47 protein-coding genes and 2 pseudogenes (1 of these 49 running past the window's edge) are annotated in these 57,671 nt (G+C 71.1%); 26 read left to right on the top strand and 23 right to left on the bottom strand.

Translation table 11 applies throughout. From position 1 onward, the window contains the following. On the top strand, positions 1-1,009 hold the 3' portion of the coding sequence (locus tag ACWD0J_RS11750; protein ID WP_451495599.1) for a DUF3500 domain-containing protein. It extends 326 nt beyond the left edge of the window; only the last 1,009 of its 1,335 coding nucleotides appear in the window; its start codon lies beyond the left edge, outside the window; it ends in the stop codon at positions 1,007-1,009. Here the strand turns inward: ACWD0J_RS11750 and ACWD0J_RS11745 are convergent. Next, positions 1,006-1,962, bottom strand: a complete 957-nt coding sequence (locus tag ACWD0J_RS11745; RefSeq protein ID WP_451495598.1) for an IS481 family transposase — start codon at positions 1,960-1,962, stop codon at positions 1,006-1,008. The two genes, ACWD0J_RS11750 and ACWD0J_RS11745, sit on opposite strands and share 4 nt — an antisense overlap. A 58-nt stretch (positions 1,963-2,020) precedes the next feature. Then, positions 2,021-2,974 (bottom strand): LysR family transcriptional regulator, encoded by a 954-nt coding sequence (locus ACWD0J_RS11740; protein WP_451495597.1) that lies wholly within the window; start codon positions 2,972-2,974, stop codon positions 2,021-2,023. A gap of 589 nt (positions 2,975-3,563) precedes the next feature. Between ACWD0J_RS11740 and ACWD0J_RS11735 the strand changes: the two are divergent. After that, positions 3,564-3,692: pseudogene (locus ACWD0J_RS11735) on the top strand (SDR family NAD(P)-dependent oxidoreductase); the annotation flags it as partial. Positions 3,693-3,795: 103 nt separating this feature from the next. Here the strand turns inward: ACWD0J_RS11735 and ACWD0J_RS11730 are convergent. From ACWD0J_RS11730 to ACWD0J_RS11720, 3 genes are read right to left on the bottom strand one after another with little or no spacing between them, the layout of a single operon-like run. Further along, on the bottom strand, positions 3,796-4,581 hold the full coding sequence (locus ACWD0J_RS11730) for an ABC transporter permease (RefSeq protein ID WP_451495596.1): 786 nt from the start codon (positions 4,579-4,581) through the stop codon (positions 3,796-3,798). Then, positions 4,578-5,429, bottom strand: coding sequence for an ABC transporter permease (locus tag ACWD0J_RS11725; RefSeq protein ID WP_451495595.1), 852 nt, complete (start codon positions 5,427-5,429; stop codon positions 4,578-4,580). The genes ACWD0J_RS11730 and ACWD0J_RS11725 overlap by 4 nt, the downstream gene beginning before the upstream one ends. Beyond that, positions 5,426-6,403: an ABC transporter substrate-binding protein gene (locus ACWD0J_RS11720; RefSeq protein ID WP_451495594.1), complete on the bottom strand. Its 978-nt coding sequence runs from the start codon at positions 6,401-6,403 to the stop codon at positions 5,426-5,428. Before ACWD0J_RS11720 ends, ACWD0J_RS11725 begins: the two co-directional genes overlap by 4 nt. 434 nt (positions 6,404-6,837) lie before the next feature. Between ACWD0J_RS11720 and ACWD0J_RS11715 the strand changes: the two genes are divergently transcribed. Then, entirely contained in the window at positions 6,838-8,229 is a 1,392-nt protein-coding gene (locus ACWD0J_RS11715; protein WP_451495593.1) for an alpha/beta hydrolase family protein, read from the top strand. Positions 8,230-8,308: 79 nt separating this feature from the next. Continuing rightward, positions 8,309-9,163, top strand: a complete 855-nt coding sequence (locus ACWD0J_RS11710; protein ID WP_451495652.1) for a PaaX family transcriptional regulator — start codon at positions 8,309-8,311, stop codon at positions 9,161-9,163. A gap of 358 nt (positions 9,164-9,521) precedes the next feature. Here ACWD0J_RS11710 and ACWD0J_RS11705 read toward each other — a convergent pair whose 3' ends face one another. Continuing rightward, positions 9,522-11,843 carry a family 43 glycosylhydrolase gene (locus tag ACWD0J_RS11705; protein WP_451495592.1) on the bottom strand — a complete coding sequence of 774 codons (2,322 nt, stop codon included), beginning with the start codon at positions 11,841-11,843 and terminating at the stop codon, positions 9,522-9,524. Between the two features lie 340 nt (positions 11,844-12,183). Here ACWD0J_RS11705 and ACWD0J_RS11700 point away from each other — a divergent pair, with 340 nt between their 5' ends. From ACWD0J_RS11700 to ACWD0J_RS11690, 3 genes are all read left to right on the top strand, one after another. After that, complete coding sequence (locus ACWD0J_RS11700) at positions 12,184-12,969, top strand: sensor histidine kinase (protein WP_451495591.1); 786 nt, start codon at positions 12,184-12,186, stop codon at positions 12,967-12,969. Beyond that, positions 12,966-13,631 carry a response regulator transcription factor gene (locus tag ACWD0J_RS11695; protein ID WP_451495590.1) on the top strand — a complete coding sequence of 222 codons (666 nt, stop codon included), beginning with the start codon at positions 12,966-12,968 and terminating at the stop codon, positions 13,629-13,631. Before ACWD0J_RS11700 ends, ACWD0J_RS11695 begins: the two co-directional genes overlap by 4 nt. A 246-nt stretch (positions 13,632-13,877) precedes the next feature. Further along, on the top strand, positions 13,878-14,087 hold the full coding sequence (locus ACWD0J_RS11690) for a hypothetical protein (protein ID WP_451495589.1): 210 nt from the start codon (positions 13,878-13,880) through the stop codon (positions 14,085-14,087). Positions 14,088-14,187: 100 nt separating this feature from the next. Here ACWD0J_RS11690 and ACWD0J_RS11685 read toward each other — a convergent pair whose 3' ends face one another. Further along, the gene (locus tag ACWD0J_RS11685; protein ID WP_451495651.1) at positions 14,188-15,621 is read right to left on the bottom strand and encodes a glycoside hydrolase family 43 protein; all 1,434 of its coding nucleotides are present in this window, start codon (positions 15,619-15,621) and stop codon (positions 14,188-14,190) included. Positions 15,622-15,765: 144 nt separating this feature from the next. Then, entirely contained in the window at positions 15,766-17,226 is a 1,461-nt protein-coding gene (locus tag ACWD0J_RS11680; protein ID WP_451495588.1) for a family 43 glycosylhydrolase, read from the bottom strand. Between the two features lie 1,053 nt (positions 17,227-18,279). Here ACWD0J_RS11680 and ACWD0J_RS11675 point away from each other — a divergent pair. Then, positions 18,280-20,280, top strand: a complete 2,001-nt coding sequence (locus tag ACWD0J_RS11675; RefSeq protein WP_451495587.1) for an RICIN domain-containing protein — start codon at positions 18,280-18,282, stop codon at positions 20,278-20,280. Positions 20,281-20,754: 474 nt separating this feature from the next. Here the strand turns inward: ACWD0J_RS11675 and ACWD0J_RS11670 are convergent, their stop codons facing one another. Continuing rightward, entirely contained in the window at positions 20,755-22,020 is a 1,266-nt protein-coding gene (locus ACWD0J_RS11670) for an oxygenase MpaB family protein (protein ID WP_451495586.1), read from the bottom strand. Between the two features lie 116 nt (positions 22,021-22,136). Between ACWD0J_RS11670 and ACWD0J_RS11665 the strand changes: the two genes are divergently transcribed. The 4 genes and pseudogenes from ACWD0J_RS11665 (at position 22,137) to ACWD0J_RS11650 (ending at position 24,207) form a co-directional block, all read left to right on the top strand. Continuing rightward, positions 22,137-22,736, top strand: coding sequence for a TetR/AcrR family transcriptional regulator (locus ACWD0J_RS11665; protein ID WP_451495585.1), 600 nt, complete (start codon positions 22,137-22,139; stop codon positions 22,734-22,736). Positions 22,737-22,788: 52 nt separating this feature from the next. Continuing rightward, positions 22,789-23,016 (top strand): annotated as a pseudogene (locus ACWD0J_RS11660) (integrase); the annotation flags it as partial. Continuing rightward, positions 23,006-23,920 carry a HipA family kinase gene (locus ACWD0J_RS11655; RefSeq protein ID WP_451495584.1) on the top strand — a complete coding sequence of 305 codons (915 nt, stop codon included), beginning with the start codon at positions 23,006-23,008 and terminating at the stop codon, positions 23,918-23,920. The pseudogene ACWD0J_RS11660 and the gene ACWD0J_RS11655, both read left to right, overlap by 11 nt. After that, positions 23,917-24,207, top strand: coding sequence for a SelT/SelW/SelH family protein (locus ACWD0J_RS11650; protein WP_451495583.1), 291 nt, complete (start codon positions 23,917-23,919; stop codon positions 24,205-24,207). The genes ACWD0J_RS11655 and ACWD0J_RS11650 overlap by 4 nt, the downstream gene beginning before the upstream one ends. Positions 24,208-24,210: 3 nt before the next feature. Here ACWD0J_RS11650 and aceB read toward each other — a convergent pair whose 3' ends face one another. Both aceB and ACWD0J_RS11640 read right to left on the bottom strand, forming a co-directional pair. Next, on the bottom strand, positions 24,211-25,845 hold the full coding sequence (gene aceB / locus ACWD0J_RS11645) for a malate synthase A (RefSeq protein WP_451495582.1): 1,635 nt from the start codon (positions 25,843-25,845) through the stop codon (positions 24,211-24,213). A 187-nt stretch (positions 25,846-26,032) separates the two neighbouring features. Beyond that, complete coding sequence (locus ACWD0J_RS11640; protein WP_451495581.1) at positions 26,033-26,632, bottom strand: nucleotidyltransferase family protein; 600 nt, start codon at positions 26,630-26,632, stop codon at positions 26,033-26,035. Positions 26,633-26,821: 189 nt separating this feature from the next. Here ACWD0J_RS11640 and ACWD0J_RS11635 point away from each other — a divergent pair, with 189 nt between their 5' ends. Next, complete coding sequence (locus ACWD0J_RS11635; protein WP_451495580.1) at positions 26,822-27,157, top strand: DUF5955 family protein; 336 nt, start codon at positions 26,822-26,824, stop codon at positions 27,155-27,157. A gap of 80 nt (positions 27,158-27,237) precedes the next feature. Here the strand turns inward: ACWD0J_RS11635 and ACWD0J_RS11630 are convergent, their stop codons facing one another. Beyond that, positions 27,238-27,855, bottom strand: a complete 618-nt coding sequence (locus tag ACWD0J_RS11630) for a DUF6304 family protein (RefSeq protein ID WP_451495579.1) — start codon at positions 27,853-27,855, stop codon at positions 27,238-27,240. 4 nt (positions 27,856-27,859) lie between these two features. Then, positions 27,860-28,654: an IclR family transcriptional regulator gene (locus ACWD0J_RS11625; RefSeq protein ID WP_451495578.1), complete on the bottom strand. Its 795-nt coding sequence runs from the start codon at positions 28,652-28,654 to the stop codon at positions 27,860-27,862. A 287-nt stretch (positions 28,655-28,941) separates the two neighbouring features. Here ACWD0J_RS11625 and allB point away from each other — a divergent pair, with 287 nt between their 5' ends. Together allB and alc are read left to right on the top strand one after the other, a co-directional pair. Next, positions 28,942-30,291 (top strand): allantoinase AllB, encoded by a 1,350-nt coding sequence (gene allB / locus ACWD0J_RS11620; RefSeq protein WP_451495577.1) that lies wholly within the window; start codon positions 28,942-28,944, stop codon positions 30,289-30,291. 54 nt (positions 30,292-30,345) lie between these two features. Beyond that, the gene (alc, locus tag ACWD0J_RS11615; protein ID WP_451495576.1) at positions 30,346-31,461 is read left to right on the top strand and encodes an allantoicase; all 1,116 of its coding nucleotides are present in this window, start codon (positions 30,346-30,348) and stop codon (positions 31,459-31,461) included. A gap of 121 nt (positions 31,462-31,582) precedes the next feature. Here the strand turns inward: alc and ACWD0J_RS11610 are convergent, their stop codons facing one another. Then, positions 31,583-32,377, bottom strand: coding sequence for an SDR family oxidoreductase (locus tag ACWD0J_RS11610; protein WP_451495650.1), 795 nt, complete (start codon positions 32,375-32,377; stop codon positions 31,583-31,585). Positions 32,378-32,593: 216 nt separating this feature from the next. Between ACWD0J_RS11610 and ACWD0J_RS11605 the strand changes: the two genes are divergently transcribed. Beyond that, entirely contained in the window at positions 32,594-33,202 is a 609-nt protein-coding gene (locus tag ACWD0J_RS11605; RefSeq protein WP_451495575.1) for a dihydrofolate reductase family protein, read from the top strand. A gap of 90 nt (positions 33,203-33,292) precedes the next feature. Here the strand turns inward: ACWD0J_RS11605 and fxsT are convergent, their stop codons facing one another. The 6 genes from fxsT to ACWD0J_RS11575 all read right to left on the bottom strand — a co-directional run bounded on the left by fxsT (position 33,293) and on the right by ACWD0J_RS11575 (position 43,502). Beyond that, the gene (gene fxsT, locus ACWD0J_RS11600; protein WP_451495574.1) at positions 33,293-37,477 is read right to left on the bottom strand and encodes an FxSxx-COOH system tetratricopeptide repeat protein; all 4,185 of its coding nucleotides are present in this window, start codon (positions 37,475-37,477) and stop codon (positions 33,293-33,295) included. After that, on the bottom strand, positions 37,474-38,535 hold the full coding sequence (locus ACWD0J_RS11595) for a MoxR family ATPase (RefSeq protein WP_451495573.1): 1,062 nt from the start codon (positions 38,533-38,535) through the stop codon (positions 37,474-37,476). The genes fxsT and ACWD0J_RS11595 overlap by 4 nt, the downstream gene beginning before the upstream one ends. 114 nt (positions 38,536-38,649) lie before the next feature. Continuing rightward, the gene (locus ACWD0J_RS11590; protein ID WP_451495572.1) at positions 38,650-40,170 is read right to left on the bottom strand and encodes a VMAP-C domain-containing protein; all 1,521 of its coding nucleotides are present in this window, start codon (positions 40,168-40,170) and stop codon (positions 38,650-38,652) included. A 13-nt stretch (positions 40,171-40,183) separates the two neighbouring features. Further along, positions 40,184-41,191 (bottom strand): effector-associated domain 2-containing protein, encoded by a 1,008-nt coding sequence (locus tag ACWD0J_RS11585; protein WP_451495571.1) that lies wholly within the window; start codon positions 41,189-41,191, stop codon positions 40,184-40,186. A 145-nt stretch (positions 41,192-41,336) separates the two neighbouring features. Continuing rightward, entirely contained in the window at positions 41,337-43,283 is a 1,947-nt protein-coding gene (locus ACWD0J_RS11580; RefSeq protein WP_451495570.1) for an aKG-HExxH-type peptide beta-hydroxylase, read from the bottom strand. Positions 43,284-43,286: 3 nt separating this feature from the next. Then, entirely contained in the window at positions 43,287-43,502 is a 216-nt protein-coding gene (locus ACWD0J_RS11575; protein WP_451495569.1) for a hypothetical protein, read from the bottom strand. 243 nt (positions 43,503-43,745) lie between these two features. Here ACWD0J_RS11575 and ACWD0J_RS11570 point away from each other — a divergent pair, with 243 nt between their 5' ends. Both ACWD0J_RS11570 and ACWD0J_RS11565 read left to right on the top strand, forming a co-directional pair. Further along, positions 43,746-44,078 carry a CU044_2847 family protein gene (locus ACWD0J_RS11570; RefSeq protein ID WP_451495568.1) on the top strand — a complete coding sequence of 111 codons (333 nt, stop codon included), beginning with the start codon at positions 43,746-43,748 and terminating at the stop codon, positions 44,076-44,078. A gap of 123 nt (positions 44,079-44,201) precedes the next feature. Further along, positions 44,202-44,597 carry a ribonuclease domain-containing protein gene (locus tag ACWD0J_RS11565; RefSeq protein ID WP_451495567.1) on the top strand — a complete coding sequence of 132 codons (396 nt, stop codon included), beginning with the start codon at positions 44,202-44,204 and terminating at the stop codon, positions 44,595-44,597. Between the two features lie 8 nt (positions 44,598-44,605). Here the strand turns inward: ACWD0J_RS11565 and ACWD0J_RS11560 are convergent, their stop codons facing one another. Continuing rightward, complete coding sequence (locus ACWD0J_RS11560; RefSeq protein ID WP_451495566.1) at positions 44,606-44,800, bottom strand: hypothetical protein; 195 nt, start codon at positions 44,798-44,800, stop codon at positions 44,606-44,608. A 170-nt stretch (positions 44,801-44,970) separates the two neighbouring features. On the opposite strand from ACWD0J_RS11560, the gene ACWD0J_RS11555 reads away from it, so the two are divergent. From ACWD0J_RS11555 to ACWD0J_RS11545, 3 genes are all read left to right on the top strand, one after another. Further along, complete coding sequence (locus ACWD0J_RS11555) at positions 44,971-46,230, top strand: sensor histidine kinase (protein WP_451495565.1); 1,260 nt, start codon at positions 44,971-44,973, stop codon at positions 46,228-46,230. Positions 46,231-46,322: 92 nt separating this feature from the next. Next, complete coding sequence (locus tag ACWD0J_RS11550) at positions 46,323-47,021, top strand: response regulator transcription factor (RefSeq protein WP_451495564.1); 699 nt, start codon at positions 46,323-46,325, stop codon at positions 47,019-47,021. 44 nt (positions 47,022-47,065) lie between these two features. Next, positions 47,066-48,253 (top strand): cytochrome P450 family protein, encoded by a 1,188-nt coding sequence (locus tag ACWD0J_RS11545; protein ID WP_451495563.1) that lies wholly within the window; start codon positions 47,066-47,068, stop codon positions 48,251-48,253. Positions 48,254-48,353: 100 nt separating this feature from the next. Here ACWD0J_RS11545 and ACWD0J_RS11540 read toward each other — a convergent pair whose 3' ends face one another. After that, complete coding sequence (locus ACWD0J_RS11540) at positions 48,354-49,358, bottom strand: Gfo/Idh/MocA family protein (protein ID WP_451495562.1); 1,005 nt, start codon at positions 49,356-49,358, stop codon at positions 48,354-48,356. 130 nt (positions 49,359-49,488) lie between these two features. On the opposite strand from ACWD0J_RS11540, the gene ACWD0J_RS11535 reads away from it, so the two are divergent. The 5 genes from ACWD0J_RS11535 to ACWD0J_RS11515 all read left to right on the top strand — a co-directional run bounded on the left by ACWD0J_RS11535 (position 49,489) and on the right by ACWD0J_RS11515 (position 57,483). Then, a complete protein-coding gene (locus tag ACWD0J_RS11535; protein ID WP_451495649.1) occupies positions 49,489-50,226 on the top strand; it encodes a GntR family transcriptional regulator in 738 nt (245 codons plus the stop codon). Between the two features lie 546 nt (positions 50,227-50,772). Then, a complete protein-coding gene (locus ACWD0J_RS11530; protein WP_451495561.1) occupies positions 50,773-51,921 on the top strand; it encodes an ROK family glucokinase in 1,149 nt (382 codons plus the stop codon). Next, positions 51,918-52,499 (top strand): sugar kinase, encoded by a 582-nt coding sequence (locus ACWD0J_RS11525; RefSeq protein WP_451495560.1) that lies wholly within the window; start codon positions 51,918-51,920, stop codon positions 52,497-52,499. The genes ACWD0J_RS11530 and ACWD0J_RS11525 overlap by 4 nt, the downstream gene beginning before the upstream one ends. Before the next feature lie 95 nt (positions 52,500-52,594). After that, on the top strand, positions 52,595-55,420 hold the full coding sequence (locus ACWD0J_RS11520) for a DEAD/DEAH box helicase (protein WP_451495559.1): 2,826 nt from the start codon (positions 52,595-52,597) through the stop codon (positions 55,418-55,420). Next, positions 55,417-57,483 (top strand): SWIM zinc finger family protein, encoded by a 2,067-nt coding sequence (locus ACWD0J_RS11515; RefSeq protein ID WP_451495558.1) that lies wholly within the window; start codon positions 55,417-55,419, stop codon positions 57,481-57,483. The genes ACWD0J_RS11520 and ACWD0J_RS11515 overlap by 4 nt, the downstream gene beginning before the upstream one ends. A 6-nt stretch (positions 57,484-57,489) precedes the next feature. On the opposite strand, the gene ACWD0J_RS11510 is transcribed toward ACWD0J_RS11515, so the two are convergent. Further along, positions 57,490-57,671, bottom strand: a 182-nt coding sequence (locus ACWD0J_RS11510; protein WP_451495557.1) for a hypothetical protein, incomplete at its 5' end; no start/stop codon positions are given.

Genomic DNA, 57,671 nt, shown 5'->3' with positions numbered 1-57,671 from the left:
CTCGACCGGTGTCACCACCGCTCCCGTCATCAGCGCCGCCAAGGCGTTCCTTGCCGGCCTCACTGCCGACCAGAGGACGTCGACCCAGTTCACCGTCCACTCCACCGAGTGGCGTCTGTGGAGCAACGTCGACGCCTATGAACGCCAAGGTGTGTCCCTCGCAGACCTCACCGACGCTCAGAAGGCCCTCGGCACCGCACTGCTCAAGACGGCGCTGAGCGCCGACGGCCTGGAGACCACGGAGAAGATCCGCAGGATCAACCAGGCGGCGGGCGAAGCGATCGGCAACACGAACTCCTTCAACGAGGACGCCTACTACTGGACCGTGATGGGCACCCCGTCCGCCACGGAACCCTGGGGGTTCCAGTTTGATGGCCACCATTTGGTCATCAACTACTTCGTCCTCGGTGACCAGGTCGTGATGAGCCCCTGCTTCTGGGGCTCGGAACCGACATCGATGAAGATCGACGGGGAGACGGTCACCGTCTGCCATGAGGAGGTCGTCGCGAGCCTGGCCTTCATCAACTCCCTCACCACGGGTCAGCAGAAGGTTGCCATTGCCTCCTCGACCAAGTCGAACGAGTCAATGAAGGCCGGAGCGTTCTCCGACAATGCGGTACAGGCGTACGAGGGCCTGCGTGGGGAGAGGCTCACCACCGTCCAGAAGAAGAAGCTCCTCGCCATCGTCGAGGTGTTCGTCAGCCGCGCAAAGGCCGACGTCGCCAGGGCCAGGATGGCGGAGGTCTCCCGGCACCTCGCCGACACCTACGTCACCTGGGCCGGCGGTATCGCCGACGACTCGGCCTTCTACGTCCGCGTGCACAGCCCCGTTGTCTGGGTCGAGGTCGACTGCCAGGGCCCTGGCCCGCTCGCCGGCGCCTACGGCGCCACCCAAGGCGGCGACCCCACCCAGCTCCACGTCCACTCGATCATCCGCACGCCCAACGGCAATGACTACGGCAAGGAACTACTGCGACAGCACTACCTGACCTCGCCGCACCACAGCTAGGTGTATTGACCCGCAGGGTTGTTCACGCGGCTGATGGGTGGCGTGCCTCCGAGTGCGGTGTGACAGCGGTGGTGGTTGTAGGTGTGCAGGAAGTCTGCCAGGGCGGTGGTGCGTTCGGTGTTGCCGGCGTAAGGGCGCAGGTAGGCCCATTCGTCGAGCAGGGTGCGGTGGAAGCGTTCGACCTTGCCGTTGGTCTGCGGCCGGTAGGCGCGGGTGAGCTTGCCGGCCGCGCCGGGGTCGGCCAGAGCCTGCCGCCAGGCGAAGCTTTTGCGGTAGGGCCAGGCGTTGTCCGTCAGGACGCGTTCGATGCGGGTGATGCCATGCCCGGCGAAGAATGCCGCGGCCCGTGTCAGGAAGCCCGCGCAGGTGGCGGCCTTCTCGTCGGCGTGGATCTCGCTGTAGGCGAGGCGGCTGTGGTCGTCGACGTCGGAGTGGACGTAGTCGAAGCCCATGCTCGCGCGGGTGGCGCGGCCGGCCTGGCGGCCCAGGACCTTGTGGCCGCCGCCGTCGGGGATGCGGCCGGGCTTCTTGACGTCGACGTGGATCAGCTCGCCCGGCCGTTCGCGCTCGTAGCGGCGGATGATCTGGCCGGTGGGCCGGTCCAGGAAGGCCAGTCGGTTCAGGCCGTGGCGGGTCAGGATCCGGTGCACGGTCGAGGCGGGCAGGCCGAGGATCGGCCCGAGGCGTGCGGGACCCAGCTTGCGTTCCTGACGCAGCCGGCAGACGCGGGCTTCGGTTGAGGCAGTGGTTCGGTGTGGTGTCGTGCGGGGGTGGCTGGAGCGGTCGAAGAGCCCGCTTTCGCCCTCGGACCGCCGGCGTCGGATCCACTTGTGGGCCGTGGGACGGGAGATGCCCATCTCCGCGGCGACGTGCGCGACGGGACGGCCGGAGTGGACACGGTCGATCAGCAGTCGCCTGCCATGAACGGTCGGCCGGGCATGACGGTGGGACACGAAGGCCTCGGAACCGAGTCCGTCGTACAGCCCGATTCGTCTGCCGTCACCTGCGGCCTTACCTGTGAAGGCCCTCTGACCGGGCCCCTGGAGCCATCGCCGGCGGTGTCCGTTTCGGTAGCGGCAGCACGGTCACGGCGTTCGCGAGGTCGGCAACAGGGTCCCCTTGTTTCTCCCGGTCCTGGCGCCAGACGGCCAGGGTCGTCACTTCCAGGTGGGCACCGTCGATGGGCAGGCAGAGCACCTTTTCGTCCGCGAAAATGCGCTGGACGACGCCGCTTTCGTCGTTCGCCATGATGGTGAAGGCGTGTCCTGTGGAGACGACATGGGGGAGGCCGACCGGGCTGTCGACGGTCAGCCGCCGGTGCACTCCGGCGTCGTGGAGGAGGCCGTCGACGTGTCTCAGCAGCGTCGGGGAGTCCTCCTGTCCGTACATGGCGAAGGTCAGGGGGGCCAGCTCCTCCAGACGGACCGAGACGCGTCCGTCGAACACGGACCCGGCCGCGACGACGATCCCGAGCGGACGGCGGCTGACCGGGTGGGTACGCAGACCCTGGTCCACGACCGGGCCGCAGACCAGGGCCAGGTCCACTTCCCCGGCGTGCACCGAGTTCAGGAGGTAGCGGGAGGCCCCGGGACGGATGTCGATCTTCAGGTCAGGGGCCGCGGCGTCCACGGCGTCCAGGACCCTGGTGCGTACGGCGCCGGGTACCTCCCCGCCGATGCCCACCGTGGCGGTGCGGGACGGACCGCGCACCGCGGACGCCAGGGCGGCGGGGACGGCGTCGAAACGGGCGATGATGTCCCGGGCGAGCGGTAGCAGCGCCTCACCGGACGGCGTGAGGCACGTGGTGCGGTGGTCACGGAGGAACAGTCGCTGCCCGAGTTCCTTCTCCAGGTCCTGGATCCGCCGGCTCAGCGGTGAACTCGACATGTTCAGGCGATGTGCCGCGCGGGTGAAGTTGAGTTCCTCGGCCACGGCGATGAAGTAGCGCAGGTGCCACACGTCCACCGCCGCACCGTACCCGGTGCGTCCGCAGCGGTCGCACTCACGTCCGCCGATCGGACGTGGACCGGCACCGGGCCCGGCCCTAGCGTGAGCAGTGACGTCGAACGGCTGCGACGAGCTCCTGGCCCGGCCGCCGGCACGAGACCGGTCGGCGCAGCAGGCGCCGTGGCACACCACCCACCTGAGAGAGGGGCATCTCCATGCCTCCTGCCGGATCTGTGACACCCACCCTCACCGAGAAGTTGGAGTCCTCAGGGACGAGCTCGATCTGACCGTCCGTTCCTCGCTCGGCCTGCGCTGGTCCGGCCTCGCCGTTCCTCGGCCTTCACCTCGGCGGCGGGCCGGCCGGCTACCGCGGCCTCGTCGCGCTCGCCGCGCCCGGCGTACCGGACGAGGAGCACCCGGTCATGCTCCGCGACAAGGTGGTCCAGCTCGTGGAGGACACCCACGGGCTCTTCCGGTACGGACACTTCACTGCAACTCGGACGACAGGCAGCGGGCGGTCCTCGACGCGCTCGCGGGACTGCCGCTGCCCGAACCGTGCAACAGCTGACTGCAACAACTGACTGGCACAACTGAGAGGAAACGGTCAATGGACCTGCAACTGGACGGCCGCCGAGCCGTGGTCACCGGAGGCAGCCGGGGCATCGGCTTCGCCGTGGCCCGTGCTCTGGCCGCCGAAGGCGCGGACGTGGCTCTCGTCGCGAGGAACGGTGAGGCGCTGGAGAAGGCGCGACGTTGCGGTGCCGGCCGGTGTAGATCTTCTGCAGGTTGCGTACGTCGAGCATCGACGTCTCCTTGTCGGGGTTGCGCCGGGCACGGCGTCAGGGGTTGCGCTGCGCGCGGCGCAGGCCGTGGTACCAGGCCAGGAGCCGGTTCTCGGCGAAGCGGAAGAGCAGCGACAGGGCGAATCCGAGGAGGCCGAGCAGCAGGACGCCGCTCCACATCTCGGGGATGGCGAAGGAGCGCTGGAACTGGACGATGGTGAAGCCGAGGCCGTTGCTGGCGGCGAACATCTCGCTGATGACCATGAGGATGATCGCGATGGACAGGGCCTGGCGCATGCCGGTGACGATCTGCGGGCTGGCCGAGCGCAGCACCAGGTGCCGCAGGCGCGCGACGCCGGTGATGCCGTAGGAGCGGCAGGTGTCGCTGAGCACCTCGTCGACGGCGCGGACGCCTTCGACGGTGTTGAGCAGGATCGGCCACATACAGCCGCTGACGATGACGATCACCTTCATGGTGTCGCCGATGCCGGCGAACAGCATGATGACGGGCACGAGCACCGGGGGAGGGATGGCCCGGAAGAGTTCCAGGACGGGCTCCAGGACATCCCGCACGACGCGGCTCATGCCGACCACCAGGCCGAGCCCCACCCCGACGACGACGGCGAGGAGATAGCCGGCGACCAACCGGGCCAGGCTGGGCACGACGTCTGACAGCAGCCGTTCGCCGGTCCACACTTCCCCGAACCTGCCCAGGATGGTGGACAGCGGGGGGACGTAGAAGTCGGTGCTGTCCGCGGTGGCGAACCACCACACGGCGAACAGGACCGTGGGCAGGCCCAGGACCAGCCCGGTCCGCCTGGCCAGTACGAGGACGTTCGTCACTGTCCCTCCCTGCGCATCGATTGGTGCCAGTGCAGTGCCCGCCGCTCGACCGCCCGCGCCACCAGGTTGACCGCGACCCCCAGGAGTCCGGTGACCAGGACCAGGGCGTAGACCCGCGGTACGGCGCCGGAGGTCTGCGCGACCGCGAGCTGGTTGCCCAGGCCGGGCGCGCCGATGACGAGCTCGGCGGTGATCGCCAGGACCAGCGCCACCGTCGCGGCCAGCCGCACGCCGGTCATCACGTACGGCAGCGCGGTGGGCCATACGACGTACCGCACCCGCCCCCAACTGCCCATGTGATAGCTGCGGGCGGTGTCCTCGGCGACCGGGTCGACGTCCTGTGTGCCTGCCAGCACCTGGACGAGCACCTGCCAGAAGGAGGCGTACACCACCAGCAGCAGCTTCGACTCCAGGCCGGTGCCGTAGAGCAGCACCGCCACCGGGATCAGCGCGACCGACGGGATGGGGCGCAGGAACTCGATGGTGGAGGCGGTCACCGCGCGCAGGACCGGAACGGAGCCGATCACCACGCCGGCGACCACACCACCCACGACCGCGAGGGCCAGGCCCAGGCCCCACCCGGTCAGGGTGTCACCGAGCGCCGCCCAGAACGCGTTCTCGGCGAGCAGGTGCCACAGCGCGCGGCCGGTCTCCGACGCCGGCGGAAGGTAGTCGGCCGAGACCGCACCGGTGCGGGGGAGCACCTCCAGGACCGCCACCAGACCTGCCAGGCCGGCGAGTCCGCGCAGTGCGGCGGTGGTGCCCGGGCTGCGCCGGGCGGCAGCACCGCCGGGGCCGGTACCGGTCCCGGCGGGCTTCGTCTTCACGGACGTGATGGCCGATGTCATGAGAACAGGGCGTTCAGGTCGGGCTTCTTGTCGCTGAACAGACCGTCCTTCTCGCCGAGCGCGGCCAGCTTCTCCAGGGAGGCCATGTCGTACTGCGCGGGCCAGGAGGGCAGCGTCAGGTTCTTGAGCACCGCGCCGTCGATCTTGGTGTACGTGGTGAGGATCTGGCGTGCCTCGTCCGGGTGTACGGAGGCGTAGGTGAGCGACTCGGTCATCGCCTCGGCGAACTTCTTCACCAGGTCGGGGTTTTCCTTCGTCAGCTGGGTCGAGGCGAAATAGGTCGCCACCGTGAGCTTGGGGTCGGTCTCGGCGAACGGCGACGCCACGACCCGGGCGCCCTGGGACTTGGCGATCGTCAGCGCGGGCTCGCCCATCCAGGCCGCGTCCACCTGGCCGCCGTCGAGGGCGGCCGGCATCTGGTCGAAGGCCATCTCCACGAACTTGACCTTCGAGGGGTCACCGCCGTCCTTGCGGACCGCCTCGCGCACGGTGGTGTCACCGATGTTCTGCAGGGTGTTCACCGCGACCGTCCTGCCGGCGAGATCCTTGGCGGACTTGACCGGGCTGTCCTTCTTGACGGCGACGCCGGTGACGTCGCCGCCGGCCTTGCCGTTGGTGGCCGCTCCGTTGACCACCGACGTGACCGGAACTCCCTTGGTCTGGGCGATCATCAGCGACGTGGTGTTGCTGAACCCGAACTGGAACTGTCCGCTCACCACACCGGGGATGATCGCCGCGCCGCCCTGGGCGCTCTCCATTCTCAGATCGATGCCGCGGCTGCTGAAGAAGCCCTTCTTCTGGCCCAGATAGAGCGGCGCGACATCGACGATCGGGATGACGCCGACCTTGACCTGTGTGGTTTTGCCGCCGCCCGAGGACGACGTACCACTCGTCCCAGCGGACGAGGACCCGCATCCGGCCGCACCGGCGACCGTGACCACTGCTATCGCAAGCCCGAGAATGCGCCGTCGCATAGGGCTCCTCCTGACGGAAGCGTGAATGAGAAAATGATTAATTTGCGCGGTTATGCGCCGAGTTGAGTGAATTGCGCGAACGTTATGACTTTGTCGAACAAGTCGTCAATGGGAGAGCCGCGGAAGTTCCGCGCATGGTGCCTGGCTTCCGTCGGCGCGGTTGTGGGGTGGGGCTGGGCCTCCCGCGATGACTCCGTGTGGAGCGAGGTGGATCGCGTCGGGGCCGAAGCTGTGCATGTTGTGCAGCTTCTTGACGGCCGCAATCTACACGCCTACCTTCGCGCTGTCATGCCCCAGCACAGAGGGACCGCGAAGGCTTGCCCCGGCTTCCCGGTCTCCGGCTGCGCCCCTCCTCCCGAGGAGACGGGTCTCGCCTGTCGTTCCACGCGCAGCGCTGTTCCCGCCACCCTCACCGAGACAACGGAGTCCGCATCGTGAAGTCCCGCATCCGCAGACGTACGGTCGTCGCCCTGGCGGCACTACTGCTCGCCACCCCCCTCGCCCCGTCCGCCCAGGCGGCCGAGACCGACGCCCACGTCGAAGGCACGTTGCCGTCCGGCGCGAGCTACGTGATGGACAAGCCGGAATCCTGGAACGGCACGGTCCTGCTGTTCAGCCACGGCTACACCCCGGCGGGCCTGCCCAATCCCGCGCGAAACGCCTCCGACGACGCCACCAAGTCCCTTCTGCTGAAGGAGGGTTACGCGCTCATCGGCTCCTCGTACGCGAACAACGGGTGGGCGGTGAGCGAGGCGGTCCCGGACCAGCTCGCCACGCTCGACGCCTTCACCTCGCGCTTCGGCACGGCCCGGCGGACCATCGCCTGGGGCGCCTCCTACGGCGGGCTCGTGACCTCGATGATCGCCGAGCGCCACCCGGACCGCATCAGCGGATCACTGTCCCTGTGCGGCCTGCTCCAAGGCGGCGTGGCCAACTGGAACAGCACCCTCGACCCGGTCTTCGCGTTGAAGACACTGCTCGCCCAGGATGCGGACATCCCCCTGACCGGTCTGGGGAGCCAGGCGGCCGCCACCGAGGCGGCCGGCACTCTGGCCGGGGCCGTCGGCGAGGCGCAGAACACGGCCTCGGGGCGGGCCCGTATCGCGCTGGCCGCCGCCCTGCACAACATCCCCGGCTGGAACGACACCTCCCAGCCCCAACCGGAACCGACTGACTGGGACGCCCAGCAGGCCAACCAGTTCCAGGCGGTCATGGGCCTGGTGCAGTTCCCTGCCTTCTCCTGGCGGCAGGAAGCCGAAAGCCGGGTCGGGGGCAACATGTCCTGGAACACCGGCGTCGACTACGCCGCGATGCTTCACAACTCCCCCCTCTACAAGGAGGTCAGCGAGCTCTACGCCAAGGCCGGTCTGTCCCTGACCAAGGACCTCACCACACTGAACGGCGCTCCCCGGATCGCCGCCGACACCAAGGCCGTCGACAAGATGGCCCTCACCAGCTCCTTCACCGGCCGGCTGGCCAAGCCGCAACTGACCGTGCACACCACGGGCGACGGCCTCATCCCGGTACAGGCGGAGAGCGCCTACAGCCGTGCGGTCACTGCGGCAGGCGCCGCCCCCCTGCTGCGTCAGGCCTTCGTCGAGAACGCGGGCCACTGCACGTTCAGCAGCGCCGAGGGAGTCGCCGCCCTGCACACCCTGGAGACCCGTATCACCACCGGCCGCTGGCAGGGCACCGATCCAGCCGCCCTCAACGCCCGTGCCACGGAGGTCGATCCCTCCGAACCGGCGCGCTACGTGAGCTACCGCCCCGCACGGTACCCGCGCCCCTACGACCTGGCCCACCCCACCGACCGGTACCGCCCCTGACACCACGCCGCCCGCCGTGCCCACGGCGGGCGGCCATACCCTTGCCAAGGTGACGCTCTCCCAGGTGAACGCCCTCAACGTGGACGACAGGTACCCCGATGCCGCCCCGGACTCCCCGGCCGGCCCGCAGCTGCGCCCCCAGTCACTGCTGCTCGCCTTCTTCGGCAACCACGTCCTCGAAGAGGGCCCGCTGTGCGTGTACTCGGGCAGCATCATCGACGTCCTCGCACGGGTGGGAGTCGGGGAGCAGGCCGTCCGCTCCACCCTCACCCGTATGGTGGGCCGCGGCCTGCTGCAGCGCCGGCGGCAAGGACGGCGCATGTACTTCGGCCTGACCCCGCACGCGGCGCAGATCCTCCGCGACGGCCGGAAACGTATCTGGCACACCAGCGCGGTCAACGACGACTGGGACGGGAACTGGACCCTGTTCGGTTTCTCGCTGCCCGAAGCCTGGCAACGTCAGCGCCACGACCTGCGGTCACATCTCACCTGGTCCGGCTTCGGTTCCCTCTACAGCGGGCTGTGGATCGCGCCGGGTGATGTCGACGTCTCCGAGATCGTCGCCGAGCTGGGCATCGCAGACCACGTCAAGATCTTCCACGCGCGGGCCGACGCGGCAACCGACATCGACGTGATGATTCGCGACACCTGGGACCTTCAGACCATCGCCGCCCGCTACACCGCCTTCGAGAACCGATGGATCACCCACGTCGGCGATCCGTCCGGCGACCCGCTGGCCACCCACCTGCGCCTGGTCGCCGAGTGGCTGGACATCATCCGCACGGATCCCCGGCTGCCCGCCCGGCACCTGCCACCCGACTGGCCCGCCCGATCGGCGGAGGAGACCTTCCGGCGCATCGCGGAACAGGCGGGGGAGCCTGCCCGCCGGGTGGCCGCCGAGCTGCTGGAGACAGCGCCGCTGCAAACCTCCTGAGCGGTTCCCTAAGCAGGTCGGGTGAAGTCCGCTACGCTTCGGCAGCGCACCGAAGGGGCGCGGGGCTGTGTCTGTCAGCGGCTCCGCCGCGGGGCGCGACCAGCCACGACGGCGCCGCAGACGATCGACGGCCCATCGCGGCCCCGCGGCGGAGCCGCACATCGGCACAGCCAGCGGGGCGCTTGACGGGGATGGTCGGCGGTCTGCCGGTCGGGGCGCGGCACGTTCAGCGGGTCTTGGATGACGTCAGACGAGATGGCCGCGTGCGCAGCATGTTCCGCGCGGGCCAGGGTGACGGAAAGACAGGTGACCCGCGCGGCAGAGCCGTACGGGTCACCTGGCGGGCGGGGGAATGCGATCAGGCCCAGGGGCTGACCGCCTTGAAGGAACTGTCGGCGCGGAACGTGGCGTTGTCCTGGAAGGGGTCGACGCGCAGCTCGTAGTTGACGTGGCGGAGGTAGCGGCCGGGGTAGTTGTACGACTCCAGGCCGACCGAGCCGGGGGCCGAACCGGGCCGGGCGCAGTAGGTGGCGTCCTTGTTGAAGAGCGCCGTGCTGTTGCTCGCGTCGAAGCGGATCCGGAAGTCCTTGTGGCGCAGGTAGCGGCCGGACGCGTCACGGAACGAGTAGCAGTCGGAGTCGGCCAGGCCGGGGATGACGGTGAAGGTGGCGCTCTGCTTGACCGCCGTGGTGCTGGAGGACGTCACCGAGTCGAGGTAGCCCAGGCTGTCCGACCGTACGACGGCGTAGCGGCCGGGGAAGTTGACCGACTGGAGAGAGCGGGTGGTGTTCACCGGCAGGGCGGTGCCGCCGGAGACCGGGTCGATGCTGCTCAGGGTGGGGACGACCTTCTTGATCAGGCCGGCCGAGTCGAACTCCAGCTTGTCGATGGTGGTTTCGCGGTGGGTGCCGTCGCCGCCGGGGATGGCGAAGCGGTGGTAGGAGATGTACCAGTCGTCGGTGCCCGGCACCTGGACGACCGAGTGGTGACCGGGGCCCTTGATGCCGAGGGAGAGGTCCTTCTCCAGGATCACGCCGCGCTTGGTCCACGGGCCGGTGGGGGAGGAGCCGGTGGCGTAGGCGACGCGGTAGTTCTCGTCCCGGGTGTCGTTCTCCGACCACATCAGGTAGTAGGTGCCGTTGCGCTTGATGACGAAGGAGCCCTCGTTGTAGCCGCTGGGGGTGATGTCGGTGACCTTCGAGGAGTCGAAGGAGACCATGTCGTCGTTCAGCGGGACGACGTAGGCGTGACCATTGCCCCAGTAGAGGTACGACTGCCCGTCGCCGTCGGTGAAGACCGCCGGGTCGATCATCTGGCCGGTGTAGGCGCCGCGGGCGACCAGCGGCTTGCCCAGGGGGTCCTTGAACGGGCCGGTGGGGGAGTCGGAGACCGCGACGCCGATGTTCGTGTCGGCGGAGTAGTAGAAGTAGTACTTCCCGTTCTTCGCGGTCATCGTCGGGGCCCAGGCGCGGCTGTCGGCCCAGCTGATGTCGGGACCGAGGTCGAGGATGACGCCGTGGTCGGTCCAGTGGACCAGGTCCTTGGAGGAGTAGGCCTTGAACTGCGTGCCGCTCCAGCCCGCGAAGCCGTCGGTGGTCGGGTAGATGTAGTAGGTGTCACCGAACCGGACGATGTTCGGGTCGGCGGTGAGCCCCGGCAGGACCGGGCTCTTCATGATGAGCGCCGAGACCGTCCAGGTGCGTTTCGCACCGTCGGAGCCGGTCACCTCGTACGTCACGGGCTTGGTGAAGTCGCGCGGGGTGCCGGAGGCCGGGCTGATGGACGCGCCCTGGGCGAGGGTGAACTGCGGGGCGAGCGCGGTGAGGTCAGTGCCCTCCTTCATCGGCAGCGTGATCCTGCTGCCCGCGTCGTCGACGATGGCGGCGATCTTCAGCGAGGGGTGGGTGGCCGTGGCGATGCCCGTGGTGTTCCCGCTGAGTTCGAGGACCTCGCCGGGTGCCAGCGCGCGATTGTAGACCCGGAAGTCGCGCATCTTGCCCTTGAAGAGCTTGTCACCGCTGTAGAGCGACTTGCCTATGGAGTTGGCCGTGGTGATGCCGGACCCGATGGAGCCGGGGGTGAGGGTGAGCGACGTGTTGCGGGCCACCTCCACGCCGTCCTGGTAGAGGACGCCCGTGGTGCCGGTCTGCGTGTAGGTGACGTGCTTCCAGACCGAGCGCGGCAGCGCGGCGGAGGTCTGGGTGTTCTGTTCGGTGGAGAAGTTCCCGGAGGCGATGGCGGTCCGCAGCGAGTTGCCGGTGGTGAACAGGTACCCGTTGCCGACGCCGTTGGCGGTGTTGCCGAAGCCGTAGAGGAAGTACGGCGTGGCCTGGGCGGCGTCGATCTGCACGTCCATCGAGACGGTGATCGAGTTCATGCCGCTCATGATGTTGTCCGGCACCTTGATGGAGGTGTCGGAGCCGTTGAAGGTGAGCCCTTCGGCACCCGACCAGCCCGCGGTGCCGTTGACGGTTCCGTTCCGGCCGTTGCCGGAGGCGTCCGCCGCCACGGTGCCCGAGGTGGCGTCGAGTTTGTACCAGAGGGCCAGGCCGTCGGTGATCTCCGCCGCCTGGGCGGGGGCCGCCGGGCCGACGACGCCCACCAGGAGCGCGGCGGCGGCCGCTGCGGCCAGAGCGGCGGGCCGGAACCTTCGGCGGCCCCGAGGTCTCACGCTGTGCATGGGTTCACATCCCCTGATGAAGAGAAGAAGACATGCCTGAGGAGAGGGCTGGAGACCTGGGCCGAGGCCCTGACGTTCCGCCCGTATGACATCGCGTTGCGTGAGTGTGAATTGGGGTATGAGGCAGCGTCAATAGTTCTCGAACAACATCCGACAGGTCGAACCAGTTCTTTCCGGCTCGGTGACTCGCAGCCGCCCGCGGACGCTTGGTCTGTCCGACCGCCGGACAGACACGAGAGGTCTTCACCGTCGCCGGCATCCGCCGCCGGGGAGGATGCGCGCGGTTGCGGGCCGCTACCACGACGTCGCCGGCGCTCGGAGCACCGCGCCGGTCTGTGCGGTGACGGCGAGAGTATTCACAGAAGGGACGATCATCATCGGCTGGATCGGTCTGGCCACCGCCCTCGGCGACTCCGCACGCAACCGCACGGCATACGTGGAAGCACTGCAGGAACGCGCCGCCCACGCCGAAGCCACCCGCGAGGAGGAGGCCCGTCGGCGAGTCCTCGACGAACGGCTGCGCATCGCCCGTGAACTGCACGACTCCGTCGCCCACCAACTCGTCTCGATCACCGCCCAACTCGGCGTTGCCCGCTATCTGTTCGCCCGCGGCAGGGCCGTCCAGCCGCAGACCATCGACCAGGCACACCGCAGCAGCCAGGCCGCTATGCGTGAATTGCGCTCCGCGGTGGGGCTTCTCCGCGCCGAATACGGCGGTGAGTCGCCGCGCACGCCCTTGCCGGGGCTCACGATGTTGCCGGAGCTGATCACCTCGGCCGAGGCAATGGGCATCACGGTACGGTCGCAGCACTGTGGAGCGCCCCGCCGGCCCCCGCCCGGAGTCGGGCTGGCCGCCTACCGCATCCTGCAGGAGTCCCTCACCAACGTCGCCAAGCACGCCGGACCGCGCGCCGAGGCGCGGATGACGGTCGAGTACCGGGACACCGCCCTGCATCTGACCGTGCGCAACCGCCTCCTCGGGCCGGTGGCCCCACCCGATCCGGCGTGTTACGGCATCGCGGGCATGCGCGAACGCGCCGCTGCCGTCGGCGGCACCCTGAACGCCGGCCTTGACGGAGGAGACTTCCTGGTCGAGGCCCACCTGCCGCTGGAGGTGGCTTCGTGACCATCCGCGTCCTGCTCGTCGACGACCAGACACTGCTGCGAGCGACGTTCAAGATGCTCATCGACTCCGAACCGGACCTGGAAGTGGTCGGTGAGGCCGCCACCGGACGGGAGGCCGTCGAGCAGGTCCGGGCCCGGCGGCCCGACGTTGTCCTGATGGACATCCGCATGCCCGGTCTCGACGGCATCGAAGCCACCCGGGAGATCACCCGTCTGGGCACCCCGGCGAAGGTCCTCATCCTGACCACCTACGAGACCGACGAGTACGTCACCGAGGCGCTGCGCGCCGGCGCCACCGGATTCCTTGGCAAGACCGCCGACCCGGAAGAGGTCGTCCACGGCATCCGCCGTGCCGCACAGGGGCGCCCCCTCTTGTCCGCGGTCGCCACCGAGATGCTTGTGCAGCACTTCCTCGCCACACCCGACGAGACAACCACGGCCGTCGATCCGCGCTTGGAAGAGCTCACCCAACGCGAACTGCAGATGGTCGCGCTCGCCGCCGAAGGGCTCTCCAACGAGCAGATCGGGCAACGGCTCGACCTCGCCGTCCTCACGGTCAAGACCCACGTCAACCGCGCCATGGCCAAACTGGGGGTCCACGACCGCGCCGGCCTTGTCGTCCTTGCCTACCGCTCAGGGCTGGTCAACCACCTTCTCGGCTGAACCGCAGCGGATGAACGGACCCCAGGCCACGAACGCCGTTGGGTGCAGATCCCATGAGCCTCACTGGCCTCGACCCTTTGCACGGTCGGGGCGTGCTTCGGTGAAGGCTGCGGATGGGCGTGACAACGCCCGTCTGACCCCTCCCAACCGAAACGACCCGCACCGAGCGGTGCATCATCAAGGTACGGCCGCTACGGCGGTGGGGTCCGGTACAGATCGCCGGTCTGCTGCACCACCCTCTTCCCGGTGCTGTGGACCTTGGACACCCAGGATGGGAAGTCCCCCGACGCGGCGAAGGTCACCCGGAGCGTCATCGACAAGGCCAAGTGCAACGACGTAGTCCTCATGCACGACATCCACGCCATGTCGGTCGGCGCCGTCCCGCGGATCTTGCGCACGCTCACCGCCCAGGGCTGCCGCCTCGTGAATGCGAGTCATCCCGCGCGCCACATGTGACGCGCGGGATGACTCACGGGTGGGATGCCGGCGCCTTGCCCGCTGGGGGAGCGGGCGGCGGGCGGGAGGGCGCCGTGAGGGCGCCGGCATCCCGGTCGGGTCAGCTCGTCACACGGAAGGTGGCGTCGCCGCGCGCCGTGGCGGTGGTGATCGGGTCGAGCCGCAGTTGGTAGGCGTAGTGGCGGATGTAGCGGTCGGGGTAGTTGTAGGACTGGAACGACGACCATGTGGAGTCGGCGAGTCCGGCGACCTGGCGGAAGGTGGCGTCCTGGGCGAACGCGGTGGTGCCGTCGTTGTAGGCCAGTGAGAAGTCGAAGTCGGTGTGGCGCAGGAAGTGTCCGGGGAAGTTCACCGACTCGAAGGAGACGGTGCCGGAACCGGCCAGGCCGGTCCGCATCCGGAACTGGGAGTCGTCGACGGGGCTGACGTTCGGGTCGATGCGCACGTCGAAGTTGGTGTGCCGCACGTATCGGTCCTGGAAGTTGTACGACTGGAGCCGGTTGGCCGTCGTGTTGGGCCAGCGTGCGAGCACGCGGCTCTCCTCGGCGGCCGTCATGTTCAGGATCCAGCCGTGGCGCTTCTTCGTGCCGCCCATGTTGTAGCTTCCCGACGCCTGCCTCTGGTAGCTGGCTGGATCGGAGGGGTTGGTCGTCAGGACCGGCATGTACCCGCCGCCCGTGGCGTACTGGTCGAGGTAGAGGGCCCACTTGTTGCTGCCGTTGAACTTCATCCACATCGGGCCTTCGACCATGGCACCGGTGAGGCCGACGCCGGAGAGGTCGCCGAGGGTGGTCCACGTCCCGAGGATCGAGTTGCTTCCTTCGAGCGTGATCTGACCGTCGCCGGAGGCCCGTACATAGCGGTAGTTGCCGACGCCGGACGGCACCTCGATGATCTGGGTGTCGATGATGCCCTGGGTACCGGCGCGGTCGATGTAGAGCTGCGGGGTGGTGATGGTGCGGAAGTCCGAGGTGCGGGCGTAGTAGATGCGGTGCTTCAGCACGCCGTTGAGGGTGGCGTTCGTCGCCCAGTACAGGACGTAGTCGTTGGTCGCCGGGTTCCAGATCGCCTCGGGCGCCCACGCGTTGCGTCCGTCGGGGATGGCGCCGGCGACGTTGAGCAGGCGCGGCTGCGACCAGGTGGCCAGGTCCGTGGACTCCCACACCACAAGGTTGCGGCTGGCATCGGTCTGGGAGGAGCCCCACGTCTGCCCGCAGCCGATGCACAGGTCGGTCGCGATGATCCAGTACTTGCTGCCGTCGGGGGATCTCACCAGTGCGGGGTCGCGCACCCCCTTCGTGCCGACCGTGGAGCGCAGGACCATGCCGCCGCCGTTGAGGTCGCTCCAGTTCACGCCGTCGGTGCTGTGCGAGAGGTACATCTGCTGATTGGTCGACCCCTCACCGGTGAAGTGCACCATCAGGTAGCCCGGGTCGGCGGCAGCGGCCCGCTGCGGTGCGGTCAGGGTCTGGCATGTGAGGAGAAGGCCGACGGCGACCAAGAGCGTCGCCAGCCGTGAGAACAGCGCGGATATGTACATTTCTTGTCTTTCTTGGAGTGCCTTGATCACATGGGAGGGGTCAGCGGACCGTCCAGCGGGCGGCCGGTGCTGTTTCGAGGGACGTCTGGGTCTGCCCGGGGGATCAGTGGTGACGGCGGCCAGGCGGGTGTGTGGCTTTCACGTTCGTGACCACTGGAAGCTGGCGGCTGTGCCGCAGGTGCGCTGTTCGAGCAGGGCGGCGTCCGCGGTCGAGGCGCCGACGACGTTGACGCACTTGCCGCTGTGGCGGACTTTGAGCTGGTGGTATCCGTCGACGGCGACCCACTGGAACTGCTGGTTCCGGCCGGAGTGGCAGGGGTACTGGATGATGCCTGCGCCGTCGGCGGTGGACACGTTGTTCACGTCCAGGCACTTGCCGCTGTTGAGGCTCTCGATCTGGAAGTAGCCGTCGCCCACGTCGACGAAGCGCCACTTCTGCCAGGGCCTGCCGTTCGAGGTGTACTGGCCGATCCTCGCGCCGTTGTCGGTGTTGGGTGCCTGGACGTCCATGACCTTGCCGCTGTTGCGGTTGGTCAGCCGGTAGTACGTCACCACCGGCTCGCCGGACGGAACGGTCAGCGCGGTGCCCGTGGCCACCGGCACGCCGAGGTTCGGTGACCCGTCCGTGTTCCAGGTGATCTTCTGGATCCGGGTGGTGCGGGTGGTGCCGCAGCCCTGGGACGACGAGGAGTTGGCGTGGTAGACGATCCAGTCCTCGGTGCCGTCCGGGGACCGGAAGAAGCCGTTGTGGCCCGGACCGTACACGCTGTTCGTGTCACTGCGCTGGAAGGCCGGCTCCGTGCCCTTGACCCAGGAACTCGCGTTCAGCGGGTCGCTGCCGGTGAGGGTGAGCAGGCCCAGCTTGTAGTCCGGGCCCTGGCAGGCGCTGGCCGAGTAGGTGAGGAACGTCTTTCCGTCGTGCTGCACCGCGACCGGGCCCTCGTTCATCGGGGTGCCCTGCTTCTCCCAGGAGTAGGTCGGGGTGGAGATCTGCGTACGGGATCCGGTCACGGTCCACGGATTGCTCAGCTCGACGATGTAGATGCTCGGATCGGATCCGGCCCACTGCGGCGTCGACACCCCGGACCAGGTGAAGTACAGCCGGCCGTTGATGGTGACCACGTTTCCGTCGATGCCCCACCAGTCGTTCGCACCGAAGATCATGCCCTTGTACGTGTACGGGCCGAGCGGGTCAGTGCCGGCGCTCTCCAGCACGTGCACGCGCTGGTCCTCGATGTCACCAGTACCGGCGGAGTAGTAGATGTACCAGCGTTTGCCGCCCGGGCCGTCGAGCAGGTGCATCTCCGGCGCCCATATGTAGTGGTCACGGCCGGCGGCGTGGGCACTGAACACCGGCACCGGCGCCGCTGCCTTCAGCGCCTCGATCGTGGGCGCCTTCCGCATCGTCAACGCCCCGCTGTACGGCGTCGTCATCAGGTAGTAGTTGCCGCTGTAGTAGGTCATGTACGGGTCCGCGCCGGAACTGTTGAGCGGGTTCGTGAACGTCGCCGTGGCCGCCTGCGCGCCGGGTGCGGTCACCACCGTCCCGAACGTCAGACCACCGACGAGGGCGGCGAGAGCCGTCGCCGTGGCCCACATCCGCCGGAGGAGAGAAGAGCTTTTCCGCACCCGGATATGTGAAGTGCCCATGACAGAAACATCCTTGTTCGCGTCGGGGAGCGTAAGCGCGGTGTTCTTTCAAAACGCGTTGTCGTGCCGGGCCGTGCGCTCGGACGCCGTCGCGTTCCTGTCATTGCCCGGGGTATGGGGGCTGGTCGTGCCGTTCGTCCGACCGAGGTGGTAGAGGACGACCAGACCCTTCACTGCAGTCGCTTGCGCAGGTCGATACGCGAGCGAGGCGAGGACCAACGGCCCATTCTGTTCGATATTTAGAATGCCGTTTGGAAATTCGGCCAGACGCTATAGGGGCGGTAAGAAGGTGTCAAGACGGCTGGGGAAAGAGGGGCGGCTGCCGTGGCGATGAGATCGGTAGAAAGCTGTTACGGCGATCTGTCCGGCAAGAGGCCGCCGCATCCTCGCTGGTAACCTGCGGCGCAACCGTCGTTTGTCGAAAGTCGTTGAATTTGGTACCAGCTGTTTCAGCCCGGTGAGCCCGAGTCCCCGCTTTCATGGTCCCGGGCATGGGCGATGGTCCACGTTTCAGCTGGGTTATGTGGGTCATGCGGGTCTTGACGATCTGCTCGGCCACCACCAGTCTCGCGGTGATCTCGGTGTGCGACAGGCGGCGACATCGCCGCGCTCCTGCAAGCGGGCGGAGACCGCGCTGCTGTCTTCCCGCGCCGCGGGGACCACCGCCTCGGTCCAACGGCCTGAACAACCGGCCCTGGCAGGTGGCCCCTCGGCCGGATGGCGGATTGATCGTGCACGGGCAGGCGGAGTCCGCGTGAGTCCTCGAACGGCGCCCGCAGCATGCGGCCCCCATTCGGCAGTCGGATCGTCAGCCTCGCCACGGCGCGTGGACGCCTCCAGCTGATTCAGCCACAGAAACCTATGAGAAACGACAGAACCATTGACCTGTCGGTGCCTCACCTCTACTTTCTGACCGATCCAGCGAACCCTGTGCGGTATTTCGGACGGGACTCAGTGTCCTCGCGATGTCAGTTTTCCCCTTCTTTTCCCCTGGAGAGCCGCATGTCGCACAGCCCTGCTCGCAGATGGGCCAGACGCGTCACCGCCCAGGTCCTCGCCGTCGGACTCGGCGTCACAGGTCTGGCGGCCCTCGACCGACAGGAACCCTCGGCGCCCCTGTCCGCCGAACCGGCCGCCGTGAGCACCAGCCAGATCGGCGTCACCCCGCCGCCGATGGGCTGGGCGTCATGGAACAGCTTCGCCAGCAGCATCGACTACAACGTGATCAAACAGCAGGCCGACGCCCTGGTCTCCTCCGGCATGGCGGACGCCGGGTACAAGTACGTCAACCTCGACGACGGCTGGTGGCAGGGCGCCCGGGACGCGAACGGCAACATCGTCGTCGACGAGAACCTGTTCCCCGGTGGGATGAAGGCCATGGCCGACTACATCCACAGCAAGGGCCTGAAGGCCGGCATCTACACCGACGCCGGCAAGCAGGGCTGCGGCTACTACTACCCCACCACCCGCCCGGCCGCCCCCAACACCGGTATGGAGGGCCACTACCAGCAGGACCTGGAGACCTTCCAGCGCTGGGGCTTCGACTACGTCAAGATCGACTGGTGCGGCGGCCGCGTGGAGGGCCTGGACCAGGAGACCCAGTACAAGCAGATCGCCGCCGCCAACGAGGCCGCCTCGGCGGTGACCGGCCGCAAGCTCGTGCTGTCCTTCTGCGAGTGGGGCACCGGACGGCCCTGGAACTGGGCGACCGGTTACGGCGACCTGTGGCGCACCAGCACCGACGTCATCTTCTGGGGCCAGACGCCCACGACGGCCATGATGCTCACCAACTTCGACCAGGCCCTGCACCCGGCCGCCCATCACACCGGCTACTCCAACGACCCCGACATGCTGATGACCGGGATGAGCGGCCTGACCGCCGCCCAGAATCGGCTGCACATGGGCCTGTGGGCGATTTCCGGCGCTCCGCTGCTGGCGGGCAACAACCTGGCGACGATGAGCACGGAGACCCGTGACATCCTCACCAACCGTGAGATGGTCGCCATCGACCAGGACCCGCGCGGGCTGCAGGGCGTCAAGGTGGCCGAGGACACCCGGAACCTGCAGGTGTACGGCAAGGTCCTCTCCGGCACGGGCAAGCGCGCCGTGCTGCTCCTCAACCGCACGGGCTCGGCGGCATCGATGACCGTGCGCTGGGCCGACCTCGGCCTCACCTCGGCCACCGCGTCCGTACGCAATGTCTGGACGGGCACCAATGCCGGCCCCTTCGCCACCAGCCACACCACGACCGTCCCGGCGAACGACGCGGTCCTGCTGACCGTCTCCGGCACCGAGGCCCCCGGCTCCACCTTCGAGGACACCACCACCGCCACCACCCCGACCTTCAGCAACGTCACCACCTCCACGGCGGGCACGAAGCTGGTGGACATCACCTACGCCAACGGCGGCAGCACCACCCGCAAGGCCACCATCCAGGTGAACGGCCAGTACAAGTACGTCGTGGCCTTCCCGCCGACCGGCTCGGCCACGACCTACCGCACCGTGTCCGTGCTCGCACACCTGGCCAAGGGTGCCAACACCGTGAAGTTCGCGACGGTCTCCGGCAGCACGGCCCCCGACGTCGACGCCGTCCGCGTCCAGGGCATCCCCGGCACCGACGGTGTCGCCCTCGTCGGCACCGCCTCCAACCGGTGTGTGGACATCGACAAGAACACCGACATCAACGCGACCCAGGCGCAGCTGTGGGACTGCTCCGGCGGACGCAACGAGACCTTCACCCAGACCTCGCGCGGCGAACTCGTCGTCTACGGCAACAAGTGCCTCGACGCCGACAACAACGGCACCACCAACGGAACCAAGGTCATCATCTGGGACTGCACAGGCGGCACCAACCAGAAGTGGACCGTCAACGCCAACGGCACCATCACCAACACCCTCTCGGGCCTGTGCCTGGACGCCACGAACGCGGCAACAGCCAACGGCACCAAGCTGATCCTGTGGACCTGCAACGGCCAGAACAACCAGAAATGGACCCGCAACTGACCTCCACCACAGGAGCATGACGCAGAACCGGCGAGGCGCGACAGCGCCTCCCGGTTCTGCCGTCGCGTCGACAGGAACGCAAACGAGGGTGCCGCTACGGGCGTGCAGCGGCCGTGCCCTCGTGGGTGTGAGCCCGGACGGGGACTTGGCGAATGGCTCGCTTACGCAGCCCGTCGGGGTACTTCCGTGGTGCCGGCATCGGACTTGTGCTCTCCGCGAGAGCCGGCACGTCGCTCTGCTCCACGACATCACTGACTGTCTGCGGATCGGTGACGTGACCGTGTTCCACGATCGAGAAGACGGCGGGCAGGAGATTTACCTGTACGGGCTGAAGACAAATCCGCTACCGAAGGAGAGCGCCCAGCCGGCTCGAATGCGGCTTGCTGCCGAGGCGCTGCACATCGGCGGGCCGCTTCCCGGGTCGGACAAGGCCGCTCTCGGGGATTCGAGGAAGCCACTCGACGGTTCCACGCCTCACATGCGTCGCTGTTGCGTCGTATGCCGCTGACCGGACAGAACATCCATGCGCCGGTAGGCACCTCCCAGAAGCTTCTCGGCCCGATGGTCGAGCCACTCGACGCCGGTACGGTCGAGGTAGCGGCGGCCGGCCTCGGTGCGATTGACCGTGGTCGACACGATCAGGTTCTTGACGATGAGGGGTGGCACTGCCCAGACGGGCGTCACGGGCAGTTGCAAGTCGCGCAGGCTCTCCTTGCCGAGGAAGTACCTGAGCAGGCTGAGCATGCGAAGCCGCGCGAACCGAGCGCGCACAGCCTGCGGCCGGCGTTGCTCCAGAGCGCTTTCGCCGTCGACGAGCGCTGTGGCGAGTGCGCTACCCGCAGGCGTTTGGCCGTCCTGGCACAGCAGCGCGTGGTAGTTGAAGCGGTTCTGTTCCCGTTCGGTGTCGAAAAGCCAGTCCTCGTCGATTCCCAGGAGCCAGCCGACGTACTTCCACAGGTGCATCACGGCAAGGGAGTCGTCTGAGCTCACCATCCAGCCGAGGGCGCGGGCACCCAGCAGCAGCGTGGAGTTGAACAGTCCCAGGGTCGCCGCCTGGTCGCTGCGGTTGATGGGCAGTCCCAATTGGTCGGTGTCCCATCGGCCGTTCTTCTCGAAGCGGTCGTTGACCAACGCGTGCATGGCCCGCACATGCACGGTGAGCTTGAAGCCCTCGCCGTGGCGTCGCATGGCGCCCGGCTTGATGACGGCGTTGTTCCACATCTCGGTCTCACCAAGCCGCCGCATCGCCGTCGAGCCGGTCAGACCGCCGGTGGCGACCAGCAGGTCGGGCGGTCCACTGTGCCGGTAGCCGCCGATCAGTGACAGATGCCGCATGACGTCGTTGGCGTTGCGGCCCATGCGACGGATGACACTGCCGCCCCGTTCGATCACGTCGAAGTCGACCCAGGCGGGAACCTCGTCAACGACATCGAAGAAACGCACGAGCACGGGCGGCGCGTCGTCGACCGCGTCGATGCCCTCCTCGAGCGCCGTATTGAACTGCGCCATGGTGACGCCTGCGGCCCCTCCCGCGCGCATGGCACGAACGAGTTCTCCACCCAGTTCGTCGCGCGCGAACATCCGCCGGCCGATCAGGTCGCACAGATCTTCGTCGACGCGGTCGACGCGGGCGGCCCGCCGCAGTATTCGACCCAACCTGGCATTGCGCTCGGGCGCCCCACGGAAGCGCCGTGGGTAGGGCAGGCTCTCGCGCTTGCCTTGCTCACTGGATGAAGTCATGCTGCTACTGTGATGCGAGTAATCATTCGTGTTCAATTCGCGTATCGAAGATGATGGCTCCGTTCGGCTCACAACACCCCGCCAGGCGCATTCCCCAACAGGACCGTTCTCGGGCGATGGTGGATCGCATCGTCGCGGCCGGTTGTGAAGTCCTCCTGGAACGGGGGTACGAACGCACCAGTACCAGCCGGATCGCAGCGCAAGCCGGCATCAGTCCGGGCTCGCTGTATCAGTACTTTCCCAACAAGGAGGCGGTCCTCGCCCTCGTCCTCGACGAGTACAGCAAGCGACTGCATGCTCGCGTTACCGACGCGTTCGTCGCGAATCTCGGGGCGACTGACCCGGAGGACGCCGTGCGCCGTGTCGTCCTCGCCCTTCTGCACGCACTGGAGTCGGATGCCGGCCTGTTGCGCGTGCTGTACGAGCAACTACCACGCAGCGCCGATACACACCGCGCCGAGTTCACCCGGCAACTCGACCAGCTGGTCACCACTGCGCTGCTGTTCCAGCTGGGTCCCCGTGTGCAGCCGGTTGACTCGATCGCATGGATCCTCGTGCGCAGCATCGAGGCGATCGTCGTCAGCTACGTGCTGGACCCGCCGCGGATCGGTCGAGATGCGATCGTCGACGAGCTCACCCGGCTCGTCACCGGCTACGTCAGCCAGTGGGCTGCCCAGAGTCCACAGGGCGACGCCGATCGCCGGGATCTGGGATAGCGCCGCAACAGGCTGATACTCCAGCAGCGTTTTGCCGAAGGGTGCTGCGGCACACACCTACGCCTCGATCATGCTGGAGGCGGGAGAGTCCGTGGTGACCTTGGCGCGGTGGCTCGGGCACTCCTCGCCGGCGGTCACCCCCGGTTACTATGCTCACTTCATACCGGAGGCCGCAAGCAAGGGGCGCACTGTCATCGACGGACTGCCCGGGAAGCAGGGAGAACCGCCCGCCCATGGAGCAAGGCCGATGAGACGGACGGCACGGGAAAATGCTGACTGAGGTCACCGCGACCCGCTACGTGGAACCCCTGCGGTCCGGCGGGTCGGTTCCCGCGGTCGTCGAGGCGGACGACCTGGGCACCTACGTCGTGAAGTTCACCGGCTCCGCGCAGGGCAGGAAGGCCCTGGTCGCCGAGGTGATCGTGGGTGAGCTGGCGCGCGCCCTCGGGCTGCGCCTGCCCGAGCTCGTGCTGGTGCGCTTCGACCCGGCCATCGCCGACCGCGAGCCCCACCAGGAGGTGCGGGAACTGCACGGCGCGAGCGCGGGGACCAACCTCGGCATGGACTACCTGCCGGGCGCGCGGGACTTCACCCCGGAGGTCGCGGGGACCTTCCGCGTGGACCCCCTGGAGGCGGGCCGGATCGTCTGGCTCGACGCCCTCACCGCCAACGTCGACCGCACGGTCCACAGCTCCAACCTGATGCTCTGGCCGACCCTCGGCATCGCGCCCGCGCGCCTGTGGCTGATCGACCACGGCGCCGCGCTCGTCTTCCACCACCGCTGGGACGGCTCGGACCCGAAGAAGGCGTACGACTTCCGGCATCACGCGCTCGGCCCCTACGCGCCCGACGTGCGGGCGGCCGACGCCGAACTGGCGCCCAGGGTCACCGAAGAGCTGCTGCGCCGGATCACCGCCGAGGTCCCGGACGCCTGGCTGGCCGACGAGGAGGGCTTCGCGACCCCGGACGACGTCCGCACGGCGTACGTCGACCACCTCCACGCGCGCGTGCGGGCCTCCGCCGCCTGGCTCCCCACCGACTTCCCCACCCCCGAGGAACGCGCCGCCGAAGAGGCCCAGCGCGCGGCGAGGACACAGCAGGGCCGCCCGGACTGGCTCAAGCGGGTCCCCGACCTGCACGGCAAGCCGGCGGCGGAACAGGATTGGTCGGTGCACCTGGGATGACAGCTCAGCCGGATGTCCAGCGGGTCGAGATCGAGTACTGCACGCAGTGCCGCTGGCTGCCGCGTGCCGCCTGGCTGGCCCAGGAACTTCTGACGACCTTCGAGACCGAGCTCACGGAGCTGTCCCTGAGGCCCGGCACCGGCGGCGTCTTCGTCGTCCGGGTGAACGACGAGGTGGTGTGGGACCGCCGCGAGCAGGGCTTCCCGGAGCCCACGGCCGTCAAGCGGGCGGTACGCGACCGAGTGGCCCCGGAGAAGTCCCTGGGCCACTCGGACGGGCCCGCGTGAGCCTCAGCCCTTGAGCCGCTGGTACGCCGGCACTGTCAGGAAGTCCGCGTAGTCCTCGTCGAGGGCGACCTCCAGGAGCAGGTCGTGGGCCTGCTGCCAGTGACCGGCGGCGAAGGCCTCGGCGCCGAGTTCGCTCCTGATGTTCCGCAGCTCCTCGGCGGCGACCTCACGGGCCAGTTCCGGGGTGACCCGCACCGTCCTCCCGTCGCGCTCGACCTCGACGCCCGCGTTGATCCACTGCCAGATCTGCGAGCGGGAGATCTCGGCGGTCGCCGCGTCCTCCATCAGGTTGAAGATGGCGACCGCGCCGAGCCCGCGCAGCCAGGCCTCGATGTACCGGATGCCGACCTGGACGGCGTTGACGAGACCGTCGTACGTCGGCCGGGCGTCCAGCGAGTCGATCGCGATCAGGTCGGCCGCCTTGACGTCGACGTCCTCGCGGAGGCGGTCCTTCTGGTGGGGCTTGTCGCCGAGGACCTTGTCGAAGGACTCCATGGCGATCGGGACCAGGTCGGGGTGGGCGACCCAGGAACCGTCGAAACCGTCGTTCGCCTCGCGGTCCTTGTCGGCCCGGACCTTCTCGAAGGCGACCTTGTTGACCTCCGCGTCCCGGCGGGAGGGGATGAACGCCGCCATGCCGCCGATCGCGTGCGCGCCGCGCTTGTGGCAGGTGCGGACGAGGAGTTCGGTGTACGCCCGCATGAACGGGGCCGTCATCGTGACCGCGTTGCGGTCCGGCAGGACGAACCTCGCGCCGCCGTCCCGGAAGTTCTTGACGATGGAGAACAGGTAGTCCCACCGGCCCGCGTTCAGCCCGGAGGCGTGGTCGCGCAGTTCGTAGAGGATCTCCTCCATCTCGTACGCGGCCGTGATCGTCTCGATCAGCACGGTGGCGCGGACGGTGCCCTGCGGGATGCCGACGTAGTCCTGCGCGAAGACGAACACGTCGTTCCACAGGCGCGCCTCCAGGTGCGACTCCGTCTTCGGGAGGTAGAAGTACGGGCCCTTGCCGAGGTCGAGCAGCCGCCGGGCGTTGTGGAAGAAGTACAGGCCGAAGTCGACGAGCGCGCCGGGGACGGGCGTGCCCTCCGGGTCGACGAGGTGGCGCTCGTCCAGATGCCAGCCGCGCGGACGCGTCACCACGGTGGCGAGCTCCTCGTCGGCCTTGAGGGCGTACGACTTGCCGGACTTCGGGTCCGTGAAGTCGATGGAGCGGGTGTACGCGTCGATCAGGTTGAGCTGGCCGAGGACCACGTTCTGCCAGGTCGGCGCGGAGGCGTCCTCGAAGTCGGCGAGCCAGACCTTCGCGCCCGAGTTGAGGGCGTTGACGGTCATCTTGCGGTCGGTGGGGCCGGTGATCTCGACCCGGCGGTCGTTCAGGGCCGGTGGTGCGGGGGCCACGGTCCAGGAGTCGTCGGCGCGGATCGCGGCGGTCTCCGGGAGGAAGTCGAGCGAGCAGGTGCGGGCGGTCTCGGCGCGGCGTTCGGCGCGGCGGGCGAGGAGCTCGTCACGCCGGGGCGTGAACCGGCGGTGCAGCTCGGCCACGAAGGCGAGGGCCGCCTCGGTCAGGACCTCCTCCTGCCGGGGCAGGGGCTCGGCGTCGACGATGGCCAGCGGGGACGGCGCTGGTGCGGACATGAGCTGTCACTTCCTTCAGCGAGCGTGGCACCGGGTGCCAGGCGACCCGGGGTGGGGCGGCAGGCGCCCGGGCAGCGGCAGGGCGCTTCTGATCAGTGGATACTAGTTTCCTCATGGTGGAACTTCAATGTTTTGTTGATGTCGAGATTCTCCGCGTCGAGCCGGGGTGGCGCCCCGTGCCACCCCCTCACTCGAGGTGCGCGAGATCCGCGGCGGTGTCGATGTCGTACGGCCGCGCCACGTCCCCGCACTCGACGAGCGTGATCGCCTCCTCATGCGCCTTCAGATAGGCACGTGCCCCCCGGTCGCCGGTCGCAGTCGCGGCGACGCCCGCCCAGTGCGCGGCACCGAGCAGGACGGGGTGCCCGCGCACACCGTCGTAGGCGGCCGCGGCCAGCGACGTCTCGTCCCGCCCTGCGGCGAGCACCCGGGCCACCGCCTCGGCCCCGATGCCGGGCTGGTCGACGAGCGCGACCAGCGCGGCCCGCGCCCCCGTCCCGGCGAGCGAGCCGAGCCCGGCCCGCAGTGACGAGCCCATGCCGTCGGCCCAGTCCGGGTTGTCCACCAGCACGCAGTCGCCGAGCTCGGCGCGCTCCCGTACGGTGTCGGCCGCGGCCCCGAGGACCACGTGGACGCGGGCGCAGCCGGCCGCGCGCAGCACGCCGGCCGCGTACTCGACGAGGGGCCGTCCCCGGTGCGGCAGCAGCGCCTTGGGCCGGCCGCCGAGCCGCCGTCCACCGCCGGCCGCGAGCAGCAGCCCGGCCGTCCGCCGTTCGTTCTCCGTCATGCGTCCTGCATACCCGACGCCCGGGCGGGCGTCCGGTTGCGCGGGGCTGAATTTCGGTCCTGGCGGTGGCGAACCCGCCTCCGGGTGGCGTTTACTGACCCGCGTCCCCGGCGCCCGGACAGCGCCCACGGGGAGCGCTCGGCGGGAGCGGAACGTGCAGGCGCACAACGGCGTGCGAGGGGGAGAGCTGTGGTGCGGAGCTTGGAGCAGAGACCGGTGACCGGCGGCGACGAGAACCTTCGAGTGACCCGACTGCGGACCGCGGTGTCCCGGCTGCGCCGCCAACTCGCCGCGCACCCGGCCGAGTTCCCCGACCGGGCCATCGCGGAGGACGAACTCGCGGCGCTGGCCGCGATGACGGTCGACGGGGCACCGGACATCGCGCGCCTGCGCAGCTCGTTACTGCTGATCGCCGGGGCGATCGGATCGGTCAGCGCCCTGGCCAGGGGGCTGACGGAGGTCCGGGCCGCGGTGGACGGCTTCGGCGAGCCGCCGCGCGGGCGGGACGGCGACCGCAGGTTCTAGGAGCCGTCCGCCCCCGGCCCGTGGTACGGGAAGGGCCCCCGGTAGCCGGGGTGGGAGCGGTACGCGAACTCCTCGCAGAGTCAGGTCTCCTGGACGAGTTCGGTGTGCCGCTGCCAGAGCGTGAGGATGCCCCGCGGGCCTTGCTTGCCGTCCACCCGCCGGTAGACGTCCTTGGCGTCACGGAAGCAGGCCAGGCCGGCCATCAGGCCGTTGCCGGCCGGGTGGTGGTCGGACCAGGCGCACGCGATGCACGCCCTCAGCCGTGCTCCCCGCGGCAGCCGGTGCTGGAGGCCGTGCGGGGCGGCCTCGAAGTCGCTGTGACCTTCCCCGGTGCGGTACTCCTGCCCGTCCAGACGCAGGACGGTGGTCAGGACCTCCTTGTCCAGGCCGCGCCCGGGGCCTGCCGGGTCGCCGAGCCGCAGGGCGCAGCACAGCGCGCCCGTCCGTACGCCCCCGCCCTCGACGGGGAGCGGCAGCTCCCACTCCAGCAGGCAGGAGCACAGCGCTCCGTCGAAGAAGGCGAACATCGCCGCGGGCGACTCCCCGCCCAGCGCGCCGAGATCGTCCATCGTGTCGCCTTCGAAGCGGACGCCCCTGATCGTGGCGCGGATCAGCTCCCGGCCGTCGGACTCGAAGACGACCGTCTGTGAGCCGTGCCGGTCGGTGTAGCGGCCGGGCCACCGCTGTGAGCCCGCCATGCCGTCATGCCGGGTTCTGGCTGGCCAGCGCCGCGGACAGCTCCACCGCCACCTGCTGGAGCACCGGCACGATCCGCCGCGTCGCCGTCTCCGTGACCCGGCCCGCCGGGCCCGAGATCGAAATGGCCGCCGCGGTGGGGGAGTCGGGCACCGGGACCGCGAGGCAGCGGACGCCGATCTCCTGCTCGTTGTCGTCGACCGCGTACCCCTGGCGGCGCACGTCCTCCAGCGCCGCGAGGAAGCCCTCCGGCGTGGTGATCGTCTTCTCCGTCGCGGCGGGCATGCCGGTGCGGGCGAGCAGGGCGCGCACCTCGCTGTCCGGAGTGTGGGCGAGCAGGGCCTTGCCGACGCCCGTGGAGTGCGGCAGGACCCGCCGTCCGACCTCGGTGAACATGCGCATCGAGTGCTTGGACGGCACCTGCGCCACGTAGACGATCTCGTCCCCGTCCAGCAGCGCCATGTTCGCCGTCTCACCGGTCTCCTCGACCAGGCGGGCGAGGTAGGGACGCGCCCAGGTGCCGAGGAGGCGGGAGGCCGACTCGCCGAGCCGGATCAGGCGCGGGCCGAGCGCATAGCGGCGGTTGGGCTGCTGGCGGACGTATCCGCAGACCACGAGGGTGCGCATCAGGCGGTGGATGGTCGGCAGCGGCAGCCCGCTGCTGGCGGAGAGCTCGCTCAGCCCCACCTCGCCGCCCGCGTCCGCCATCCGCTCCAGCAGATCGAAGGCGCGCTCCAGGGACTGGACCCCGCCGGTGGCGGACTTCGCGGAGTCGGTGGTGCTGGCGTCGGACGTCGGCACGGCGCGTTCCTTTCGGGACTGGCGGGAGAGCAGAAGCCTACCCGCCGGTCGGTTGACTCCCCGCTGGTGCGTAGCTACGTTCTGCTCGCCGGAATTCTCCTTCCACTTTGTGGAAAGGTCCAGAGTGCGCGCCTCTGTGGCCCGGTGCGGCGGTGTGCCCTTGACGGCACGGGGGCGGGAGTGAAGACTCCTTCAACAGAACGTTGAATTCCGTTACGTGGAAGTAAATCCCGTTTCCTGGACGTAACGGAAGCAGACGGCGGCAGAGCAGAACGAAAGGGGCCCGGGTGTCCGGCGTAGAAGACGTGGAACTGGTGCTGCGCTCGACGCGCGTCATCACCCCGGACGGGACGCGCGCCGCCTCGGTCGCGGTCGCCGCCGGGACGATCACCGCCGTCCTCCCGTACGACGCGCCCGTACCGCGCGGCGCCCGCCTGGAGGACCTCGGCGACGACGTCCTGCTGCCCGGCCTGGTCGACACCCACGTGCACGTCAACGACCCCGGCCGCACCGAGTGGGAGGGCTTTTGGACCGCCACCCGCGCCGCGGCCGCCGGCGGCATCACCACCCTCGTCGACATGCCGCTCAACTCCCTCCCCCCGACCACGACGGTCGGCCATCTGCGGACGAAGCAGGACGTCGCCGCAGGCAAGGCGCACATCGACGTCGGCTTCTGGGGCGGCGCCCTGCCCGACAACGTCCAGGACCTGCGCCCGTTGCACGAGGCCGGCGTCTTCGGCTTCAAGGCGTTCCTGTCGCCGTCGGGGGTGGACGAGTTCCCGCACCTCGACCAGGACGGACTCGCCCGGTCCCTCGCGGAGATCGCCTCCTTCGGCGGTCTGCTGATCGTGCACGCCGAGGACCCGCACCACCTCGACGCCGCTCCGCAAGCCGGTGGCCCGAGGTACGCCGACTTCCTGGCCTCCCGCCCGCGTGACGCGGAGGACACCGCGATCGCTCAGCTCATCGCCCAGGCCAGGCGCCTCGACGCGCGCGTGCATGTGCTGCACCTGTCCTCGTCGGACGCGCTGCCGCTGATCGCGGACGCCAAGGCGGAAGGCGTCCGCGTCACCGTCGAGACCTGCCCGCACTACCTCACCCTCACCGCCGAGGAGGTCCCGGACGGCGCCAGCGAGTTCAAGTGCTGCCCGCCCATCCGCGAGTTGGCCAACCAGGACCTGCTGTGGCAGGCGCTGACGGACGGCACGATCGACTGTGTGGTCACCGACCACTCGCCGTCGACGGCGGACCTGAAGACGGACGACTTCGCGACCGCCTGGGGCGGCATCTCCGGGCTCCAGCTCAGCCTGGCCGCCGTATGGACTCAGGCCCGCGGGCGCGGGCACGGCCTGGAGGACGTGGTGCGCTGGATGTCGTCGCGCACGGCGCGTCTGGTCGGGCTGGACGGACGCAAGGGCGCCATCGCGGCCGGCCACGACGCCGACTTCGCGGTCCTCGCACCCGACGAGACGTTCACCGTGGACCCGGCGGCCCTCCAGCACCGCAACCGCGTCACGGCGTACGCCGGCAAGACCCTGTACGGCGTCGTGAAGTCCACCTGGCTGCGCGGCGAACGCATCGTCGTGAACGGCGAGTTCACCGACCCGAAGGGCCGGCTGCTCACCCGTACCCCCTGATCCGCGTGACCGCAGCCGCACCCCCGCAGCGGCCGACCCCGAAAGGCACACCTCGTGACGGCGATCCCAGGCTTCACCGGCGACGCGCACCCCTATGGAGGCGGTGACCCGTACGCGGACTACCGCACCGCCGCCTTCCCGTTCACCCAGTACGCCGACCTCGCCGACCGCCGGCTCGGTGCCGGAGTCATCGCCGCCAACGACGAGTTCTTCGCCCAGCGGGAGAACCTGCTGCTGCCCGGGCCCGCCGCGTTCGACCCCGAGCACTTCGGGCACAAGGGCAAGATCATGGACGGCTGGGAGACCCGCCGCCGGCGGGGAGCCTCCGCCGACCACCCGTGGCCCGCGGCCGACGACCACGACTGGGCCCTGGTCCGCCTCGGCGCCCCGGGCGTGATCCGCGGCATCGTCGTCGACACGGCCCACTTCCGCGGCAACTACCCGCAGGCGGTGTCCGTCGAGGGGACCTCGGTCCCGGGCTCCCCGTCGCCGGAAGAGCTGCTGTCCGGTGACGTGAAGTGGACGACGCTCGTCCCGCGTACGGCGGTGGGCGGCCACGCGGCGAACGGCTTCGCGGTGTCGGCCGAACAGCGCTTCACGCACCTGCGCGTCAACCAGCACCCCGACGGCGGCATCGCGCGCCTGCGCGTGTACGGCGAGGTCCTGCCCGACCCGGCATGGCTGGCCGCCCTCGGCACCTTCGACGTGGTGGCCCTGGCAAACGGCGGCCAGGTCGAGGACGCCTCCGACCTCTTCTACGCCCCGGCCGCCAACACCATCCAGCCGGGCCGCTCTCGCAAGATGGACGACGGCTGGGAGACCCGGCGCCGGCGCGACCGGGGCCACGACTGGATCCGCTACCGCCTGGTCGCCCAGTCCCGGATCCGCGCGATCGAGATCGACACGGCGTACCTGAAGGGCAACAGCGCGGGGTGGGCGTCGGTGTCCGTGCGGGACGGAGCGGACGGCGCGTGGACGGAGATCCTCCCGCGCACCCGCCTCCAGCCCGACACCGACCACCGCTTCGTCCTCGCGACGCCGGCCGTCGGCACGCACGCGCGCGTGGACATCTATCCCGACGGCGGCATCTCCCGCCTGCGGTTGTTCGGCTCCCTGACGGAAACCGGCGCCGCGGCGCTGGCGGCGCGCCATCAGGAACTGGGGGGCTGACTCCAGCCCGTCCGGCGACGGAGGACGAGGCCCCTTCAGGGCCGGAGCGGGGCGTCCGGGGCCCAGCCGCCGGGACCGGACGGGCAGGGGCGGCGGGGCGAGAACCCGCCGCCTCCCCGCATCACGCCGCGTGCCCCCCGTCCACCGAGAACTCCGCGCCCGTGACGTAGTCCGCCCCCGCCAGGTGGGCGACCACGGACGCCACCTCCTCCGCGCTGCCGAAACGCCCCAGCGCCGTCATCGCCGCCTGCCCCGCCGCGTACGGCCCGTCCGCCGGGTTCATGTCCGTGTCGATCGGCCCGGGATGCACGATGTTCGCCGTGATCCCCCGCGCCCCCAACTCCCTGGCCAGCGCCTTGGTCAAGCCGACCAGCGCGGACTTGCTCATGGCGTACAGCGTCCCCCCGGGCCCCGGCACCCGCTGCGTCATGCACGTCCCGACGGTGATGATCCGGCCCCCCGCCGTCATGCGCGAGGCGGCCGCCTGGGACGCGAGGAACACCCCGCGCACGTTCACGGCGAGCACCCGGTCCACGTCGTCGACCGACAGGCTCTCCAGGGGACCGAGCAGCCCGATCCCCACGTTGTTCACCAGGATGTCCAGCCGGCCCCCGAGAGCCTCCGCCGTCCGCGTCACCGCCCCGCCCGCCTCCTTTGCGTCCGCGGAGTCCGCGCGCAGGGCCACCGCCCGCCGGTCCAGCGCCTCGACGGCCCGGACGACGTCCTGCGCCGCCTCCTTGCCGTGCACGTAGGTGAGGGCCACGTCCGCGCCCTCCCGGGCCAGCCGCAGGGCCGTCGCCGCGCCGATGCCCCGGCTGCCGCCGGTCACCAGGGCGACGGTGCCGCGCAGAGGTCCGTCGGGCGTCGTCAGGGATCCCCGCGCCGTGGTCACAGGGTTCGTGGTCACAGGGTTCATTGTCATGCGGTTCGTTGTCATGGGTTCATCCCAGCCGCCCCCGGCCCGGAGCGCTGGCGGCGAACGGACACCGAGATCACCCCGCCGGGGGCGTGCTCCGCGACGGGACGCGCGCCGCACACCGGATGACATTCCCGGCCGCCGGCCGATGAGTTGCGGGTACCGGCGCGGTCTGCCCTGATGAAAACAGATCCCGCTCCGTAAGGAAGGCACCCCATGGGCAAGCTCGTCTCCACCCTCTTCGTCACGCTCGACGGCGTCTACCAGGCCCCAGGCGGTCCTCAGGAGGACCCCAGCGGCGGCTTCGACCAGGGCGGCTGGAGCGTCCCGTACGGCGACGAGGACTTCGGCCGGTTCATCGACGAGGTCTTCGGCGGCGTCGGCGCCTTCCTCCTGGGCCGCCGTACGTACGACATCTTCGCCTCCTACTGGCCGAAGATGACCGACCCGGCCGACCCCGTCGCCTCGAAGCTGAACGCCGCGCCGAAGTACGTCGTCTCCGGCACCCTCACCGCCCCCGACTGGGCCGGCACCACCGTGATCGGCGGAGACCTGGCCAAGGAGGTCACCGCCCTCAAGGAGCGCACCGACGGCGAACTCCAGCTGCACGGCAGCGGGGCCCTGGTCCGGTCGCTGCTCGCTCTCGACCTGGTCGACACCCTCCATCTGCTGACGTTCCCGGTCGTGCTGGGCGCCGGCCGCCGCCTGTTCACGGAGGGGGCCGTACCGACCGCGTTCCGGCACACCGGCGGGCGGGTCACCGGAGCGGGCGTCTCCATCCAGTCGTACGACCTGGCCGGCCGGCCGGAGTACGGCTCCTACTGAGCGCGGCCCGCTCGGAGCCCCGGCGGGCCGAGGCCGGGAAGCGGTTCCGGCCCCCGTGCACGCCCCGGGAGGCCGGACGGCTGTGGCGGGTCACAGGGGCATCGGGTCGACGTCGCAGTTCGCGGGCAGACCGGCCTGCGCGGTCGCGATGGCGGGGTGATCGGGACCGAGGACCCGTTCGTAGCGTGTCAGAGTGTCCTCGTACAGCGCGTCCGCCTCGTCCACCCGCCCCAGCAGCCGGAGTCCGAGCACCAGGTTCACGGCGGTGGCGAGAGCCGCGGGATGGTCCTCGCCGAGCCGGCGGCGGCCCTGCTCCCGGGTCCGCGAGCTCAGCTCGACGGAGGCCCGGATCTCACCCGACTCGTACAGATCGGCGGCGAGGTTGTTCGCACAGGCGAGCGTGTTCGGATGCTCGGGGCCCAGCTTCTCCGTGAGGGCGCTGAAGATCCGGTCGTTCAGGCGGCGCGACTCGTCGACCCGGCCGAGCACCCTGAGGCAGACCGCGTGGTTGATGCGGGCGCCGAGGGTGTGCGGATGGTCCGGTCCGTACAGCCGCGCGTAGCCCTCGCTCCCGCGCTCGCTCAGCTCCAGCGCTTGCCAGTGGTCCCCGTCGTAGCGCAGGTCTATGGAGCACGTGAGCAGGGCTCCGAGCGTCTCGGGGTAGTTGTCGCCGTAGCGATTCCGGTACAACTCCAGCGCGTTGCGGGACAGTTCCAGTGCGCGCGCGTGCCGGCCCATGCGGCGTTCGGCCTGCGCCAGGCCCTGCCGGCTGCCTATGGTGCTGGGGTTGGTCGCGCCGAAGTGGTACTCGTAGCGGCGTGAGGCGTCCTGCTGCTGCCGGTAGGCCTCGATGTACTTGCCCGCCTGCCGCAGGTCCATGGCGATGCCGGCCAGTGTGTGCAGCGTGGACAGCGCGTTCTCGCCGAGTTCCTCGACCTTGCGGCGATGGGTGTCCTGATCCAGCTCCAGCGCCGCGCGGAAGTCCCCGGTGAGCCGCAGGTTGAGCGCGACGCGGTGAGCGAAGATCAGTGTGGCCACGTCACTGGGGCCGAAGAGGCGTCGGCTCGCCTCGAAGGCCTGCCGGTCGAGCTCCGAGGCCCCGGCGAAGTCACCGCGCATGCGCAGGTCCCAGGCGAGCATCGAGGTGATGTCCAACGTCGTCTCGTGCTCGGTGCCCATGGTCTCGGTCATGCCCGCACGGGTGCGCTGGTCCAGTTCGTACGCCAGGTGGTGGTGTCCCAGGGCGCGCAGGGTGTCTCCGTAGAGCTTGGCCGCTCGCAGCGCGTGCTCGTCGTGGTCGCCGTCGGCGTCCTTCCACGTCTCGTACGCGTCCCGCGCCAGATCCCGGGAGCCCTCGTAGTCGCCCCAGTAGAACATGTACTCGATCTCGTTCAGCACCAGCTGCCGCACCCATCGGTCGTGCGACATCACCGCCTTGCTGCTCAGCACATGGGGCAGCAACTCGCCGTACTGCTGCCACTGTTGCGGCGAGGACGGGTCCACCGGATCGCCGTGGGCCAGCAGCCGGTGCGCGGCGCCGCGCATCTGCTCCTTGAGCTCGTCGGGCATCTGGTTGATCAGTACGCGCTGGACCAGCCGGTGCAACTGGATGGTGTTGGTGATGTAGTTGATCCGTGCCAGCGCATAGCGGTTGACGTCGCGGATCGCACGCCCCAGGCGAATCGGGTCACTGAGAGCGAGTGCGAGTTCGGGCGGCACCGGAGCGTCACGGATCGCGGTGATGAGCCGTCGGGAGATCGGCTCCGGAGCGAAGAAGGCGCACACCTGGAGCAGTTGGAGCGCGGCGGGATGGTCCCGCTGGAGGCGCTCCAGGGACAGATTCCAGGCGGCGGCGACGGACAGCGGGTAGTCCGGCGGCGGATCGCTGGCCATCAGCTCGAAGGCGTGCTGCTCGAACAGCCGCAGGTACTCGTCCGCGGGCATACCGGTCTCGGCGAGCCACACGGCCGCCTGCTCGACGCCGAGCGGAAGGTCGCCGAGTGTCTCCGCGAGCTGGTCCGCGGTGGCGTCGTCGAGGTTCGGCGCGCGCAACTGGAGCAGCTGGCGGCTCTCCGCCCGAGTGAACACGTCGACCTGCAACGGCCGTGCCGCGGCGGCCCACTGGGCATTGCGGGACGTCACCAGGATGCGGCCCGGCCCATTGGTCGGGAAGAAGTCCCGGACGCTGTCGGGTGTCTCCGCGTTGTCGAAGACCAGGAGCCAGCTCTTGTCCGGCTCGCCGACGCGGAGCGCCTCGATGACGGCCGGCACCGCGGTGCCCGCCTCACCACTGCCGACGTCGAGACCGAGGCGTCCGGCCAGTTCCACCAGGGATTGGCGGATCTGCTGCGGCTGCTCGGCCGGGATCCACCAGACGACCTGGTATTCGTGCATGTGGCGATAGACGTACTCCACCGCGAGCTGCGACTTTCCCACGCCTCCCATGCCCTGGAGGGCCTCGGGAATGACGGCTGTGGTGCCTTCCTGCAGACGCTGGTGCAACTCTTCGAGAAGTTGCCCCCGCCCGGTGAAGGCACGGTTGCGCGGGGGTACGTCCCCCCAGACCGGTGGTGGTTTGCGGGCCTTCTCGCCCTGCTGCGCAGCGGATACGGCCTGCGGGTCGCCCACGGACACGTCCCCTCCCGTCCCAGGTCTTCTCACCACGTGTTCGCTCCCGCCGGCGGAGGGGGAGAGCGCGTGGTCGAGTCGTTCCCGTACCGCCGGGGGGCGCGCACCCGAAGCGGCGCTGTCGTGGGACAGCCGCGCCGTGAGCGCGGCCGCTGCGAGACCGTAGCGGCCGCCGAGGGCGACGAGGGCGGGAAGGACGGGCACGAGCCACGGCCGGATCCGCTCCACAGGCAGATCGGGGACACCGCCCGGGTCCCGTACGACGGCCCGCACCTGACGCAGTGCGGTGCTCAGCGGGCCGTGCGTCGCCCCTGCCAGATACGCGAAGGCAGTCTCCATGACCAGCGCCGTCTCGTCCCGTGTCCCCTCGGCCAGCAGTTCCTGACGCAGGCCGTCCACGAACTCCAGATCGAGGCGCGCGGGATCCGGTGAGCCGGCCTCCGGGACCGTGCGCCGCAGCAGCCCGCTCAGCAGCAGCTCCGCCACATGCCAGGTACGGGCCTCGGGGAGCAGCCTTCGCCGCAGGGCATCGAGGACGCCCAGGTTCAGCGGAGCGGCGGCGCACAGCCGTGCCAGGTGATAGGCGGTGGGACTGAGCTGCGCCCGGATGCGGCGCACCAGCTCCGTCGGTGTGGGCGGCGGGCCGGGGGCGGGCCGCCGCCGCGCGGCCGTGGGCGCCGCGGACGCGGCGATGATCCGCACCTCGTAGGCCGTCGGTTCGTCGTGACTGACGAAACGCGCCCACCGGTTGAGGGCCTGGGGGGTCAGTTCCAGCACCGGGACCGGCATGGCGCCCCGGCCGGCGGCGCCGGAGTCCCGCTGCCAGGCGGGAGCGAAGTCGTCCGGTCGCCACGTCCAGCGGCGGTTCGCGGTGATCGGACCGGGACTCGTCAGGAGCGCCGTGTACGGAGGGCTGGGACCGCGCGGCCACAGGTGCTCCGGCAGGACGTTCACCACGGCGACCGGTGCGGTGTCCGCCCAGCGGGCGATCCGGTGCTGGGCGCTCCCGTCGGCCCACCGGTCCGCGTGCAGGTCGGTGAGTACCAGGACGACGTGCCGGCCGGGGGCGTCGGCCAGGTGGGGCGCCCCGTCGTGGCCGACGCCCGGTTCCGCCGCGACCGGCCAGGGGAACACCCGGACGTCACGGAAGACCCCGGAACCCGCCAGCACCCTCGCGAACCGCTGCGCTGTGGAGGACCACAGGGCCATGGAGTGGCCCGCCTCCACCACGAGCGACACCATCAGCCGCCGCCGTCCGGACAGCTGACCACGACCCGGGCGTGGCGCGGCCCGGCCGTACCCCGCCTCCGTGGCGCGCTGCCGCGGCCGCCTGGCCGGCCCGGCGGCCGACGGGTGCCCGAGCGGACGGAACGTCGTCCACCAGGAACCGAACCCGTCGGACGGGAAGGCGCCCGTGGCGTGGCCAGGCGTCACCCCGGAGGTTCCCGGACCGGGGGCCCCGCCTTCCCGCGGTGGCCCGTCGGTGCTGTCACGGGGTGCGGTGACGCCCCGCTCGCGCTGAGCGGCCAGCCACAGCGCCTCGCCGGCCTCCCACCAGGCGGGTTCGGCGCGTGCCGGGTCGCCGGAGCCGGTACGCGACGGGGTGCCGTCCTGGCTCCGGCCGTGGGAGAAGGGCGGAACGGTCATCCGGGACCTGTTTCGTCCAGACGCCGCCACAGGGCGTGCAGCAGGCGGTCCCAGGAGGCCTTGTCGGGGCCGGACGAAGTCGTCCGCAGGTACTCCGCGTCGAGCAGCTGGTCCGAGGCGAGGGTGCCGCCCGCCAGGGAACGGGTCAGGAAGTCCCGGATCATCGCCACCCGCTCCGCCCCGTCGCCCGTCGCGAACCGGGCTGCCAGCACGTCGGCGAGCCGCCCGGCGTCCGGCGGAGGAAGCTGGAGACAGAGGCACTGGCGGAGCAGCTCGGGAGGCAGCAGCCGCTCCCCGGTGCGGGTGATGACGACGAACGGGAAGGCGCGGCACCGGATCGTCCCGTGACGGACGGCGACCGTGCCGGCCGGGTCGTCGGTGTGGACGACGACGTCCGGTGTCCGCGAGCGCACCCGGGACAGCTCGGGTACGCGGAACTCTCCGTCGGCGAGGATGCCCGTGAGGCCGTCGACGAGGTCCAGGTCCGCTTTGTCGATGTCCTCGATCAGCAGGACGCGCGGTGCCGCACGGGGAATCAGCGCCGTGCCCAGCGGGCCCAGCCGGAAGAACTCACCGAGGTCCGCGGCGCCGCTCCGGTCAAGGGGGCGGTCCCCGCCGGCCGGGTCGTGGGACGGTCCGCGCACGACGGCGTCCTGTAAGCGCCCGATGGCGTCGTACTCGTACAGGCCCTCCGCGAGCGTCGAACTGTGGGTGATCCGCCAGCGCAGCACCCGGCCGAGCCCCAGTTCGCGGCCGACGCGGTGGGCCAGGCCCGACTTTCCGCTGCCCAGGGGTCCTGTCACGATGAGGGGGCGCCTCAGGAACAGCGCGGCGTTCACCATGGCGACCTCCTGGTCGGACACCGCCCGGGACGACGCCTCGCCCGCTCCCGACAGCCGGAGCGTCATGGCCTCGTCGTCCGGAGGGGGGCCGGGCACCACCGGGCCGCCGTCGAAGTCGCGCCATGGGGGCGGCGGCGGGAGGCGCTCTGCGAGCGGGACGGCCGGGACCGGACCCGCCGAGCCGCGGTAGATCCACCACGCGTCGTGCCCGCTCACGGTCTCCGGTGCCGACGCGCCCTGAGCGCCGCGGTTTTCCTCCCCGTCCTTTCCGCTCGCAGTCCCCTCCTCACCCGGCGCGCAGGCGGCCGGCCGTGATCTCGGTTGTGCCGATCACCTCTCGACATCAGGTTTCACCAGCGTGTCAGTCGTAGGCGAAAAGATCGGTTCCGGGAATTCCGGGAGTCGACTCGGATCATCCCACAGCACCGCGATCCCGGCTCCGGTGTCGCCCTCGGGAAACTCATCGTCCTTCATCGGCAGCGTGGTTCGCAGGCGGACCATGTGTTTGAGCAGTTCACTCAGCGGATATTGCAGCGCGGTCTCCACGGCATAGTGCACCCGCTCCGCCAACGGGCCGGAATGGCTCCACACGAGCACGGGCAGACCGGCGTGCAGACCCATGAGTAATTCCTCCTTTCCCTGGAGCTGGTCCGGCGGAGCGCCGAGGGCCATCAGGACGACACCCGGATTTCTCTTGAGGCGCAGGTAGAGTTGATGGTTCTCCGCCGTGTCCGGGCCTCCGCACCGGTGTGCGCGTGCCTCTCCCGCGCGCGCCGTCAGCACGTCCCAGCGCTCGTTCCAGACGCGGTGCAGTTGCAGTGTCTCGATGCGTTCCAGGCTGCGGACGACCACCGTGTAGTCCTGCCAGAACGGCGGACCGCCATGCTCGCTCGCCCACAGCCGCCGGTCTCCCAGCGCCCCGATCCGGGACCACTCCTCGACCGGCTCGTTCAGCAGGGACAGCGGGAGGATGAACTCCAGCACGATGCCGCCGCGATGGGTGTGCAGCCGGGCCTCCTCGCGGTCCACGAGGGCGGCGACGTGACGGCGCACCTGGGCGCGCGGCACCGAGGTGTCGTCACGCCGGCGCGGCTCCCACGCCTTGCCGGTGTTGGTCCAGCAGGTGATGTCCACGCGATCCGGTGAACTGACCGAAGGGGACAGCCGGATCATCAGATACGCGGAGTGTGTGCCGTTCGCCGCCTGCGGTCCCGTGTCGGCGTGCGGAGGTCCCGCCCTTCGCCGGGCCGTCGCCGGGTCCTCGCCGCCGCCCCAGGTCTGCCGGCCGGCCCAGGTACGGATCGGCTCACCGCGTTCCGGCGGCAGGGTCGCGGCCAACTCCTGGAGGAAGCGCGCCGACCGCGGCGTCCCGTCCGTCGGCCGGTTGGTGTGCGTCAGCAGTTGATAGGCGTCCCAGGCGGTGTGGCAGCCCCCGGGCAGCGGGCCGAAGTGGGCGCCCGCCGCGGCGCCGTAGAGGTCGGCGAGGGCGGGCGCGGTGATGCGGTCCAGACCGCCGAGAAGGGCGCGCAGTTCGAGCTCGGCCGCGTGGTCGGAGACGGGAAGTGCGACCGAGTGGGCCAACGACGCGGCATGCCGCGACGGCAGGTCGTAATCGGCCAGATATTGCACGGCCTCGGTCAGGCATTGCCATCCACTGGGAACACATCCGAAGGCCCGTACCATCGATACGACATGGATCTTCTTTTCGTCGGACTCCTTTACGGAGACCCGGGCCTGGAGCCGCTCCATGCCCTCCAGGACGCAGAGCCTGCGATTGTCGAGGTCATTGAGGACGGACACCTTCATCAACGCGTCCACGAGACGTACGGCGGATTCCGGATCCGAAACCACACGCGGCACGCTGTCAGCCATCGTCACCCAGCCGATGCGGCCAGATCCGCCTGGCCAGTCGTGTGAAGCGCTCCATGGCGACGGTCTCCCCCTCCATGCCCCGGACTGCGGTGACCAGGGCCGTCGGCCCCTCCTCGAATTCGTCGCATCGGCGTACGACGTAGAGGAGTTGGATCCTCGGCCGATTCTGCCGTGGGACTCCCCAGGCGATCTTTCCGGGCAGGACGGACAAGAGGGAGATCCCCCCGTCCGACGCAACCGATTCGATGGTCAGCAGGCATTCCACGAGTAACCAGAGATCGCCGTGGAGTGTCCGTTGACGGCTTCCCTCCTGTTCCGTAAGGGAATTCCCGGTCAGGAGATTTCCAAAACGGGTCCCGGTCAGGACGTCGAGCGGGATCATCCAGGCCACCCGGGTCGAATCGGCCTCCGGGGTGTCGAGGACGGAGGCGACCACCCCGATCACCGAGCCACGCTCCGTGTCGTACACACCCGCACCGCTGAAACCTCGTCCGACACGGGCTCCGGTGACGTTCGATCCGTCGAGCTGGCGCCACTGGGGATGTGTTCCGCCGGCGCCGACGACCCGGGCCTGCGCCCACAGCCCGTGGGCGACCCTGCCGGGATGGCCGAACACCGACACGGTGAACCCGGTGCGGGAACCGCACCTGCCGACCGGTGCCGGGACAGTGCCCACGCCGACCGGGTGCTCCAGCAGCAGCACCGCCAAGTCCCCCGCGGGCGGGGAGCGCAGCCAGCCGCCCTCGGCGACCTGCGCGCGCACCGGCGCGTCCCTTCCGGCGCCGGAGGCGGGAAAGTCCACCAGGACCGCACCCCGGGGGGCCTCGTCCGTCCGGGGCAGGCGCAGAGCGGCCTCCACGACGTGCGCACAGGTCAGTACGGTCCGCTCGTCCAGCAGCACCCCGGCCCCGGCCACCCCCGTCCCGCGAAGGCCGAGCACGCGGGCCCGCCAGGAGTCGGCGCCCCGCGCCTCGAAAACAGCGGCGTCCCCTGGTCCCACGGGTCTCCCTCCTGCCTCCGAGAGGTGCGCGGCGTCACGCGCCCGCGGGGGAAAAGGGTAGACCGGACGCCAGGTGTTTGGGTACGGGCCGATGAGTCGCGCTCACCTGACCCGGCTCACCCAACGGCCCTTGGGCAACGGGGAGTTACGGCACCTGGGGTGACGTCCGGGCGGCGTGTACGGCCGGTGTCCGGCCGATCCAGTCGCTCACGGCACGGGGGTCGGGCGCCTCGCCGCACCGCCGGCGAAGCGTGAGGTACACCGCGCGGACGACTTCCGGGCGCCGCAGCAACGCCTGTGCGGCCGCGGGTTCGTCGCTCGCGGAGAGAGCGAACCCCAGCCCCGCCCATGCGGACGGCGACCGGGGGTCGTCGGTGAGGAGGCCGAGGTAGCCCTCGGCGGCCCGCCCCGCGTCGCCGCCCAGCAGCGCGACGTCGGCGGCGGTCAGGGCGGGACTCCGCGCGGCGGCGTACCCGTCGCTCTGCGCGTGCGCGGCCAGGCTGCCGGCACCGTCGAGCAGCGCACGCCGCAGTTCACCCCGCGGGTCGGGTGCGCCGAAACGCGGATCGGGACGCAGATCGGAACGGACGTCGGGGAGCGTCGCCGGATCGGCGCCGCGCAGCCACGCGTCGGCCAGCCTCCGGACGCCGTCGGCGTCGGGCCTCATGTGCCTGGCCCGCCAGACCGCTCTCAGGTCGGCGCTCTCCTCCCGCGCGAGGACCCCCGCTCGCGCCGGGACCGGCTCCCGCGCCCAGACCGCCACGTCCTCGGCCATGGCCGTCACGAACCGCCGTCCGGGGACGGTCAGTCCGGGACATGAGCGCAGCGTCTCCAGCGCTTCGGCGACGGCCGCGCACCACAGGGCGAACTCGAAGTGGGCGAGATCGGCGGCGGCGCCGGTCAGCGCACGGCGTTCGACACGCCAGAAGTCCGCGACGCCCGCGAAGGCATAGGCTCCGTGCAGAAGTCCGGCCGGTGGCCGGGGATCGCCTCGCCACGGCGCGTAGAGCAGCGGCGGTTCACGCCCCGGTACGGGGTCCTCGCACAGCGGCAGTTGGTGCATCAAGCCGTTGAGCGCGGAATGCCGGGCCTCGTGCACCAGCGTCGCCGCGAAGTCGGGGACCTCCTCGTGCAGCGACATCAACGCGCTCCCGAACGCCTCGTTGTACGAGGCGCTCATCGGGCGGTACCGAGGCGCGCGCGGCAGAGGCACCAGGACGCGCAACGCGGTGGCCCTCAACTCCGCCGCATACGGGTGCCTGCGCACCAGCGACTCGTCCGCCGCACGCAACAACAGCGCCCAGCGGTCCGCCTCCTCCTGGGCGAGGGGTGCGGGGGAGGACTGCGGACTGTCGCGGAAGTCCCGGTACGGATCGCTGTCATCCAGAACCAGCGCGCGCTCCGGCGCGTCCCCGTGCCCCGCGACCCGGCGCAACGGCCGCCACACGCCGTCGGGCAGGCTCAGGTCGGCGGGCAGAGTGAACTGCCGGCCGGACACGGTCAGGAGCGGTGGCTCGCGGTGGCCGGAAGCCACCCGCAGAACGGCGACCTCCTGCCGTGCGGTGCCGTGGCCCTCGGGACGGGGGAGCGTGACCCTCCCCAACGTCGGCAGCGGCACGCCGCCGCCGAGGACCGGCAGGTCGATCGTGCTCGGCAGGGACGCGCGCAACGCCGCGGAAGCGGCCAGCGCGTGCAGGTAGCCCAGTTCCCGCCACAGCGGAGGAACGCCTTCCCGCGCGGTGCCGTCCGGCCGGTCCCCGGCGCGCAGCCGCTCCAGCGTCCGCACCGCCCACACGCCCAGGCCGGGGTGGTCGAGGAGGTCGGCCACCACATCCGGCCTGACGTGTTCGCTGCGCACGAGGAGGTCCAGGGCGGTCGCGACGGGGGACAGCGGTGAGGCCGAGTCCGCCGGTGCTTCCTGAGCGGCTTCCACCACGGCGCGCAGCATCAGCATCCGGCGCCCCCGTTCCACGGCGCGAACACGCTGTGCGGTGGCGGGCGGCATGCGCCCCTCGGCCAACTCGTCGAGATCCGACGACGGTGTGCGGTGCCTGACCAGGACGGTGTCGGCGTCGGAGGCGGACCCGGGCATCGGTCAGTCCTGGGGCCGGGGGGCGCCGCAGTCGACGGCGAGGTGAGGGCTCCCGGCGCCTCCACTGGCGCTCTGCGCCGCGGCTTTCTCGCCGAGGTGCCGTACCAGGGTGGACAACGCCTCACGCACCACGGGGCCGTGAAGGGTCATCACCTCCTGAAGTCCGCAGCGGCTGAGATCGACGAGGTCGGTCTCGAACTCGGTCGCAGACGTCGTCACGTTGTGGTTCTCCCTTGTCGCTGTGCTGAGGCCGGTCCGCCCCGTCTTCGCCAGTACCGGCTCGGGCGGAGGTCAGGAGGGCGCGCCGACCGGCCCCGGTTGCAGGCTTCTACCGCGGATCGCCGGGCCCATGACGGATTTCCGGACATCCCGTGCCGCGACGTTACCGCATCGGTTACGGTGCCGAGCGCTGCACATGAGCCCGGCCGCACGGGGGACAGCACGGGGGACAGAGGGGGAGACGTGGGCGCACTGCTTCGCTTCGAGCTGGAGGAAGGCGGGTCCGTCGTAGCGGTGATGGACGACGGGCAAGGGGGTGTCGTGGACGCCTCCGGGGCGTCCGAGATGGTCGCCCGCGCCACGGCCTCCTTCGAGTCCGCCCTGGAAGGGGTGCGCCGGGCCGCCGCCGCGGCGCTGTCCAGGATGCGTGATCTGCCACAGCCCCCGGACGAGGTGTCGATCGAGTTCGGGATCCAGCTCGACGCCGAAGTGGGCGCCGTGCTCGCCCGCACCGGGGCGCAGGGGCATCTGCAGGTTCATCTGACCTGGCGTCGGGAGGAGGGCGAAGGGAGTTGACGGACCGTCTTGCCGCCCCTGCCGACCGCCAAGGTTAACTCCCCGAAAACTCATCGGACGGGACGGGAAAATCCTCGAGGTTGTCATTGACATGCCATCGTCTACGCGCGTCATCATGAGTGCATGAGATTCCCCCCACGCGCCGCCCGGATCGGCGCCGCAGCCGCGCTCCTGTCCGCCGTCCTCGTCGGCGGCACCGTCTCCGCCACCTCGGCGAACGCCGCCGCCACCGCGGTCGGCAGCATCTGTTACAGCGACCTGCCCTCCCAGGCGCACGACACCCTCGAACTGATCGAGCGGGGCGGGCCCTTCCCGTACTCCCAGGACGGGACGGTCTTCCAGAACCGGGAAGGCGTCCTGCCCGGCCAAACGACCGGCTACTACCACGAGTACACGGTCATCACGCCCGGCTCGTCCACCCGGGGTGCCCGCCGCATCGTCACCGGTGAGGAGTACCAGGAGGACTACTACACGGCCGACCACTACGCGTCCTTCGACCTGGTCGACCACGGCTGCTGAGCCGCGCGTCACCGCCGGCTCTCCGCGGCGGCGAACAGGGCGAACGCCAGCACGACCAGCGCGGCGCTCGCGTAGACCTCGTAGCCGTCGAGAAAGCCGACACGCTGCACGACACCGATGTGCCAGTCGGTGAACTCGTGCAGCAGGCCCATCCCGCCCTGCACCAGGGCGAGGAATCCGAGTAGCTCCAGCAACTGCTTCACAGGACCGACCCTCGCCCCGCGGACCCCCCGCAGACATCGGCCGCGGGGCGAGGCAGGTCCGCCGCAAGCATCGCTTCCGCCGGGGCCGGCGCGCCGAAAGTCTGCGGCGCCGCGACTTTGGTCGACGATCCCGTGCGCGCGGGAGTGGCCGGAGCCGTCTCTGCATAGATTTGTCGACCGTGAGTGGTGAGGAGAGCGCGGTCGTGCCGAAGGCCTTCGCCGGGCGGCGATGGCTGCTGCCGTCGGCCCTGCTGGCGGAGTTCGAACCCGACGCCGGCCGGCCCGGACGGCGGCCCCGGCGCACCGGACGCGACTGGATCGTCGACTTCTCCTGCTTCGGCCTGGCCGTGCTGATCGGCGTCCTCGGCGCCGACGCGGTCACCGACAACCCGCACGTCCCGCACCACCTCGCCGTCCTGGACCAGCTGCTCGGCGCCCTCGCCTGCGCCGCGGTGTGGCTGCGCCGCCGCTGGCCGGCCGGGCTGGCCGTGGCGACCCTCCCGGTGGGCGTGGTCTCCGACACCGCGGGCGGCGCCTGCATGATCGCCCTGTTCACCGTCGCCGTGCACCGGCCCTTCCGGCACGTGGCCTGGCTGGGCGGCCTGAACCTCGCGACGGTCCCCGTCTACTTCTGGCTGCGCCCCGACCCCGAGCTGCCGTACGTCGCCGCGGTCGCCCTCTTTCTGGTGCTGACCGCCGCGCTGGTCGGCTGGGGCATGCTCGTGCGCGCCAAGCGGCAGCTCATGCTGAGTCTGCGCGACCGCGCCCGGCGGGCCGAGACCGAGGCGCGGCTGCGCGCGGATCAGGCCCAGCGGCTCGCCCGCGAGGCCATCGCCCGGGAGATGCACGACGTGCTCGCGCACCGGCTGACGCTGCTGAGCGTGCACGCGGGCGCCCTGGAGTTCCGGCCGGACGCGCCCCGGCAGGAGGTCGCCAGGGCGGCCGGGGTCATCCGGGAGAGCGCGCACGAGGCCCTGCAGGACCTGCGGGAGATCATCGGTGTGCTGCGGGCGGGCGACTCCGACGACGCGGGCCGCCCGCAGCCGACGCTGGCCGCGCTGGACCTGCTGGTCGCCGAGTCCCGCGAGGCCGGCATGAAGGTCACCCTCGACAGCCGCGTCACCGACCCCGGCGCGGTCCCCGCCTCGGTCGGCCGCACCGCGTACCGCATCGCCCAGGAGGGCCTGACCAACGCCCGCAAGCACGCCCCCGGCACCGAGGTCACGGTGTCCGTCACCGGCGCTCCGGGCGAGGGCCTCACCGTGTCCGTGCGCAACCCGCCGCCCGAGGGCGAGGTCCCTCCCGTCCCCGGCTCCGGACAGGGCCTGATCGGCCTCACCGAACGCGCGACGCTGACCGGGGGCCGGCTGGAACACGGGCGGGCGGCGGACGGGGGGTTCGGGCTGCGCGCGTGGCTGCCCTGGGGATGAGACGCCACGCCCGCCAACTCCCGCCCCACAACGGCCACATCGGACCGCCCACGCGGGATTGCGCACCGTCCGATCGTGATTACGTAGGCTCCATGACTGCGATCAGAGTGCTGCTCGTCGATGACGACCCGCTGGTCAGAGCCGGCCTGTCCCTGATGATGGGCGGCGCCGAGGACATCGAGATCGTCGGTGAGGCGGCCGACGGATGCGAGGTGGAGACACTCGTCGACCGCACCCGCCCGGACGTCGTCCTGATGGACATCCGGATGCCGTCGGTGGACGGCCTGACCGCCACGGAGCGGCTGCGCGGCCGGTCCGAGGCCCCGCAGGTCGTGGTCCTGACCACCTTCCACGCCGACGAGCAGGTGCTGCGGGCCCTGCGCGCGGGCGCCGCCGGATTCGTCCTCAAGGACACCCCGCCCGCCGAGATCCTCGCCGCGGTACGCCGGGTCGCGGCCGGCGACCCCGTCCTGTCGCCCACCGTGACCCGCCAGTTGATGGCCCACGCGGCCGGCAGCGCCGCCGACACGCGCCGCACGCGCGCCCGCGCGCGGATCGCCGCTCTCAACGACCGCGAGCGAGAGGTCGCCGTCGCGGTCGGCCGGGGCCTGGCCAACGCGCAGATCGCCGCCGCGCTCTTCATGAGCGTCGCCACGGTCAAGACCCATGTCTCCCGCATCCTGGCCAAGCTCGATCTCAACAACCGCGTGCAGGTCGCCCTGCTGGCGTACGACGCGGGACTTCTGGAGGAGCTCGAGGAACTGGAGGAAGGGAAGGGGAACGGGCACTAGCCGGGGCGGCCGGGCGTTGTCGGAGCAGTGGGAGGGGGAATGCCATGGCAGAGGTGATCGACCTGGGGGAGTACGGCGACGCGTTCCGCACGGACCCGCATCCCGTGTACGCGAAGCTGCGCGCGTCCGGCCCGGTCCACCGGGTGCGACCGCCCGGGTCGTACGACGGCTGCCGGACCTGGCTCGTCGTCGGGTACGAGGAGGCGCGGGCGGCGCTCGCCGACCCCCGGCTGTCCAAGGACAGCCGCGGGATCGGAGTGACGTTCCGCGACGAGGAGCTGATCGGCAGGCATCTGCTGGGTGCCGACCCGCCCGAGCACACCCGCCTGCGCGGACTCGTCTCACGGTCCTTCACCATGCGCCGGGTGGAGGAACTGCGGCCGAGGATCCAGGAGATCACCGACGACCTGCTCGACGCGATGCTGCCGCGCGGCCGTGCCGACCTCGTGGAGTCCCTCTCCTACCCACTGCCGATCACCGTGATCTGCGAACTCCTCGGCGTGCCCGAGGTGGACCGTACGGAGTTCCGGAAGCTGTCGACGGAGGTGGTCGCCCCCACCAGCGGCCAGAGGGAGTACGACGCCGTGGTGCGGCTCGCCGAGTACCTCACCGAACTGATCGAGGACAAGCGGTGCGCCGGACCGAGCGGTGGCGACCTCCTCGGCGACCTGATCCGCACCACCGCCGAGGACGGCGACCGCCTCTCCCCGACAGAACTGCGGGGCATGGCGTTCATCCTGCTGATCGCCGGCCACGAGACGACGGTCAACCTCATCACCAACGCCGTCCACGCCCTGCTCACCCACCCCGCCCAACTCGCCGCCCTGCGCGCCGACATGAGCCTCCTCGACGGCGCGATCGAGGAGACGCTGCGCTATGAGGGCCCGGTGGAGAACGCCACCTTCCGGTACGCCGCCGAGCCCCTGGAGATCGCCGGCACACCCGTCGAGCAGGGCGACACGGTGATGATCGGCCTCACCGCGGCCGACCGCGACGGCTCCCGCTACCCGGCCCCGGACCGCTTCGACATCCGCCGGGACAACCGCGGCCATGTCGCCTTCGGCCACGGCATCCACTACTGCCTCGGCGCCCCGCTGGCCCGCCTCGAAGCCCGCACGGCGATCCGCTCCCTTGTGGAGCGGGCCCCCGGTCTCGCCCTCGCCGCCCCACCGGGCGACTGGCTCCCCGGCATGCTGATACGCGGGCTGCGCGGCCTGCCGGTGCGCTGGTAGGCCGGTGAGCGACACGAGCACCACCTCCCGGTCGCGGATGCCGTCCCCGGCGCCGGTCCCGTCGGCCTGCTCGGCGCAGCCCGGCTCGGCCCGGCCGGGGTCACACGCCCGGAATCTCCGCCAGTCCCACCGCCCGCCGCTCGCGCCGCGACACCTCGCAGGCCTCGGCGATCCGCAGGGCCTGCAAGGCCTCCCGCCCGTCGCACGGGTTGGCCAGCTGCCCCCGGACCACGTCGACGAACGCGCACAGCTCGGCCTCGTAGGCGGGGCCGAACCGCTCCAGGAACCCCGCCCACGGCTTGTCCGCGGCCGGCGGCCCGGTCGGCTCGGTGGACGCGATCGGCGTCCGCTCGTCCAGGCCCACCACGATCTGGTCCAGCTCCCCGGCCAGCTCCATCCGCACGTCGTAGCCCGCCCCGTTCAGCCGCGTCGCCGTGGCCGTGGCGAGGGTGCCGTCGTCCAGGGTGAGCAGCGCCGCGCCCGTGTCGACGTCACCCGCCGCACGGAACATCGCCGGACCGGCGTCGGACCCGGCCGCGTACACGTCGACGACCTCGCGCCCCGTCACCCAGCGCAGTATGTCGAAGTCATGGATCAGGGTGTCGCGGTAGAGCCCGCCGGACACCGGCAGGTACGCGGCCGGCGGCGGCGCCTGGTCGGACGTCAGGGCCCGCACGGTGTGCAGCCGGCCGAGCCGCCCCGCGCGCACCGCCTCGCGCGCCCCCGTGTAGCCCGTGTCGAAGCGGCGCTGGAACCCCATCTGCAGAACCGTTCCAGCCTCCTCGACCTCGCCGAGCGCCTGTAAGGTGCCCGCCAGATCGAGCGCGATGGGCTTCTCGCAGAAGACCGGCAGCCCCGAGCGTGCCGCCCGGCCGATCAGTTCGGCGTGCGCTGATGTCGACGTCGTGATCACCACGGCGTCCACGCCCCAGTGGAAGATCTCGTCGACCCCCGGTGCCGCCGTCTCGCCCAGCCGGTGGGCGAGCTCCTGGGCCCGGGCCGGGTCCGCGTCCGTGAGGATCAGGGACCCGACCTCGCGGTGCCGGCTGAGCGTGTTCGCGTGAATGGTGCCGATACGACCCGTACCGATGACTCCGATGCGCATGGGAACAAAGTGCGTGCGGAGCCGCCGCGCTGTCAATGCGCATGTCCGGACAACCGAACTACACGACTTCCCGTCAACCATCCACGGAGCTACGCTCGGGCCCGTGCCGAAACCAGAAGTGGACCCCGCCGTGACGCTCGATCTCCACGTGGACCGCAGCAGCCCCGTGCCGCTGTACTTCCAGCTGTCCCAGCAACTGGAGGCGGCGATCGAGCACGGGGCGCTCACTCCAGGCAGCCTGCTCGGCAACGAGATCGAGCTCGCCGCGCGGCTCGGCCTGTCGCGGCCCACCGTCCGCCAGGCCATCCAGTCGCTCGTCGACAAGGGCCTGCTCGTGCGCCGCCGCGGGGTCGGCACCCAGGTCGTGCACAGCCAGGTCAAGCGGCCGCTGGAGCTCAGCAGCCTCTTCGACGACCTGGAGGCGGCCGGCCAGCGCCCCGCCACGAAGGTGCTCGTCAACACGGTCGTCCCGGCGCCCGCGGAGATCGCGGCCTCGCTCGGCGTGGCCGAGGGCAGCGAGGTGCACCAGGTGGAACGGCTGCGCCTCGCGCACGGTGAGCCGATGGCGTACCTGTGCAACCACCTGCCGCCCGGCCTGATCGACCTGGACACCGGACAGCTGGAGACCACCGGCCTCTACCGGATGATGCGTTCCGCCGGGATCACCCTGCACAGCGCCCGCCAGTCCATCGGCGCCCGCGCGGCCACCGCCGCCGAGGCCGAGCGGCTCACCGAGCAGGAGGGCGCTCCGCTGCTCACCATGCAGCGCACGACGTTCGACGACACCGGCCGCGCGGTCGAGTTCGGCAGCCACACCTACCGTCCCAGCCGCTACTCCTTCGAGTTCCAGCTGCTCGTCCGGTCATGAACACCGCCCCCGGACGGTCCTGACCCGGTCCGATCCGGCGGGCGCATTGGTCGCAATGTAAGGACATGCGACCGACGGCCTGCGGCCACGCGACCGTCCGCCGGGCGGCGAACGCCCGCGACGAGAGCCCGGGCGACGAAAGCCCGGGCGACGAGAGCCCGGATGTCGTGTGCGTCACCCGCACTCCGTGTCCCGCACACTCCGTGTCCCGCACACTCCGTGTCACCCGCACTCCGGGTCCCGGGCACCCGGTGGGAGACCGGTTGGTGCCGCCGGAGCGGGGCAGGATGGTGGGCAGTCACAGCGTGACTCCATCGCCGTGGACCGGATCACCGCCGACGAGCCGACGCGGCCGATGGCAGGCGGAAACGAGCTGAATGATCTACGCCATGAGCTTCGGCGGACGCCTCAGGAGTACGGGGCACTGTCGGTCCGCGCCCCACCGCGCGGGCGCGCCCGGTGCCGCACTCCCACCCGGCGACGATGTCCGGCTCCCTTTGCTCCCCCGCACGCACCCCGTCCGAGCGTGAGGCAGAATCAGGCCCGATGAGCACCTACGGCACCTTCAGCGCCCCCATCGGCTCCCGCCGCGCGACCGCGCTCCGCACGGTCGGCACGAGGGAGCGCCGCTCCCACCTCACCGCTCCCCGCGTGCCCACGGTGGGCATCGACATCGGGGGCACGAAGGTGATGGCGGGCGTCGTCGACGCCGACGGCAACATCCTGGAGAAGCTCCGCACGGAGACCCCGGACAAGTCCAAGAGCCCCAAGGTCGTCGAGGACACCATCGTCGAACTGGTCCTGGACCTGTCCGACCGGCACGACGTGCACGCGGTCGGCATCGGCGCGGCCGGCTGGGTCGACGCCGACCGCAATCGCGTCCTGTTCGCGCCCCACCTGTCCTGGCGCAACGAGCCGCTGCGCGACCGCATCGCCGGCCGCCTCGCCGTGCCCGTCCTGGTCGACAACGACGCCAACACGGCCGCCTGGGCCGAGTGGCGCTTCGGCGCCGGCCGCGGCGAGGACCACCTCGTCATGATCACGCTGGGCACCGGCATCGGCGGCGCGATCCTGGAGGACGGGCAGGTCAAGCGCGGCAAGTACGGCGTCGCCGGCGAGTTCGGCCACATGCAGGTGGTGCCCGGCGGCCACCGCTGCCCGTGCGGCAACCGCGGCTGCTGGGAGCAGTACAGCTCCGGCAACGCGCTGGTCAGGGAGGCGCGCGAGCTGGCCGCGGCCGACTCCCCGGTGGCGTACGGGATCATCGAGCACGTCAAGGGCAACATCGCCGACATCACCGGCCCGATGATCACCGAACTGGCCCGCGAGGGCGACGCCATGTGCACCGAACTGCTCCAGGACATCGGCCAGTGGCTCGGCGTCGGCATCGCCAACCTCGCCGCCGCCCTCGACCCGTCCTGCTTCGTGATCGGCGGCGGGGTCTCGGCCGCCGACGACCTGCTGATCGGCCCCGCGCGGGACGCCTTCAAGCGGCAGCTCACCGGGCGCGGGTACCGTCCCGAGGCCCGGATCGTCCGCGCCCAGCTGGGGCCCGAGGCCGGCATGGTCGGCGCCGCCGACCTCGCCCGTCTCGTCGCCCGCCGCTTCCGCCGCGCCAACCGCCGCCGGGTGGAGCGGTACGAGCGCTACGAGCGGTATACGGAGGCCCGCCGTACGTCGCAGGGGTCCGCGTGACCGCCCCGCTCCCAGGACAGGGCGCGGCCTCGGACGAGCCGGACCGGCCGGCCGAGGACCGCCGGCACATGATCCGCCGCAGGGCGCTGACGCTGAGCATCATCGTGCTCCTGATCGGTGTCCCGGCCGGCTACCTGGTGATCTCCGCCAACCAGAGCCGCGACAGCGGCAAGGACAAGGAGGCGAAGTACTCGGCGACCGGCCTCACCGCGGGCTGGCCCTCCAAGGTCCAGCGCCGTCTGTACCAGGTGCCGGTCCCGCACCCGGCGGACCAGATCGCGTACTACGAGACCAACAACTGGAAGACCAGCCGTCTCTACGTCCAGTTCCGCACCAGCGGCGCCGGCCTGGACGCCTTCCTCACCGGCATCGGTGCCGACCGGGGCGAACTGAAACAGGGCGACATCACCATCAGCGGCCGGGACCAGAACGTCACCGGCTGGTCGTTCCAGGGCCCCGGCCCCTGGTCGGGTCTCGTCCACACGCAAAAGAACCCGGCCCCCACCCAGGACGTCGTCGTCAACCTGTCCGACCCGGCGTCCCCCATGGTGTACGTCGTGTCCCGCACAGTGCCGTAGCAACGGCTCAGGCCGGTCGCCGGAGCCGATTGTCAGACCCCGCCCGTAGAGTCGAAGACGACTGACCGGCACACGGGCGGGAGGTGGCAGGGCGTATGAGGGACACGGCATCGGTGGCCGGGCGGGCGGGGGAGAGCGTCCCCGTCCGGCTCGCCGCCGTCTTCCTGCCCGCGCCCCTGCCGCGTGACGGCCGTGTCGCCTTCTGGGACCCCGAGGACGGCGAGGTGCCCGCCGCCCACTGCGAGATCACCGTCGTCCGGCGGCACGGTGCGGCGGTGCGCCGCAGGACCGCCCCCGCGCTGACGCTGCCCCTCGGCGACGCCCTGCCGCTGCTCGTGCGCGCCCGGCGCGATCCCGCGGCCCACCCCGCCACCGCCTGCTGGGGCGCTGCCGCGCTGCACGCGCTGCGGCTCACCGCCCGCGGCCGGCTGCTCCCCGGCCTGACGGCCACCGGCCACGACGCCTGGCGGGCCGGCCCCCTGGACCCGGACGACATCGCCCACCTGCGCGCGGTCGCCGCCGCCCTGCCGTACGAAGGCCACGCGGTCCCGCTGTCCGGCCCCGGGCCGATCCGGCTGCCCGAACCGGAAGCGCTGATGCGCGCCTTCGTCGACGCGGTCGCGGACACCCTGCCCCGCACGCCCGCCGCGCCGTACGTCTCCGGCAGGCCGTTCGCGGCCCGTGAGCCCCAGCGGCTGCCCGACGCCCAGGACTGGGCCGCGGAGGTCGCCGCCGGCATGGACGCGGGGGTGCGGATCTCGCTCCGCCTCGACCTGTCGGCGTACGACCTGTTCGACGACTCGGGCGACCGCGTGCGCAGCGCCGGCGCGGCGGTCGTCCAGGTGCACAGCCTCGCCGACCCCACGCTCATGGCGGACGCGGCGACCCTGTGGGCCGGCGGGGCGGACGTCGCCTTCGGCCCCCGCGCGCGGGTGGACGCGGCCCTCGCGGTGCGGCGCGCGGCCCGCGTCTGGCCCCCGCTCGACCGGCTCTCCGAGCAGGACGTGCCCGACGTACTGGCGCTGTCCGACGAGGAGGTGGGCGACCTGCTCGGTGTGGCCGCGACCCGGCTCGCGGCGGCCGGGGTCGCCGTGCACTGGCCCCGGGACCTCGCGCAGGACCTCAGCGCGGCCGCGGTGGTGCGGCCCGCGCCGGGCTCGGCGACCGACGGCACCGGCTTCTTCGAGAGCGAGGAACTGCTCCAGTTCCGCTGGCAGCTGGCGCTCGGCGGCGATCCGCTCAGCGAGGCCGAGATGGACGCTCTCGCCGAGGCGCACCGCCCGGTGGTCCGCCTGCGGGACCAGTGGGTGCTGGTCGACCCGGCCCTCGTCCGCAAGGCCCGCAAGCGCGAACTGGGCCTGCTCGACCCGGTCGACGCGCTCTCCGTCGCCCTCACCGGCAGCGCGGAGGTGGACGGCGAGACCGTCGAGGCGGTTCCGGTGGGCGCCCTGGCCACGCTGCGCGACCGGCTGACGGCCGGACTGCGGCCCGTCGAGCCGCCCGCCGGTCTGCGAGCGACCCTGCGGGACTACCAACTGCGCGGTCTGGCCTGGCTGGACCTCATGACCTCCCTCGGCCTCGGCGGCTGCCTCGCCGACGACATGGGACTCGGCAAGACGATCACCCTCATCGCGCTGCACTTGCGCCGGGCGCGTCCGGAGCCGACCCTCGTCATCTGCCCGGCCTCCCTGCTCGGCAACTGGCAGCGGGAGATCACCCGGTTCGCGCCCGGCGTCCCCGTCCGCCGCTTCCACGGCCCGGACCGCACCCTGGACGGCCTCGACGGCGGTTTCGTCCTCACCACGTACGGCACGATGAGGTCGACGGCACCGCGCCTGGCCGAGCAGCGCTGGGGCATGGTCGTCGCCGACGAGGCACAGCACGTGAAGAACCCGTACTCGGCGACCGCGAAGGCGCTGCGCACGATCCCGACCCCCGCGCGCGTGGCCCTGACCGGCACCCCGGTCGAGAACAACCTCTCCGAGCTGTGGGCGCTGCTGGACTGGACGACACCCGGACTGCTGGGCCCCCTGAAGTCCTTCCGCGCCCGGCACGCGCGCGCGGTGGAGAACGGCGAGGACGAGGAGGCGGTCGCCCGGCTGGCCCGCCTGGTGCGTCCCTTCTTGCTGCGCCGCAAGAAGTCCGACCCCGGCATCGTCCCCGAACTGCCGCCGAAGACCGAGACGGACCACCCGGTTCCGCTCACGCGTGAACAGGCCGCGCTGTACGAGGCGGTGGTGCGCGAGTCGCTGCTGGCCATCGAGACCGCGAACGGCATCGCCCGCCGGGGCCTGGTGCTGAAGCTGCTGGGCGCGCTGAAGCAGATCTGCGACCACCCCGCGCTGTACCTGAAGGAGGACGTCCCGCCGGCGGCCGGCGACCGCCTGGCGGCCCGTTCCGGAAAGCTCCTCCTCCTCGACGAACTGCTGGACACGCTGCTGGCCGAGGACCGCTCGGCGCTGGTCTTCACGCAGTACGTCGGGATGGCCCGCCTGATCACCTCCCGCCTGGCCGGCCGCGCGATCCCGGTGGAACTCCTGCATGGCGGCACGCCGGTACCGGAACGCGAACGCATGGTGGACCGTTTCCAGGACGGGGCGACGCCGGTCCTGGTGCTGTCGTTGAAGGCGGCCGGCACGGGCCTGAACCTCACCCGCGCGGGACACGTCGTCCACTTCGACCGCTGGTGGAACCCCGCCGTCGAGGAACAGGCCACCGACCGCGCCTACCGCATCGGCCAGACCCAGCCCGTCCAGGTCCACCGCCTCATCACCGAGGGCACGGTCGAGGACCGCATCGCCGAGATGCTGGAAGCCAAGCGAGCCCTCGCCGACGCGATCCTCGGCTCCGGCGAGTCGGCCCTCACGGAACTGACGGACCGCGAACTGACCGACCTGGTCTCCCTCAGGAGCACGCCATGACCCCCGGCCCGGCCGACGAGGCCCGCCGAGCGCTGCGGGCGGCGCGGGAGCGTGGCCAGGGCACGCCCACGGACGCAGACCGCTCGGAGCCGCGACCGGAGCCGCGACCGGAGCCGCGAGCAGGGTCGCGCTCGGAACCACGACCGGATCAGGCCGACGAGCGTGCCGGCGATCGTGAGTCCGGCGGCGGTGAGTCCGGCGATCGTGAGTTCGGCGGCGGTGAGTCCGGCGACGTCGGCCGGCTCGCCCCGCCGAGCCACGCGGGTGACGCCGACCCCCAGGGCAGGCGCCCCGCGGATGTCGCGCGCGAGGCGTTGCGTGCGGCTCGCGGCGAGGCGCGGCGGACCCGGGCGGACACCCCGCCGCCGGGAAGGGAAGCCGCCGGCGCGCCGCGTCGTACGACCACGAGCGCCCTCTCCCGTTCTCCCCGCGCCGCGTCCGACCGCGCGGCCGGTCCCAGCCCCCGTGAGCGCGCCCGTGCCGTACGGGAGTTGCTGAGCGACGCTTTCCGCATGCCGGACACAGCGGCCCCGGCGGAAGGTGACGCCGGTGACGACGGCACCACCGGGACCCTGAGTCCAGCCGCGCCGACACCGACCGTCGCCCCTGACCCGACGCGTCCGGCCGCCGACACACCGGCCCCGGCTCACGACACGCCGGAACCCACCTCAGGCGTGTGGGACCCCTCAGCCGCGTCAGCCCCTTCAGCCCCGCCCTCCGCACCCGCCCCGCCCGTCACGGGACCCGCGGCGTTGCCCGCCCTCCCGCCCGCTTCCGCCCCGCCCCGCCACCCCCGCACCATGGCCGCCCCCGACCGCGACAGCGAACTGCGCCGGACCTTCCCCGCGTTCCCGCCCCGGGCGGCGGACGGCGCCGGGTTCGCCGAGACCTGGTGGGGCAATGCCTGGGTCACCGCGCTGGAAGAGGGCGCGCTGGACGCCAAGCGGCTGGCCCGTGGCCGCGGCTACGCGGAGCAGGGGCACGTGGACGCCATCACGGTGACACCGGGCCTCGTCCTCGCCTACGTGCAGGGCAGCCGTGCCAGGCCGTACCGCGTCCAGGTGCGGCTGCGCACCCTGGACGACACCGACTGGGACCGCTTCCTGCGCAGCGCCGCCGAACGGCCCGGCGACATCGCCGCGCTGCTCGACAAGGAGATGCCGGCCACCCTCGCCGACTCCGGCGTGCCGTTGCTCCCGGGCCCGGGCGACCTGGACCCCCGGTGCAGCTGTCCCGACTCCGGCCACCCCTGCAAGCACGCCGCCGCCCTCTGCTACCAGACCGCGCGCCTGCTGGACGCCGACCCCTTCGTCCTGCTCCTGCTGCGCGGCCGCGGCGAACGCGAGCTGCTCGACGCCCTGTCCCGCCTCAGCGCCGCCCGCGCGGCCCGGGCCGCGCGGGAGAAGGGACCGGCGCCCCTGCCCGGAGTGCGCGCCACGGACGCGCTGGCGCCCCGGCACCTCCCGCCTCTCCCGCCCCCCTCGCCGACGCCCCCGCACCCGGGGCAGCCCCCGGTGTACCCCGCGGCCTCCGGCGGCCCGGACCCGATGGCCCTGGACCAGCTGGCGACCGACGCGGCGGCCCGCGCCCACGCCCTGCTCGCCACCGGCCGCGACCCGGTCGGCGAACTGACCCTGTGGCAGGACGCCGTACGGCTCGCCGCGGCCCGCCCCGGTTCCGGCCTCACCGCCGGGACCCGCACCCTCTACTCCTCGCTCGCCTCCGCCACCGGCCGCACCCCGGCCGACCTGGCGCGCGCGGTCGCCGCCTGGCGGCAGGGCGGCCTGGAGGGCCTCACCGTCCTCGAAGAGACCTGGGATCCGCCGGCCGGCCGCTTCGACCGGGCCCGCCCCCTCCTCCTCGCCGCCGACCTCCCCGCCTTCCGCCCGTGGCGCAACCACCTCACCCACCCCCGCGGCCACGTCCAGCTCCGCCTCGGCCGCGACGGCCTGTGGTACGCGTACGAGTCGGAACCGGGCCACGACGACTGGTGGCCGCGCGGCACCCCCGACCTCGATCCGGTGGGCGCCCTCACCGGCCTCGGCACACCGGACGACCTCTGAACCCCCTCATCGCCCGGCGGAGTGGACCGCCGCCTCTCGCGGGCGCAGGCTTTCGGAGCGCCGCCCGAGCCGGCCGGCGGCACGTCCCGCGGCGACGACCTTGGTCAGCGGCCCCATGCCGGGCGAGGTCATCGTGGCCACCTCGACCGCGCCGCCGCGCCGCCGTGCCGCCGCGCCGCCGCGCCGCC

It is taken from the genome of Streptomyces sp. NPDC003011, assembly GCF_053591515.1.
The sequence above is the reverse complement of the archived record's forward strand: the minus strand, read 5'-3'. Positions and strand labels throughout refer to the sequence as shown.

Bases quoted from the DNA above. Each gene is read 5' to 3' on its own strand.
- ACWD0J_RS11725 (WP_451495595.1), bottom strand. From the start codon at position 5,429: ATGACATCGGCCATCACGTCCGTGAAGACGAAGCCCGCCGGGACCGGT.
- ACWD0J_RS11720 (WP_451495594.1), bottom strand. From the start codon at position 6,403: ATGCGACGGCGCATTCTCGGGCTTGCGATAGCAGTGGTCACGGTCGCC.
- ACWD0J_RS11705 (WP_451495592.1), bottom strand. From the start codon at position 11,843: ATGCACAGCGTGAGACCTCGGGGCCGCCGAAGGTTCCGGCCCGCCGCT.
- ACWD0J_RS11680 (WP_451495588.1), bottom strand. From the start codon at position 17,226: ATGTGGGCCACGGCGACGGCTCTCGCCGCCCTCGTCGGTGGTCTGACG.
- ACWD0J_RS11675 (WP_451495587.1), top strand. From the start codon at position 18,280: ATGTCGCACAGCCCTGCTCGCAGATGGGCCAGACGCGTCACCGCCCAG.
- ACWD0J_RS11670 (WP_451495586.1), bottom strand. From the start codon at position 22,020: ATGACTTCATCCAGTGAGCAAGGCAAGCGCGAGAGCCTGCCCTACCCA.
- ACWD0J_RS11665 (WP_451495585.1), top strand. From the start codon at position 22,137: ATGGTGGATCGCATCGTCGCGGCCGGTTGTGAAGTCCTCCTGGAACGG.
- ACWD0J_RS11655 (WP_451495584.1), top strand. From the start codon at position 23,006: ATGCTGACTGAGGTCACCGCGACCCGCTACGTGGAACCCCTGCGGTCC.
- ACWD0J_RS11650 (WP_451495583.1), top strand. From the start codon at position 23,917: ATGACAGCTCAGCCGGATGTCCAGCGGGTCGAGATCGAGTACTGCACG.
- aceB (WP_451495582.1), bottom strand. From the start codon at position 25,845: ATGTCCGCACCAGCGCCGTCCCCGCTGGCCATCGTCGACGCCGAGCCC.
- ACWD0J_RS11640 (WP_451495581.1), bottom strand. From the start codon at position 26,632: ATGACGGAGAACGAACGGCGGACGGCCGGGCTGCTGCTCGCGGCCGGC.
- ACWD0J_RS11630 (WP_451495579.1), bottom strand. From the start codon at position 27,855: ATGGCGGGCTCACAGCGGTGGCCCGGCCGCTACACCGACCGGCACGGC.
- ACWD0J_RS11610 (WP_451495650.1), bottom strand. From the start codon at position 32,377: ATGAACCCTGTGACCACGAACCCTGTGACCACGGCGCGGGGATCCCTG.
- ACWD0J_RS11605 (WP_451495575.1), top strand. From the start codon at position 32,594: ATGGGCAAGCTCGTCTCCACCCTCTTCGTCACGCTCGACGGCGTCTAC.
- fxsT (WP_451495574.1), bottom strand. From the start codon at position 37,477: ATGACCGTTCCGCCCTTCTCCCACGGCCGGAGCCAGGACGGCACCCCG.
- ACWD0J_RS11580 (WP_451495570.1), bottom strand. From the start codon at position 43,283: ATGCCCGGGTCCGCCTCCGACGCCGACACCGTCCTGGTCAGGCACCGC.
- ACWD0J_RS11565 (WP_451495567.1), top strand. From the start codon at position 44,202: ATGAGATTCCCCCCACGCGCCGCCCGGATCGGCGCCGCAGCCGCGCTC.
- ACWD0J_RS11550 (WP_451495564.1), top strand. From the start codon at position 46,323: ATGACTGCGATCAGAGTGCTGCTCGTCGATGACGACCCGCTGGTCAGA.
- ACWD0J_RS11545 (WP_451495563.1), top strand. From the start codon at position 47,066: ATGGCAGAGGTGATCGACCTGGGGGAGTACGGCGACGCGTTCCGCACG.
- ACWD0J_RS11540 (WP_451495562.1), bottom strand. From the start codon at position 49,358: ATGCGCATCGGAGTCATCGGTACGGGTCGTATCGGCACCATTCACGCG.
- ACWD0J_RS11530 (WP_451495561.1), top strand. From the start codon at position 50,773: ATGAGCACCTACGGCACCTTCAGCGCCCCCATCGGCTCCCGCCGCGCG.
- ACWD0J_RS11520 (WP_451495559.1), top strand. From the start codon at position 52,595: ATGAGGGACACGGCATCGGTGGCCGGGCGGGCGGGGGAGAGCGTCCCC.
- ACWD0J_RS11515 (WP_451495558.1), top strand. From the start codon at position 55,417: ATGACCCCCGGCCCGGCCGACGAGGCCCGCCGAGCGCTGCGGGCGGCG.